Origin of the sequence: Neobacillus drentensis, from assembly GCF_036962125.1 — a bacterium.
Taxonomy (GTDB): domain Bacteria; phylum Bacillota; class Bacilli; order Bacillales; family Cytobacillaceae; genus Neobacillus; species Neobacillus drentensis_B.
Window position 1 is genome coordinate 98820 of sequence record NZ_JBALOA010000014.1, and the last position, 57671, is coordinate 156490.

Below are 57671 nucleotides of genomic sequence, written 5' to 3' on the forward strand. Positions count from 1 at the left end.
TTATCTCAGTTGGAGCGCTCCAGCCCATACGCCGCTGAACAGGGCGCTTCCGCTTTATTTGTCTGTCAACTCCAAGAATTCTTCAATATCATCGAGACAAATTCTTACAGCTTTTTCCCAAAAGTCTGGTTTTGTTAGGTCGACTTGCAAATGTTTCTTTGCAAGGTCTTCCACGGACATGGAGGCTGTATCTCTTAACAACCTAATGTACTTCTCTTCATAGCCTTTGCCTTCCTCGAGAGCCTGTGCGTAGATGCCAAGTGAAAATAGAAAACCAAAGGTATAAGGGAAATTATAGAATGGAACTCCGGTAATAAAGAAGTGCAGTTTCGAAGCCCAGAATAATGGATGGTACTCTTCTAAAGCATCATTATAGGCTTCTTTTTGTGCCTCAAGCATTAATTCATTCAAACGCTCCACCGCTACGGGCCCTTGTTTTCTTTCGTCATAAAACCGTGTTTCAAACAAGAAGCGGGCATGGATATTCATCAATAGAGCAACCGTTCTTTGGATCTTGTCATCCAACAGAACTAGCTTTTCTTCTTCATTTTTAGCGTTCTTCACTGCTGCATCCGCCACAATCATTTCAGCAAAGGTGGAGGCCGTTTCAGCGACATTCATCGCATAGTTGCGATTCAAATGATGAACACCCTTCATTGCAAATGTATGGAACCCATGACCAAGTTCGTGTGCTAATGTTGAAACATTGGACGGTGTTCCTGAATATGTCATGAAAATGCGCGATTGATTACTTTCTGGAAAGAAAGTACAGAAGCCACCAGGTGCTTTACCAGGACGATCTTCTCCTTCAATCCATTGTGCCTCAAATGCCTTACGGGCAAAGGAAGCCATTTTCTCTCCAAAAATAGCGAAGTTCTGTTCAATAAATTTTGCACCCTCTTGATAAGGAACTTTTGATGCCGTTTTTCCATAAGGCGCATCTAAATCATACCAACTCAATTTTTCAAGGCCTAAAAGTGACGCCTTTCTTTCTAGATACTTCAAGAGCATTTGCTTATTTTCCGAAATGACCGCCCACATGGTGTCTAGTGTTCCTCGTTCCATACGGTTGATGCTAAGCGGCTCTTTTAAAACATCTTCCCAGCCTCTTTTTTGATATACGTTTAATCGAAAACCGGAAAGATGATTAAGAGTTTTGGCTAGAATATCAGCCTGTTCCCCCCATGCCTTTTCCCAATTCTCAAAAATCTCTGCACGAACATTCCTATCAGGGCTTGAAAATTTGTTAAATGCCTGGCCGACAGACAGCTGTTTCGCTTCGCCGTTTTCGTTAAAAGAGATCTTTATTTTTCCAACGATTAAATCATACAGCTGGCCCCAACTATGGTACCCGTCCACACCAAGAGCACTAATTAAGGCTTCCTCTTCCTTTGAGAGCTTATCTTTTGCACGTTCACGCCGTTCCGTTAATATGTATGATAGTTCATTTAAGTGTTTACCAGCTAACAGCTTCGTCCACACTTCATCTGAAATAGCAGTCAAGGAACTGTCAAATTTACTAAGTGCTGTCTGGAAAGCAGCACTTAAGCTTGTAACTCTTGCTTCCAAAATAGTGGCTTTCTTATCCTCGGTATTTTGGGCTTGCAAACATCCAACAAAGGCACCAGCCTGACGCAGCTTTTTTGCAGCTTGCTCAAAGTCTTCAAGCAACTTTATAAGTTGTTTTGAATCCTCAATAGAATTGAGTGGTGTCCAATTGTTCACGTTAGTTTGGAAAGCCTCAATTAATTCTGAGGTAAGGTTTAAGTGGTCTGTAAATTCTTTGGACTCACTGCCCCCATTAAAAATTACGTCCAGGTCCCAAACATCTAAATATGGAGTGGCTGTCATTCCTATCTACCCCCTTTTTGTATGTACGTCATTATTATATAGATATCATTCGAAAAATTCTATATACTACGCTTTCCGAAAGATAAATTGTACTGTAATTCATGACATAAATTTTCATATTTCTCCTGGAGGATGTAGTATAATGTAACTCTAGATTTATATTTGCAGGAGTGGAAATAGTGAAAAAAATACTGCTCATTGACGATGAACCAAGAATGTTAGATTTACTATCCCTTTATTTAACTCCCATGGGGTATCACTGTGTAAAAATGACCTCTGCATTAAACGCAATTCGTTATTTGGAAGAGGAGAAAGCAGATCTAATCCTATTAGATGTGATGATGCCAGAAATGGATGGGTGGGAAGCTTGTACGCTTATTCGAAAAAACTGGGACATTCCAATCATCATGCTTACCGCACGAAGTGAAAAAATTGATATTGTAAAGGGTTTAAAAATAGGTGCCGATGATTATATATCAAAACCATTTGATGAAGAGGAGTTACTAGCGCGGATTGATGCCGTATTAAGAAGAAAAACAGGCCAATCAGGATTAATTGACTTTAATGGATTAACATTGAACGAAGATTCTTTTGATGTTTCTTTTAAGAATCAGCATATCCCAATGACACCTAAAGAATTTGCATTACTGGCACTGCTGCTCAAAAACCGGAACAAAGTTTTTACCCGTGAACATCTTTTAACAACAATATGGGGATATTCAGCTCCTACTGAGGACCGGACGATTGATTCGCACGTTAGGAATTTACGAGATAAATTACGGAAAACAGAATTTCCTGTGGATGATTATTTGACAACCGTATGGGGACTAGGGTATAAGTGGATGGATAAGGATTCATAAACGAATACCTCGTAGTTTAATATGGAGGGAAATAAAGTGAAGAGAACATGGAAAGGCTTTTTTACTTTGCTGGCAGGGATTATGCTGCTTGCGTCCTCAGGCTGCAGTGGGACGAATAAAGAACAAAAGAAGCCAGTACAAGAAAAGGCAGCTAAAGTAGACTATGATATTGTTCAAGCTAACTCAATAAAAGTGGAGCAAATCCTAGGAATTGGTTACCCAGGGAATGATATTTCTTTGTATGTAGCCACAGATGATGGTATTAAAATGTATAATGGATCAAAATGGTTTGAACCCACCACGAACCAATCTGATTATATTGGCTTTCAAGCAGTTAGTGACGGCTTTATTGCTAGTGGCCATCCTCAAAAAGGTTCAGGTCTAAAGGATCCATTAGGAATTATTAAAAGTGTGAATAAGGGACAAGCCATCAGTAAATTATCTTTCTATGGTCAGTCGTTGTTTCATTTCGTGGGGGCTAGTTATTCTGGAAAAGGCCTTTATGTTATTAATGAAGAACCTAATGATAAACTAGGGCAGGGTGTAAACTATTCTCCGGATAATGGACACACATGGAAAAAAAGTGCATTAAAGGATTTTGATGCTGATTCATATGGAATGATTGCTGTTCATCCCAAGAATGGTAATATTGCTGCCATGTCGACGCGTACCGGTATTTATTACTCAACCGATAATGCGAACACGGTGAAGCGGATTACAGGTCCATTTATGGTAACGGCACTAACGTTTAGTGGTGATACGATTTTATTTTCGAGTGTTGAAAATAAGAAAGTCCTATTAAAAACACTCAATCCTGACACTGGCGAACAAAAAAATATTGCATTTCCATTTCTTGATTATGATAATCCAATTACTTATTTAGCAGTAAATCCTAAAGATCCAAAACAAATCGCCTTCACCACCTATAAGAATGATTTATATGAATCTATTGATGGCGGGATTAAATGGAATAATCCTATGATTAATGGAAAAACAGAGCTGAAATAAATCTCAGCTCTGTTTTTATGCTATTTTTTTTTCTTCTCTTTTTCTGCACGGTAGAATTCATGGAACATTTTCATTAAGGCGCGTTTCTCAATCCTGGAAACATAGCTCCTGGATATGCCTAGTTCTTTAGCAATCTCCCGTTGTGTTTTTTCCTTTTTTAAGTCCAAACCAAATCGTCCAACGATGACTTCCTTTTCACGATCATCGAGAACTTCAATGTATTTTTTTACTTTCTCAAGCTCCATGTTCAACTGAATCGTGTCAATGACATCTTCAGATTCGGATTTCAGCACATCAATTAATGATATTTCGTTTCCTTCCTTATCTTGACCAATCGGATCATGTAAGGAGACATCTTTTTTTGTTTTCTTGAGGGCCCTTAAATGCATTAATATCTCGTTCTCAATACAGCGTGCGGCATAGGTTGCTAACTTTGTGCCTTTCCCTTCTGAGTAGCTCTCAATTGCCTTGATGAGTCCAATGGTTCCAATCGAGATTAAATCTTCAGAGTCTTCCCCAGTATTTTCGAATTTCTTTACTATATGCGCGACCAATCGTAAGTTATGTTCAATTAACATATTACGCGCATGTGAATCCCCTTCTGCCATTAAACGAAGATATTTTCTTTCATCTGCAGCAGATAGGGGTTGAGGAAAAGCATTATTTTTTACATAGGAAACAAGGAATAAAAATTCTTTCATCAAATATCCGAGAGCTGTTAAGATTCCAGACATCCACATCCACCCCCGTTTTTTTTGGCTAATTAGAATTTATTTTCATAAATTCTGAACGCATAAGTGCAACATCGCCTCTGTCTTCGACTTAGTACTCGCCAGTCGGCATGTTTTCTTTAGCTAATTCGCCTATTATTAATTCCTATGAAGGAAAAGGGAAATTGTGTCTGTCCATAAACTTTTTTATTTAAGGAAACATTTATATTTAGAAAAAAATAAAACATCAATCATTGGTACGATTGATGCTCATCTGCAATAATTAGACTTTTTTCAGTTTAAATGAACTTACCATAAGGAATGATAGAATGATGATAATAAATAAGAATGATTGCGATGGAATATAAGGAATGGCTAAGAAGCTTAAGGTTGCTAAGCATCCTGCTGCAGTAATCGGTAATCCAGTAAAATATCCATTGCTTTCCGTAATATTAAAGCGTGCCAATCTGAAAGCACCACATCCAATGTAGAAAACGGTGAAAAATGAACCCGGTCCGCCAAATTCATGTAAAATTCCTTGATATAGTAATAGTGCAGGTGCTACGCCAAATGATATAATATCACTCATGGAATCTAATTGCTTTCCTAATTCCGATTCGATATTAAATTTTCGTGCGACCATGCCGTCAAACCGATCTGCTAAGGCTGCAATAAAGATTAACAGCAGGCTCAGTTGTAGATTGCCATGGAGCCCGAATACTATTGCAAATCCGCCCAATGATAAGTTTGTTAAGGTGATTACATTAGCTGTTTGTAATTTAAGTTTTTTAATTGTTTGATCAAGTACTTCCAATAAAAACATGCTCCACACCACTCCTTTTTTAAAGCTAAGAGGGAAATTAATTTCTGTAATCCATTCTATAATATTTAATATTAAGCGTTTTATGACTTTTCGTAAAGAGTATTTTTACACTATTTGGGGGTAGTACGATGATTCAAGGGCTTTATCGTCTAATGATTGAGTTAACAAATGGAAGGTGGACATCAGTTATACTAAGAAGGTTTGCTCGTTCTTCTGTCAGTCGTTTCATGATTCCATCCTTTGCGAAGATCTACCGTTTGAACCAAGCTGAAATGGAGAAGGACTTGTCAGAATACCCAACGCTTCATGATTTATTCGTTCGAACCTTAAAAAAAGAGGCAAGAGAAATCGATCAAAGTGAAGTTGCAGTTGTTAGTCCAGTTGATGCGGTTATAGAAGATGTAGGACCAATTACTGAATCGAGTGACATTCTTGTTAAAGGCAAGACGTATTCGATTGAGGAAATGCTTGGGGATTCAAAGCTGTTAGCGAAGTATTTACATGGTACATATATGATTCTTTACTTAAGCCCTAGCCATTATCACCGCATTCACAGCCCGGTTAATGGGATCGTCACTAAACAGTGGACGCTTGGTTCGAAATCATATCCAGTCAACAAGCTGGGGTTAAAATACGGGGTTCGAACTCTTGCAAAAAACTATCGAGTGATCACCGAAGTGAAAACCGATTTTGGTCATGTGGCTATTGTCAAGGTAGGGGCTATGTTTGTTAATTCAATTGAAACCACACATAAGGGATCGGAGTTGGTAAAGGGCGGAGAAATGGCGTACTTTAGTTTCGGCTCAACTGTTGTGTTGCTATTCGAAAAGGGTATCTATCAAGTCGATTCTAACATTCAAACACCGAAAGAAATTAAAGTAGGAGAAAAAATCGGTTTTTTTACGAAATAGAAAATTAAAAAATGAGAGTTATCAAAGTAAGTGGACAAAAAGAAAAGCCCTATTTGGGCTTTGATAATCTACGAAGACATTTTTATTTTATGGAATAAAGAACGTCGAAGCATTTCTGACTCAATAAGACCGATGAAATCTGGGCTGAGATTTAATTCTCTTGCTTTAAAGTATGATTCAATTAATAACTCATCTGATAGTTTCCGCACGGCAAGATTCACCTCCGATTTGAAAATAAAGTGTTCTTTTATAGGAAGTATAAACATAAAATGGTATGTTCAATTGGTGTACCCTAAATCTACCAAATTTATTCCTGTAGAACAATCGTTCCGTTTATCCACAGATTATGGTGGATAACTTGTGATTACTTTGTTTATAAAATCATGAAAAGTGTATGATTCAATGGGTATAATGTTAATAACTTTATCCACAATAGCGGGAAATGCGGAATTTGTCGAAAAGTATTTATATGTTTTTAAATTATCGCCACAAATTTGAAACATTTAACCCGCATTTATCCAGTAATATTAAAAAATCATTATTATCATGATTTGATGGATAATAAGATTACTATCAATTTAATTTTAATCTTTGAAACAAAGGTTAAAATTGGTTATGATGGTACAAGTAAAAATAGATGAAACGTAATATTTAGAAGTCAATGAGGTGTTAGCTTAGTGTTAAAACAATTTTTACCAAATGAACATGTAAAAAGCATTCTCGATATCTCCCCTGAGCAATTAAGTGCAAAAGGGATTAAAGGAATCATTACGGATTTAGATAATACGTTAGTTGAATGGGACCGTCCTAATGCAACCCCTCAATTAATAAAATGGTTTGAGGAAATTAGAAAACATAATATCCTCGTTACCATTGTTTCTAATAATAATGAAGAACGAGTCAAAGCTTTTTCAGATCCACTCAAAATTCCCTTTATTTTTAGGGCCAGAAAGCCGTTTGCAGTAGCTTTTCACAAAGCAATTTCTCAAATGGGAATTAAAAAAGAAGAAGCAGTAGTAGTTGGAGATCAGCTCCTGACAGATGTACTTGGCGGAAACAGGGGCGGGTTTCATACCATCTTGGTAGTCCCTGTTGCACAGACGGACGGCTTTTGGACAAAATTTAACCGTTTTGCTGAAAGAAGAATTTTAAATTGGTTTCGAAAAAAAGGTATGCTTCAATGGGAGGATTAATGTGTGAGTGAACATCAACATATATGTATGGGTTGTGGAGTAAGAGTTCAAACAGAAAACCCAGAAGAACTAGGATATGCACCGTCATCTGCCTTGGAAAAGGAGATGATTATTTGTCAGCGCTGTTTTCGTCTGAAGCACTACAATGAGGTTCAAGATGTTAGCTTAACTGACGATGATTTTTTAAAAATCTTAAATGAAATGGGTAAGTCTGATGCGTTAATTGTCATGATTGTAGATATATTTGATTTTAATGGCAGCTGGCTCCCTGGTTTGCACCGTTTTGTAGGCGGTAATAAAGTACTTCTTGTCGGAAACAAAGTCGATTTATTACCTAAGTCTGTGAAGCATAGCAAATTAATTCACTGGATGAAACATGAAGCGAAAGAACTTGGATTAAAGCCTGAAGATGTCTTCCTAGTAAGTGCTGCAAGAGGGTTATTTGTTCGAGAAACTGCAGCGGCCATTGATGAATATCGCAACGGTAAAGATGTCTATGTAGTGGGCTGTACGAATGTTGGGAAATCAACGTTTATCAATCGAATTATTAAAGAGGTAACTGGTGAAGCGGATGTGATTACCACTTCCCATTTTCCAGGAACGACTTTAGATATTATCAAAATCCCACTTGATGATGAAAAATCATTAATTGATTCTCCAGGTATCATCAACCATCATCAAATGGCCCATTTTGTAGATAAGAGCGATTTAAAAGTAATCACCCCTAAAAAAGAGATTAAGCCAAAAGTCTTTCAACTAAATGAGGGACAAACCCTTTTCTTTGGTGGTTTAGCTCGTTTTGATTATATTAGCGGCGGCCGCAGGTCCTTTGTTTGTTACGTTTCAAATGAATTGAATATTCACAGGACAAAAATTGAAAATGCTGATGAACTATATGAAAAACATGTGGGGGAAATGTTAACTCCTCCGCGAATGGACCAGCTAGATTCCTTTCCAGAGTTAGTAAAACAGGAGTTTATCATTAAAGAAGCTAAAACAGATATTGTATTCTCTGGCCTTGGCTGGATTACTGTCAACGAGCCTGGTGCAAAGGTAGCTGCTTATGTACCTAAAGGAGTACAAGCATTAATTCGAAAATCATTAATATAAAAAGAGTGCTTTAATGGGTGGGGGAATACGGGTGAAGAAATTATTTGCTGTTTTGGGGGATCCAATCGGACATTCAATGTCTCCGTTTATGCTTAATGATTTATTTTCCTTTTATAACATGGATTCCGTTTATTTACCATTTCATGTGAAGGGTGAGAATTTACATGATGCTGTCAAGGGTTTAAAAGCGGTGGGAGTCGGTGGATTTAATGTAACAGTACCACATAAGAGCAACATTATTCCCTTTCTGGATGGTATAGATGAATTAGCCGCAAATATCGGAGCGGTCAATACGGTTGTGAATGAGAATGGTCAGTTAATTGGCTATAACACTGATGGTCCAGGTTTTCTAAAAGGGTTAACTTCTTTAGTGCCTAAAATTGCTGATCAAAAGGTTCTTATTATCGGTGCAGGCGGTGCTGCAAGAGCGATCTACTTTACATTAGCAAAGGAAAACCCTCGTAAATTAGACATTGCAAATCGAACGATCGAGAGGGCGGTTTCTCTAATCAACGAATGCCCCTATTCCGTTTCCTCTAGTGCTTGTTCGTTTGATGAGGCGTACGAATTATTGGGGGAATATGATTTAGTTATTCAAACCACAATGATCGGTATGTCCCCGAAAATTTATGAGCAGCCAATCGCTCTAAATAATTTAAGGAAACAGTCAGTCTTTTGTGATATAATCTACAATCCGATTGAAACACAAATCTTAAAAGAGGCACGTCTTAATGGAGCAAGCATCCAGAACGGAATAGATATGTTTGTATATCAAGGAGCACTAGCTTTTGAAAAATGGACAGGAATTTTCCCGGATGTAAACAGAATGAGAGATAATGTGCTAAAACAACTAGGAGGAAAAACATGTTAACAGGCAAGCAAAAAAGATTTTTACGTTCAAAAGCTCACCACTTAGATCCTATTTTTCAGGTAGGTAAAGGCGGAGTCAACGAAAATATGATTAAGCAAATAGCTGATGCTCTCGAAGCAAGGGAGCTTTTTAAAATCAGTGTTCTGCAAAACTGTGAAGAAGATAAAACAGTCGTTGCGGAACAGTTAGCAGAGGGAACTGGTGCGGATATTGTTCAATTAATCGGAAATACCATCGTCCTTTATAAAGAGTCTGTAGAAAAGAAAACAATCAAGCTTCCATAATTGGAAGTATAAGGAGTCGAGCGCATGAAGAAGGTGGGAATATTGGGAGGAACCTTTGATCCTCCGCATTACGGACATCTTTTAATTGCAAATGAGGTTCTCTCCACCCTTCAACTGGATGAAATTTGGTTTATGCCAAACCAAGAGCCTCCCCATAAGAAAAAGTCGGAGTCGATTAAAAATGAAGACCGATTGAATATGCTCGAACTAGCCATCCAAGGTAATGCTGCATTTAGAGTCGAAACCATTGAATTTCATCGGCAAGGACCTTCTTATACTGTCGATACGATGAAAATGATTAATGACCTCTATCCTGCTCATCAATTCTATTTCATAATTGGGGCGGACATGATTGAGTACCTGCCAAAATGGCATAAAATTGACGAACTGGTTAACCTAGTTGAATTTGTAGGTGTTGAAAGACCCAAGTATAGTAATCAAACCGATTACCCTATCCTTTACGTGGATGTACCTGCGTTTGATCTATCCTCAAGTATGATACGGGATAGGGTAAATAACGGAAGGACGGTTCGATATCTACTGCCTGACCCAGTCATTCAATATATTGAGGAGAAGCATTTATATGGAACGTGAAGCGGCATTAAAACTTGTTAAAGAACAATTAACAGACCATCGCTATCAGCATACTTTAGGTGTTATGGAGACAGCTATTTCTCTTGCAAAGCAGTACGGCGGAGATGTACACAAGGCTGAGCTAGCTGCTATTTTTCATGATTATGCGAAATTTCGTCCGAAAGAGGAGATGAGTGAAATCATTTCCAATCAAGGATTTCCCAAGGATTTGCTTCATTTTAATTCGGAATTGTGGCATGCACCTGCTGGGATGTATTTAGTGGAAAAGGAAGCAGGTATTAGGGATCCGGAGGTGCTAGATGCTATTCGCTATCATACTTCTGGTAGGCCGGCGATGACACTAATGGAAAAAATTATCTATCTGGCTGATTACATTGAACCGGGCCGCCACTTTCCAGGTGTGGATGAAGTAAGAGCAGTGGCCAAAGAGAGTTTAGATCAAGCATTAATAATGGCAATCAAAAATACCATTATCTTCTTAATGAAAAAGAATCAAACTGTATACCCTGATACATTCTATACGTACAATGATCTAATAAAAAAACTGGAGGATTGATTAATGGATAATCAAGAGCTACTTAAAATTGCTGTAAAAGCTGCAGATGACAAACGAGCAGAAGATATTCTTGCTTTAAATATGAAAGGAATTTCCCTTATTGCAGATTATTTTATCATTTGTCATGGTAATTCGGATAAACAAGTTCAAGCAATAGCAAGGGAAATGAAAGAAAAAGCACAAGAAAATGGATATGAAGTCAAGAGAATTGAAGGCTTTGATGAAGCAAGATGGGTTCTGATTGACTTAGGCGATGTGGTTGCCCACGTATTTCATCGTGATGAAAGAAGTTATTACAAGTTGGAGCGGTTATGGGGCGATGCACCAATGGAAGATATTCATAGTGAGTTAAATACATGAGTTATCAACAATTCGCATACCTCTATGATGAGCTAATGAAGGATGCACCCTATAAGGAATGGGTCCAGTTTGTCAAAGATCGATGCGCGAAATTTAATGTGTCTGGCACTCGTTTACTTGATTTGGCTTGTGGCACCGGCGAACTGTCCGTCAGGTTAGCCCAAGATGGATTTTCAGTAACGGGTGTCGACTTATCTGAGGATATGTTAGCGGTAGCGCAGGCAAAAGCCGAAGATGTAGGGATTAGAATTCCGTTTTTTCAGCAAAACATGGCTCACTTGGAAGGTCAGGCAGAGTTTGATGTGATAAGTATTTTATGTGACTCGTTAAATTATCTGCAAACAGAGGAAGACGTAAAGGCTACATTTTTAAATGTCTTTCAACATTTGACTGATGAAGGAATTTTTATATTTGATGTCCATTCCATTTATAAAATAGACCATCTATTTATTAATCAAACCTACGCTTCCAGTGAAGAAGTAGTTTCCTTTATCTGGAATAGCTTTGCAGGGGAAACTCCAAATAGTGTTGAACATGAGCTGAGTTTTTTCGTGTTGGACGAAGGGACGGGAAAGTACGAACGCTACGATGAACTGCATTTTCAACGTACATATTCAATTAAGCAATACTCAAACTGGTTAATGGAAGCTGGTTTTGACCTCCTGGAAGTCAGCGCAGATTTTGAAAGCTCTGAACCTCACTCCCAATCAGAGAGGATTTTTTTTGTTGTAAGAAAAAATAAAAAGGCCATCTAAAAAAAAGATGGCTTTTTTAAATGAAAAAAAAGGAATAATGTCAGTTAATGACGAAATTAATAATTAGAGAATTGTGATTCCACTTTATCAAGATCTTCTTTAAATTTTGCTTGTGTAGCCTGGAAGATATGTTCAAAGACGTCCCCGAGTTCATTATCTAGTACTTTAATTCCTTCACCAGTAATCCCGCCTTTTACACATACCTTTTCTTGTAATGTCGCTAAGGTATAATGCCCTTGCTTTAATAATTCACCTAAACCAACTATCATTTCACTAGCCATAATCGTAGCTTTCTTTTCATCAATTTTTGTCTCTTTTACTGCTGCTTTGATAAAACTCTGAAGCAGGTAGCTAAAGAAGGCAGGGCCACAGCTAACGATATCAGAGGCAGCTCTGGTTATACTTTCGTCAATATGGACTGGAACCGAAATTTTAGTAATTAATTCCTCGATTTTTGCTTTCCATACATCACTACAATTTTCACCATAGGTAATTAAAGACACCCCAGCTAATGCTCGATTGGTTATACTTGGGATTACTCTTGCGGTCGAACAAAGAATCTTTTTTTCAATTTGGCTTGTACTGATAGGACTCGTTATTGATATCAAACATTTTTCTGGGCTTAAATGCAATTTCATTTCATCTAAGATTTTATATACATCTAAAGGTTTGACACAAACAAATACCAAGTCGGACTCTAGCGCGACTTCTCTTGGAGTGGATTTAACCTTAATATCCCTATATCTATCCTTAAGTAATAAGGCTTTTGATTTTGTTCTGTTAGTTATGATCATCGATGCGGGGGAAATTGCTTTTCCTTCAATTAGGGCTTCAACCAACATCCTCCCCATATTACCTGTACCGATAATACCTATATTCATTGTTCCGACCCTCCTCGCATGCAATATTCTTTTATAACCATATGAAGTCAGAAAGTGAAATATACCTTTAGAAAGGAACGATTAAGGTGAAAGACTGGTTGATTGAACATAAGATTTCAGTAGTTATTGGTGCTTTTATTGCAATAAGTGGTTTTTATTATTTTTATGTCAGTGATTATGGTAAACCGTCCCCCGTCAATACCCTAAGTCTTGAAGAAAAGATTCAAACAGATGAAAATGGTATAGAAAATACCCAACCCGATAAACAGCCCGAACTTCCCGCAAAAATAATGGTCGATTTGAAGGGCCAAATCAAACAACCAGGAGTATATCAAGCGAATACAGATGAAAGAGTGATTGATGTAATAAGCCGAGCTGGGGGTTTAACCGATAAAGCTGATCAGGGGCAGGTGAATTTCGCGGAGCATGTCAAGGATGAAATGATTATTTACATACCTGCAAAGGGCGAGACAGCACCGATTTCATTTGGAGGCACCCCCTCTTCATCTGTAGGCGATCAAAAGACAGCGAAAATTAACATTAATAAGGCCGATGAGACAGAACTGCAAAATCTTCCTGGCATCGGTCCAGCTAAAGCAGCAGCCATCGTAGAATACAGAAATACAAGCGGTCCATTTAAAGTTGTTGAAGATTTAAAGAATATAAGTGGGATCGGAGATAAAACCTTCGAAAAATTAAAAGATTTAATCTCTATTTAGAAAAACAATAATTGACCTACTAGGACAAGGGTGATTAAACTTGTAGAAGAAGAGTATACAAAAAGGAGTGGGAGAAATGGAGAGAATTTCATGGGATCAATATTTTATGGCACAAAGCCATTTGCTCGCACTGAGAAGCACATGTACACGGCTGACAGTCGGTGCTACTATCGTTAGAGATAAACGTATTATTGCTGGCGGCTATAACGGTTCGATAACGGGTGGCGACCATTGTATTGATAAAGGCTGTTACGTGATCGACAATCATTGTGTTAGGACGATCCATGCCGAAATAAATGCCTTGCTTCAATGTGCTAAATTTGGGGTACCGACAGCTAATGCGGAAATTTATGTTACTCATTTTCCTTGTCTACAATGTTGTAAAGCAATAATCCAAGCTGGAATTAAAACAGTTTATTATGCTGAGGATTATAAAAACCATCCTTATTCTATTGAACTTTTCCACCAGGCAAACGTTTCTATTGAAAAGGTTGCACTAAATGAGTCAGTGATTGATCTACGTAAGGTTTCACAATAATTTTTCCAACCAGAAGCCGGCTTATGCCGGCTCTTCCTCTTAAAAAATCCCTTAAACTGGAGAAAACAAATGAATGGAAAATATTTTTATTATGCTATTGCCGCCTTATTCGGAGTACTAAGTTCTCTCGTTAATTTCTTCCCTTTCTTCTTCTTACAACTCCTTTTCTTATATTTTCTATTTAATTACAAAAGATTTACTACAACACAGTTATGGAGTATTGCAGGATGTTTTATAATCTTCTTATGGATCGGTCATCATTCCGCCTCAAACAATTTCACTGTTATCCCCGCGTCCACTTCAACCTTCTATTTGCAGTATACGCAAGACCCAAAAATCGACGGTGACTTATTTCAAGTGAAGGCTACTGAACAACAATATAAAGAGAAAGTTCTAGTACGCTACAAAATTCAATCCGAACTGGAAAAAGAGGGGTTAAAAACGAAAAAATATTATCAATATTTATGCCGAGTGTCAGGTACTTTAGAAAAACCAAAAATCGCCAAAAACCCCAATGCATTTCATTATCGAAATTATTTAGCTAGGAAGCAGATTTTTTGGATTATTGAAATTCAAGAAAATCCTCTGCAAAATTGTGCCCCGCAAAAACCCTCACCATTGGTCATATTTAAACAACTTCGATACACTGGCATTAAATATCTTGAATCCCACTTTCCCGTCGAAATTGCCGCCTTATCGGCCGCATTAATATTTGGTGATCAAAATTTATTTGACCCAGATGTATTATCAGCTTACCAAAAAACGGGCCTTGTCCATTTACTTGCGATTTCTGGGCTCCATGTTTCCTTGCTAATCGCAATGGTTTTTTATTTAGGCATTAGGTCTGGACTCACAAAACAATCGATGATAAACATACTGTTGGTCCTTCTTCCGATTTATGTCATACTGACTGGAGCATCGCCATCTGTTAATCGCTCAGTAATGATGATATTTCTTGTCCTCCTCACAGTAAAGTGGCAAGCAAGGCTGAAGCTGCTTCCACTTGATGCCATTAGTTTAGCTTTTAACATCTATTTGTTTATTAGTCCAATGGTGATTTTTGATGCGGGCTTTCAGCTGTCCTTTTCCGTAAGTCTGGTCATCATTTTGTCTGCACCCTATATTCTCCAGAGTTATCAAAGAAATATAACCCGAATGCTTGTGACCTCATTGGCTGCCCAGTTAGCAGCACTTCCTTTCCTGCTCTATCATTATTTTGAAGCTTCATTTATTGGTCTTTTCGCCAACATGGTCTATATTCCACTATTTTCATTTGTCTATCTTCCAGGTTTATATCTTTTGTTTTTCATTCAGTTTATTTTTGGAAAAACACCTTTGATCGTAACTAAACTTTTTTTAACCATCATTAGTCTTGCCAACCAATTTATCGATTATCTGGCTGATATCTCATTTTTTCATTTCATACCAGGACGGCCAAATTTGGTGCTACTCATAGATTATATTTTCCTGTTACTAGCTATATTTAATCTTTGGGAAGCAAGAACTTATTCCAGAAAAAGAATTTACCTATTTATTTTCAGTGGATTGTTAATGTTTTCTCAACTCAGTTGGAATTGGCTTGATCCTTATGGGGAGGTAACAATGATCGATGTTGGACAAGGGGATAGTATTCTAATCCGGTTTCCTCATGGAAAAGGAACGTATCTCATTGATACAGGGGGAACAGTAAATTTTGGTGAAGAAAAATGGAGAGAACGGGCAAAAGAATTTGAAGTGGGTCGGGATGTGGTAGTTCCATTTTTAAAAGGAAAAGGAATTACCAAAATTGATAAACTCATTTTAACGCATGGGGATATGGACCATATCGGCGGGACATTTTCAATAATGAAAGAGCTGAAGGTAAAACAAATTCTGATGCCTTCCGTTGCTGAACCCTCGACAACTGAGCTTAATATTATTAAGGAGGCGAAGAAGCAGAAAATTCCAGTCTTAAAAGTGTCTGCTCAAGATCATTGGTCGAATGAAGAGAGTCCATTTTATATCCTTTCACCTGAAAAAAATTATGCTGGGGAAAGAAATGGCGGATCGATTGCTTTTATTGCTCAAATAGGTGGAGCAAGTTGGTTTTTTGGAGGGGACCTAGATCAAGAAGGAGAAGAGAAAATTATAAAAAAATATCCTCATTTACAGATTGATGTATTAAAAGCGGGACACCATGGCAGTAAAACTTCCAGTGCCGAATCTTTTATTAAGCAAATTAGCCCGAAAATAGCATTAATTTCAGCAGGGGAAAATAATCGTTTTGGTCATCCACATCAAGAGGTGCTGGATAGGTTAGCAAAAACGAAGACAATTATTTATCGTACAGACCTGCAAGGAGCAATCACCTATAAATTTTATCATGGAAATGGAACCTTTTTGCCGTACATACCATAGGATAGAGCATCACAAAAATAATAAAAAGACTGCAGCAATGCAGTCTTCTAGCTTACACATATGTAGCCAAACATTACGAACCGATTACCTTAATGACTGTTGCAACAATAAACATAATAGCAAAAAAACCAAATGAAACCCCAAATCCTACCCCAGAATCAATTGCGTCGTTTCGCTTACTTTGCACATCTTTTTCAAATTCGTTCACTGTCTACCCCTCCTATTTCACAATATAGTATAAGTCATTATCGAAAAAAAATCCAGCATACTTCAAATTGCTTTCCTTAACTGACAAGAGTTGTCAAAATAGTTCGACCGCCAAACGGCTACACTATAATTACTTAAGGAACTCCGCCAGACAATAGAATATCCTAGGGCTTCTATTGCAGGCGTTCATTATAGATTGGGAATTAGCACCTTGCTAATTCCCTTTAAAAATACTTGTCAAAATGTCCAAGCTTCTTTACCATAGGATTGAATGGAAAGAAGGAGAGCGCTGACAGATGGTAATGGGTAGTTGGAAAAAGATTAAAAAGAAGGAAATTGCTCCTATTTATTTATTATTTGGAACAGAGTCATTTTTAATTAATGAAACAAAGCAATTATTACTTAACCAAATTCTAACCGAAGAAGAGATGGATTTTAATTTTGCAAGTTATGATTTAGAAGAGACACCGATTGAGGCTGCTATTGAAGATGCGGAAACTTTTCCGTTCTTAGGTGAAAAAAAAGTAATCTTTTTACATAATCCTGTTTTTTTAACTGCAGAAAAATCAAAGGAAAAGGCTGTGCATAATTTAGCTAGGTTCGAAAAATATTTAAAAGAGCCGTCACCCTATTCCGTCTTAGTTATATCGGCTCCCTATGAAAAATTGGATGAACGAAAGAAAATAACAAAAGAGTTAAAAAGAACTGCCGAGGTAGTTGAAGCTAAGAAGTTAAATGAACATGATTTACGGAATTGGGTACAAGACAGGGCGAAGTACAGCGGGATTGAAATGGAACTAGATGCCATTGATCAGTTACTTGCACTAATTGGAACGAATATGTTTATGATTAGCAGTGAAATGGATAAATTAGCCTTATATGCAGCTGATGAAAGAAAAATTGATGTGACACTTGTGGAGAAGCTGGTGGCACGATCCCTAGAGCAGAATATTTTTACACTTATCGAAAAAGTAGTTCAACGAAAACTGGATGAGGCTCTACGGATTTATTATGATTTGCTAAAACAAAATGAAGAGCCGATAAAGATTTTGGCGTTGCTAGCAGGACAGTTTCGATTAATTTACCAAGTCAAGGAGCTTTCAAGAAGGGGATATGGACAACAGCAAATTGCTGGTTACCTGAGAACACACCCTTTCCGTGTCAAGCTCGCACTTGGACAAGCGAATAAATTTACAGATGAAGAATTAGCCCATTTAATCGATCTTCTAGCTGAAGCAGATTACCAAATGAAAACAGGCGGCATGAATAAATCCTTATTAATTGAAATGTTTTTATTTCATTTGAAGAAATAAAAAAACGATTCCTTTTGACGGGAATCGTTTTTTTTTACGCTTTAATTATAGCGCGTTTGTCTTTTTCATTAGACGGGATTTTTTACGAGCAGCAGCATTTTTGTGGATAAGACCTTTTGCAGCAGCCTTGTCTAATTTACTAGCAGCAGTTACTAATGCTTCTTTTGCAGCTGTAGCATCGTTAAGTGAAATCGCAGCTTCTGCTTTCTTAACAGCAGTACGAGTTGCAGATTTAACAGTTGTATTTTGAGCATTACGAGCTTCGCTTGTTTTCACACGTTTAATAGCGGATTTAATATTAGGCATTACTTTCACCTCCTACAAAGAATCGAGACACTATATGAACTCGACTTAACATTCCTAAAAAATTAATCAGAACATGAAATATTTTATCAAATCAAAGTCTATATTGCAATACTTGATTTATGAAAAGGGGAAAAGCGCCGCAAAACCTAAAATATATTTTTTACAATGAATGGACTGAAGTTAAGCAATGCTCACCCTGCTTTTATATCATTTGCATGATTTAGAACGGAAAGGGTAAAAATAGGAAATAGTTTCTATAATTTAGGAAATTCTTGATAGGAGTGAGTATAAATGAGTGAGTCAATAGATTTGAGTCAATACTCTATTCGAACGGATTTGGCGATTGAAGCAAGGGAAATGGTTATTTCCCAGCAAAGAGGAACAGTTGGAGAAGAGAAAGATCTGTCGCAAATTGAAGGAGTCATTATTAAGGAAAAAGATGTTGATGATATAAAAATTTCACTTGTTGAAGTAACCAAACAAGGTGAACAGCAGCTTGGAAAAAAGGCGGGAAGATATTTAACCGTCGAAGTTCAAGGAATCCGCCAGCAGAACACAGAGGTCCAACAAAAGGTTGAAGAGATTTTTGCTAGAGAGTTTGCTTACTTTTTAGAAGGAACGGGAATTAAAAAAACAGATTCATGCCTAGTGGTGGGTCTGGGGAATTGGAATGTAACCCCTGATGCACTTGGACCGATGGTTTGCGAAAATTTACTGGTTACAAGGCATCTTTTTCAACTTCAACCAGAGAATGTTGAAGAAGGCTTCAGGTCTGTAAGCGCACTTTCACCAGGTGTTATGGGGTTAACTGGGATCGAAACGAGCGATATTATTTTTGGGGTTGTTGAAAAAACTAAACCGGATTTTGTTATTGCTATTGACGCATTAGCCTCACGTTCAATTGAGAGGGTTAATTCAACGATTCAGATTTCTGATACAGGAATCCATCCGGGTTCAGGGGTGGGGAATAAAAGAAAAGAATTGAGCAAGGAAACTTTAGGAATCCCTGTGATTGCGATTGGGGTTCCAACGGTGGTAGATGCGGTATCAATTACAAGTGATACGATTGACTTTATCCTCAAGCATTTTGGAAAAGAGCTCAGGGAGGGTAATCGTCCTTCGAGGGCTCTTGCACCAGCTGGAATGAGCTTTGGTGAGCGCCGTAAACTGACAGACGAGGATTTACCCGAAGAAAAGCACCGAAAGACATTTTTGGGAATGATTGGCACACTAGAGGATGAAGAAAAAAGAAAGTTAATTTATGAAGTTCTATCGCCTATCGGACATAATTTAATGGTTACACCCAAAGAGGTTGATGTATTTATTGAAGATATGGCCAATTTAATTGCGAACGGATTGAATGCTTCCCTTCATAATTCTATTGACCAAGGAAATGCTGGCTACTATACCAAATAGAAACTGCGATTAGAGGCATCTTTGAAAACTACTTTTAAATGCTGCCTCTAAAAATAAACTTTGGGTTCTACCAATTCTAGTATCTTCATATCATTTACTAGAATCCGTTTTGGGAGGTGGAACCATGAAAGCTAAAAATTCAGGAACTTTTATTATGGTACAAGGGACAAGTCTACTTAAAGCCACTGGATTATTGTTACTATTTATGCTATTGATTTTCTCTATTAGTGGGTTATTAACCTCGTTAAAGCCACAATATCGACTGATGTCGTCTTCGGTTAATCAAGCAGCAACCAATGTCAATGGAGAATTGTTATATCAATTAATGGGTTGGGAAAACCACCATTTCTTATCAGTCGAACATGATTGGACGGCAACACCAAAATTAACCAACCTGGTGTTTAAACTATCAAGCAATATTAATTTAAATGATCCTCGGAGCCTCCTAGGACGAGAACTGCCTGGTTTTTATGAATTTGATGGGAAAATTCTGGTTGCAGGTGAGGGGACAAACTACACTAATATGCCAATTGAATCGGCCCCTCCTCTTGAAATAATGAAAGCGGAGCGAGAAGCATCATTGCAAAACCTAGACAGTATTGAAAATTCACCTAATGAGAATCCACCATCAACACCTGGTCAAACCACGGGTAAACGCAAGGTGGTCTATGTTTACTTCTCACATAATCGCGAGTCATACTTACCATACTTAAAAGGTGTTACCAATCCAAACCTTGCGTATCATTCGAAAATTAATGTAATGAAAATAGGAGATCATTTAAAAACGAGTCTCGAGGATAGAGGAATTGGAACCACCGTTAATACTACTGATATTCAAGCGAACCTAAATAAAAAGGGATGGAAATTTTGGAAATCCTACGATGAATCCCGCCCGGTTGTTCAAGCTGCAATGGCTTCAAACCATGATTTAGATTACCTAATTGATATTCATAGGGATTCCCAGCGGAAACCACAAACAACAGTAAGTATCAATGGTAAATCATATGCGAGATTGGCATTTATTATCGGTGGTAAAAATCCAAATTATGAAAAGAATGCCAAACTAGCAAAGTCTCTTCACGATCTTCTTCAAAAAAAGTATAAGGGCTTAAGCAGGGGTGTAATGATTAAAAATGCTGCAGGGTCTAACAGTATCTATAATCAAAACCTCTCTGAAAATGCACTTTTGATAGAATTTGGGGGAGTTGATAATACATTTGAGGAATTAAATCGTTCCGCTGACGCCCTAGCAGATGTATTTAGTGAATTTTATTGGCAAGCTGAAAAAGTAAATCAGGATATTGAACAATCAACCAAAAAACAATAGGTGTAAGGGAGCATTTTTTATGAAGATGTTCATGTTCAAAAGCTTATGCTTGGCTGCTCTCATGTTAATCTCTGTTTTAGTAGGAATGCAATTGGCGAATAATGGTATTCATAAAATGAAGGGTTATGATGATCCAAATCTTCAAAAAGCAGTCAATATAAATGAAACAAATAATGATTTACAAGCTACCTTCTTGGGGAACGATATTTCAAGTCATGATCTTGAAGCAAAACGGAAGAAGCTTGAAGAAATTAGTGCTTACAATTTTTTCTCATCAATGGGAAAGAAGATGTCTGAAGGCATATCTGGTGCTTCTGAAAAGTTAGTTCAGCTTATAACAGAATAAAATCATGATAGTGGCACCAATATGGTGCCGCTATTTTGGTATTTGAAATTTTTAGGATCTGCTAGCGATTAGGGGGTCGGAACCGGAACCATAGGCCCGCTTTTCGATTTTGATTGAATCTTGTTAATCCTATTGTTATAATTCAAAATAGTGTATATGTGCGAGTATAGTAGGAGTGAAATACCGTGAACAATAATGAAAGACTTAAACGACAATCAAAAATTAGAAATTTCTCAATTATTGCCCATATTGACCATGGGAAATCAACATTGGCGGACCGAATCCTCGAAAAAACCAATGCTTTAACCTCTCGGGAAATGAAAGATCAGCTTTTGGATTCAATGGATCTTGAAAGAGAACGAGGGATAACCATCAAGTTAAATGCGGTTCAGTTAAAATACAAAGCCAAAGATGGGGAAGAGTATATCTTCCATTTAATTGATACACCGGGACATGTCGATTTTACCTATGAGGTTTCAAGGAGCCTTGCAGCTTGTGAAGGGGCTGTTTTAGTCGTTGACGCTGCGCAAGGAATAGAAGCACAGACACTGGCAAACGTTTACCTTGCCCTTGATAACGATCTTGAGATATTACCAGTCATCAATAAAATTGACTTACCTAGTGCAGATCCGGAACGCGTTCGTGGAGAAATTGAGGATATCATAGGTTTGGACGCTTCGGAGGCTGTATTAGCATCAGCAAAGGCTGGAATCGGGATTGAAGAAATCCTTGAACAAGTCGTTCAAAAAGTCCCTGCACCACAGGGAGACCCTGAAGCACCATTGAAGGCGTTAATTTTCGATTCGCTCTATGATGCCTACCGCGGCGTTGTAGCCTATATCCGTGTGGTCGAGGGAACAGTTAAAGTTGGCGATAAAGTCAGAATGATGGCTACAGGCAAAGAATTCGAAGTTAATGAGGTTGGCGTATTTACACCGAAAGCGACCTTACTTAATGAGTTAACCGTTGGAGATGTTGGCTTTTTATCTGCTTCAATTAAAAATGTCGGAGATACTCGTGTCGGTGATACGATTACCAATGCTAAAAATGGAGCAACGGAACCACTTCCAGGTTATCGGAAACTCAATCCGATGGTTTATTGTGGTCTATATCCGATCGATACAGCGAAATTTAATGATTTACGTGAAGCTCTTGAAAAGCTTCAGTTAAATGATTCCTCCCTTCAATTTGAACCAGAAACTTCGCAAGCACTTGGCTTCGGTTTCCGTTGCGGCTTCTTAGGATTGCTTCATATGGAAATCATTCAAGAGCGGATTGAACGGGAATTTAAAATCGATTTAATTACAACTGCCCCAAGTGTTATCTATCATGTTCATATGACAGATGGTTCTGAAATAAAGGTGGATAATCCATCAGATTTACCAGATCCACAAAAAATTGACCGTGTCGAAGAACCTTATGTTAAGGCAACCATGATGGCACCTAATGATTATGTAGGAACAATTATGGAACTATGCCAACTTAAACGTGGAATTTTCGTTACCATGGAATATCTTGCTGAAAATAGAGTAAGTATTATTTATGAAATGCCGTTAGCGGAAATTGTTTATGATTTCTTTGATCAATTGAAATCAAGCACTAGGGGTTATGCATCCTTCGATTATGAACTGATTGGTTATAAACCGTCCAGTCTGGTTAAAATGGACATATTGTTAAATGCTGAGAAAGTCGATGCCCTGAGCTTTATTGTCCATAAAGACTTTGCTTATGAACGTGGAAAGATTATTGTTGAAAAGCTGAAGGAGCTAATTCCAAGGCAGCAGTTTGAAGTACCAATTCAGGCAGCTGTTGGTCAAAAGATTATTGCTCGTTCTACCATTAAAGCCATGCGGAAGAATGTTTTAGCAAAATGTTACGGTGGAGATATCTCCCGGAAACGTAAATTGCTAGAAAAGCAAAAAGAAGGTAAGAAGCGGATGAAACAAGTTGGGTCCGTTGAAGTACCACAAGAAGCATTTATGGCCGTCTTAAAAATGGACGACAGCAACACAAAAAAATAAACGAGCGGGAGGTTAGGACAAGCCATTTTAGGCGAATTCTAGCCTCTTTTTGTTCCAACAACTGAGGAAGTGAAAGTAATGATTAAATCTGCCTATCTCCATATCCCTTTTTGTGAGCATATATGCCATTATTGTGATTTTAATAAAGTTTTTCTTAAAGGACAGCCGGTAGATGACTATATAAATGCACTTGATCTAGAAATGAAAATGACTTTAGATCAATTTCCGACCAACGATTTAAATACCATATTTGTCGGTGGAGGTACCCCGACATCGTTAAACGAGCAGCAGATTTATCAATTTTGTGAAAGTATTAACAGAAATTTGCCTAAGCACAAGTCGGTAGAATTTACCTTCGAAGCTAATCCTGGTGATTTAACGATGGGGAAATTAAAAATATTAAAAGAGGCTGGTGTGAACCGCATTAGCCTTGGAGTTCAAACGTTCAATGAGGAATTACTGAAAAAAATTGGCCGTGTTCATAAAGCGAAGGACGTATATCAAACAATTGACAATGCAAAGTCCTTAGGATTTGAAAATATCAGTATTGACCTTATCTTTAGTTTACCTTCACAAACCCTAACTGATTTTAAGGAAACGTTAACAGAGGCTTTTTCACTTGATATCACCCATTATTCTGCATACTCTTTAATCATTGAGCCCAAAACCGTCTTTTATAACTTAATGAAAAAAGGAAAGCTGCCCACTCCTGGGGAAGATACGGAAGCAGCTATGTACGAATTATTAATGGAAGAAATGGAAAGGCATGGGTTTAACCAATATGAGATAAGCAATTTCTCGAAACCAGGATTTGAGAGCATCCATAATCTAACGTATTGGAATAACGAGTCATATTATGGGTTTGGTGCTGGAGCACATAGCTATTTAAATGGGCTCAGACGTTCAAATATTGGTCCTTTAAAAAGGTATCTGGATCAAATCAATGGTGGTTCCCTGCCTGTGATGGAAGAACATCAAACCACAAAAGTTGAACAAATGGAAGAAGAAATGTTTTTAGGTTTACGCAAAACAGCTGGTGTTTCAATTACCCATTTTATTGAAAAATTTGCGGTTGACCCACTACAATTATTCGAAAAGGAGATAGTGGAATTAACAGCAAAAGGGTGGTTAGAAGTGGGAAAAGATCATATATTCTTAACAAAAAAGGGGAGACTGCTAGGAAATGAAGTTTTCCAGGCATTTCTAAGATAAGTTTTTGAACAGTTTCAGAGGTTCTCTGTTCTTTTTGATTGACACCATCCCCCTTCATTTGATAATTTATTAATATAATTAGCACTCGGTAACCAGGAGTGCTAACAGAGGTGATGAAAGTTGCTAACAGATCGTCAATTGTTAATTCTACAGGTTATTGTTGATGACTTTATTCGATCTGCCCAACCAGTCGGCTCAAGAAGTTTGTCGAAAAAAGAGGAAATTTCCTTCAGTTCGGCAACTATTCGTAATGAAATGTCCGATCTTGAAGAGTTGGGGTATATTGAAAAGACACATACCTCATCAGGGCGTGTCCCATCGGAAAAAGGTTATCGCTATTATGTTGACCATCTCCTGTCTCCACAGGTATTAAATCAACATGATGTATCGATTATCCAATCGATTTTTGCAGAGAAGATTTTCGAGTTTGAAAAAATTATCCAAAGATCTGCAAAAATCTTATCGGACTTAACGAATTACACATCGATTGTTCTCGGTCCTGCTGTCAGTGTTAATAAATTGAAAAGAATTCAAATTATCCCGTTAAACAAAGAAACCGCAGTGGCTATTTTTGTCACAGATACGGGCCATGTTGAGAACAGGACCTTTTCTTTACCACCATCAATAGATGTAAGTGATTTAGAAAAAACAGTGAATATCTTGAATGATCGTTTAGCAGGTGTGCCTCTCGATGACTTAAATGATAAGATCTATAAGGAAGTAGCGATGTTGTTAAGGCAGCATATTAATAATTATGATTTAATGCTGCATACAATTGCCGATTCTTTAAAGATGCCAATTAATGAAAAACTTTTCTTTGCTGGAAAGACGAATATGTTAAGCCAGCCGGAGTTTCATGATGTAACCAAACTCCGCAGCCTTTTAACAATGATTGACCAAGAAGAATGGATTTATAATTTAATCCGAAATGATTCAGCTGGAATTCATGTTAAAATTGGCACAGAAAATAATAATAGCGTTATGGATCATTGCAGCTTAATTACTGCTACCTATTCGGCGGGGGTTGAAAATCTAGGTACGATAGCCATCCTAGGTCCGACAAGAATGGAATATTCACGAGTGATTAGCTTATTACAATTTTTAAGTAAGGATTTAACAGCGGTCTTAACAAACCTGTATCAAAATAAATAACACGGGTAATATTGAGTAAGGGTGAATTACCTGATAATTCACCAAGGGTGAAATTATTTGGTTCACCAAGGGTGAAAGTATTTGGTTCACCAAGGGTGAAAGTATTTTCTTCACCAAGGGTGAAAGTATTTTCTTCACCCCTTTTACTATGAATATGAATTATCCTATAAATGGTAGTAAATGCTTTAAGGGAGGTGAGTAAGTTGACGAATGAAAATAATAATACGCTAAATGAAGAAATAGATGTTGAAAGCACTGATCATGTTGAACTTACCGATGAAAAAACGGTTGAAGCTGTTTTTGAAGAAGGTACAGCAACAAGTGAAGCAGAGGCCCTTCCTGTTGATGAAAAGGACCAAGAAATTCAATCACTGAAGGCAAAGCTAGAGGAAGCGGATAATCGCTACCTACGATTGCAAGCAGATTTTGATAATTTTCGGAGACGTACTAGATTAGATCAAGAAGCGAACCAAAAATATAGAGCTCAAAAACTAATCACAGATCTATTACCTGCAATTGACAATTTTGAAAGAGCAATGAAAATTGAGGCTGATAATGAACAAACCAAGACACTCTTACAAGGAATGGACATGGTTTACCGAAGTTTGCTAGATGCCTTAAAAAATGAAGGTGTTGAACCAATTAATGCGGTTGGTAATGAGTTCGACCCTCATCAGCATCAGGCAGTAATGCAAGGTGAAGATGAAAACTACGGATCCAACATTGTTACAGATGAATTTCAAAAAGGTTATTTGTTAAAAGACCGCGTCATCCGACCTGCAATGGTAAAAGTAAATCAATAAGATTACATATTTTTTAGGAGGAAAAGGAAATGAGTAAAATTATCGGTATTGACCTTGGTACAACCAACTCTTGTGTTGCTGTCCTTGAAGGCGGCGAACCAAAAGTCATTCCAAATCCAGAAGGCAATCGTACGGCTCCTTCCGTTATTGCATTTAAAAATGGGGAGCGTCAAGTTGGTGAGGTTGCTAAACGTCAAGCAATTACCAATCCTAATACAATCATGTCCATCAAACGTCATATGGGCACAAATTATAAAGTAGAAATTGAAGGGAAAGAATATACACCACAAGAATTGTCTGCTATTATCCTTCAATACTTAAAATCTTATGCAGAAGATTACCTTGGCGAACCAGTGACAAAAGCAGTTATTACTGTACCTGCTTACTTTAATGATGCGGAACGTCAAGCAACAAAAGATGCCGGTAAAATTGCTGGTCTTGAAGTAGAACGTATTATCAATGAGCCAACCGCGGCAGCTCTTGCGTATGGATTAGACAAAACAGATGAAGATCAAACAATCCTTGTTTATGACCTTGGCGGTGGTACATTCGACGTTTCCATTCTTGAATTAGGTGACGGTGTATTCCAAGTTAAAGCAACAGCTGGTGACAATCGCCTTGGTGGGGATGATTTTGACCAAGTCGTGATTAATTATCTTGTCGACCAATTTAAAAAAGAAAATGGAATTGACCTTTCACAAGACAAAATGGCTTTACAACGCTTAAAGGATGCGGCTGAAAAGGCGAAAAAAGATCTTTCAGGCGTTACTTCAACACAAATTTCATTACCATTTATCACTGCAGGCCCTGCAGGTCCGCTTCACCTTGAAGTTACAATGACTAGAGCAAAATTTGATGAATTATCTGCACATCTTGTTGAACGGACAATGGGTCCTACTCGCCAAGCATTGAGTGATGCTGGGTTAACTCCTTCAGAAATTGATAAAGTTATCCTAGTGGGTGGTTCAACTCGTATTCCAGCAGTTCAAGAGGCTATTAAAAAAGCAACTGGCCAAGAGCCTCACCGTGGAGTTAACCCGGATGAAGTGGTTGCGATGGGTGCTGCGATTCAAGGCGGTGTTATTACTGGAGACGTGAAAGATGTTGTCTTACTAGACGTAACTCCACTTTCCCTTGGTATCGAAACAATGGGCGGTGTATTTACAAAGTTAATCGATCGTAACACAACGATTCCTACGTCTAAATCACAAGTATTCTCTACTGCTGCTGATAATCAGACAGCTGTGGATATCCATGTCCTTCAAGGTGAACGTCCAATGGCTGCAAATAACAAGACCTTGGGACGCTTCCAGTTAACAGATATTCCACCAGCTCCACGTGGAATTCCACAAATTGAAGTTAACTTTGATATCGATAAGAATGGTATCGTAAATGTGCGCGCTAAAGATCTTGGTACAAATAAAGAACAACAAATCACAATTAAATCGTCAACCGGATTATCAGATGAAGAAATTCAAAATATGGTTCGTGAAGCTGAAGAAAATGCAGAAGCAGACAGACTTCGTAAAGAAGAAGTAGAACTTCGTAATGAAGCCGATCAACTTGTCTTTACAACCGAAAAAACTTTAAAAGACCTTGAAGGTAAGGCTGATGCTGGTGAAGTAGCTAATGCGAATGAAGCAAAAGAGGCGTTGAAAGCTGCAATTGAAAAGAACGACCTTAATGAAATCCGTGCGAAAAAGGATGCATTACAAGAAATCGTTCAAGCTTTAACCGTTAAGCTTTATGAGCAAGCAGCGGCTGCACAGCAAGCACAACAAGGTGGTCCTGAGGCAGGAAATGCCGCTGGTCCTAAAGATGATGTCGTTGATGCAGAATTTGAAGAAGTAAAAGAAGATAAATAGAAAAGCAGAAGCGCCTTGTCCAGGGGCGACAGGCTTAAGACGAACTGGCGAGAAGGTTGCTTTTTACCTTCTTGACAGTTTGCTGTAGACCTTCGAGCCCCTAGGCGCTGGAGCTAGACATTTATAAGAGTTATTACAGCTCAGAAAAAAGTCAAAGTCAGAACGATGGGCTTTGGCTTTTTTATTGCAATAACAATGCCATAAATGATAGAATAACCTTTATGTGACAGATTCGGGAGTGGGTAATCATGAGTAAACGGGATTACTATGAAGTACTAGGAATTAGTAAAAGTGCTTCAAAGGATGAAGTAAAAAAGGCTTATCGTAAGCTATCAAAAAAATATCACCCAGATATTAATAAAGAAGCCGATGCGGCTGATAAATTTAAGGAAATAACGGAAGCATACGAAGTATTAAGCGATGATCAAAAAAAGGCCCATTATGACCAATTTGGCCATACCGATCCAAACCAAGGCTTCGGCGGCGGTGGAGATTTCGGCGGCGGCTTTGGCGGGTTTGAAGATATCTTTAATACTTTCTTTGGCGGCGGTGGAGGCGGTCGCAGGCGCGATCCAAATGCCCCAAGACAAGGAGCCGACCTGCAGTACACGATGACTGTATCATTTGAAGAGGCAGCCTTTGGTAAAGAAACAGATATTGAAATCCCACGTGAAGAAACATGTGGTACATGTAATGGCTCAGGTGCAAAGCCTGGAACAAAGCCGGAAACATGCCAACACTGTCATGGAACGGGGCAGTTAAATGTCGAACAAAATACTCCATTTGGGAGAATTGTCAATCGACGGACCTGTAATCACTGTAATGGAACTGGAAAAGAAATTAAACATAAATGTGTAACTTGCGGTGGTAAAGGGAAAGTACAAAAGCGCAAGAAAATTCATGTTAAAATTCCTGCGGGGATTGATGATGGTCAACAGCTTCGCATGTCAGGTCAAGGCGAAGCCGGCATTAACGGTGGACCAGCCGGTGATCTTTATGTGGTCTTCCATGTAAGACCGCATGAGTTCTTTGAAAGAGATGGCGATGATATATATTGTGAAATGCCGATCACTTTCGTACAAGCGTCATTAGGTGATGAGATTGAAGTACCTACGTTACACGGGAAAGTGAAGCTGAAAATTCCTGCTGGAACACAAACGGGGAAAAAATTCCGTCTAAAAGGAAAAGGTGTTCCTAATGTTCGAGGATACGGTGTAGGCGATCAATACATTCTTGTCCGGATTATTACTCCAACAAAATTATCGGATAAGCAGAAGCAACTATTAAAAGAATTCGCAGAGCTAAGCGGCTCATCTCCGATAGGTGAACACGAAGAAAGTTTTTTCTCGAAAGTAAAAAGAGCCTTTAAAAGCGAGTAAGGATTGGAGTTGGTAGATGTGAAGTGGTCTGAAATCAGTATTCACACAACAAATGAGGCGATTGAACCTATTTCTCATATTTTGCATGAAGCTGGTGCGAGTGGTGTAGTTATTGAGGATCCATATGAACTGACAAAAGAGCGTCAAGATCAATTTGGAGAAATCTATCAACTCAATCCTGATGATTATCCAGAAGAAGGCGTTATTTTAAAGGCGTACCTACCTGTTAATAGCTTTTTAGGTGAAACGGTGGATGCTATAAAAGAATCGATAAATAATTTAATTATTCATAATATCGATATTGGTAAAAATAAAGTAACGATTAGCGAAGTAAATGAAGAAGAATGGGCAACTGCTTGGAAAAAATATTATCATCCGGTCAAAATTTCTGAAAAGTTTACCATTGTACCGACTTGGGAGATTTATACTCCAGTCAGCAGTGATGAATTAATAATTGAATTAGATCCAGGTATGGCGTTTGGAACGGGGACACACCCAACAACAGTCCTATGCATTCAGGCTTTAGAAAGAACGGTTCGTCCTGGTGACCGGGTAATTGATGTTGGAACAGGCTCGGGAGTATTAAGTATTGCTGCTGCAATGTTAGGTGCGGAAGATGTCCGCGCATTTGACCTTGATGAGGTAGCAGTAACAACAGCAAGAGTGAACATCAAACTCAATAAAGTCAGTAATCGAGCCGTCACAGCACAGAATAATCTGCTGGATGATGTTGAGGAAAATTCAGCTGATATCGTTGTGGCCAATATCTTAGCTGAAGTCATTTTGCGTTTTACAGATGATGCTGCAAAGGTAATTAAACCAGGTGGGTCGTTCATTGCCTCTGGAATTATTAAGCAGAAAAAAGATCAAGTCAAAGAGGCTTTAATTGCTTCTGGTTTTGAAATATCCGAAACCATTTTAATGGAAGATTGGGTTGCTATTGTTGCGAAACGGATATAATGGTTGAATAAAAGGGGGACATACCCCTTTTTTTCTTGCAAATTGTTTTAGGAAGGGTGCAAAGCTGTGCAGCGATACTTTGTTAAACAACGAGCAGAAGGCAATCGGTTTGTGATTGATGAAGAGGACCGCCACCATATCGTTAAAGTGATGCGCATGCAAATTGGTGACAAAATTATTTGTGTTGATCCAGAAGGGAAGCAAGCATTGTGTGCTCTTGCAGAATTTACCGATACAAGTGTGGTTGCAGACGTTGTACAATGGAAAGAGTTGGTCCCTGAGCTGCCCATATCAATTACGATTGCTAGTGGTCTGCCTAAAGGGGACAAGTTGGAATGGATTATCCAAAAGGGAACGGAACTTGGCGGTCATCGGTTTCTTCCATTTGCAGCTGCACGTTCAGTGGTAAAATGGGATGAAAAAAAAGCAATCAAAAAAATTGACCGGTGGCAAAAAATCGCAAAGGAAGCGGCTGAGCAATCTCATCGTGCTTTTTTACCGGAAGTGATGAGTCCGATAAGCTTTAAAGAATTGCTAGTAAACAGCAAGGATTTTGATTATAAATTAGTCGCTTTTGAAGAAGAGAGTAGAAACGGAGAAACTTCCGTTTTTGCATCGACTCTAAATAAAATAAACAAAGGTGAGTCTCTTCTTTTGGTCTTTGGACCTGAAGGAGGATTAACTGATGAAGAGATTCGTCAACTACTGGATTCTAAATTTTTAGTTTGTGGATTAGGACCGCGGATCTTACGGACGGAAACAGCGCCTTTATATGCACTATCAGCTATTTCCTATCATTTTGAATTAATGAGGTGAAAAACAATGGCAACAGTTGCGTTTCATACTTTAGGGTGTAAAGTAAATCACTATGAAACTGAGGCTATTTGGCAGTTATTTAAACAAGAAGGCTACGAACGAGTTGATTTTGAATCAATTTCCGACGTTTATATTATTAATACATGTACCGTAACAAATACCGGCGATAAGAAAAGCCGTCAGATCATTCGTCGCGCTGTCAGGAAAAACCCTGATGCGGTTATTTGCGTAACTGGTTGTTATGCACAAACCTCACCTGCTGAAATTATGGCAATTCCTGGTGTGGATATTGTGGTTGGAACACAGGACCGGATTAAAATGCTCGAATATATTGAGCAATACAAGCTTGAGCGCCAGCCAATTAATGGTGTTGGTAATATTATGAAAAGCCGTGTCTATGAAGAACTAGATGTCCCATCATTTACTGACCGGACACGAGCCTCTTTAAAGATTCAAGAAGGATGTAACAACTTCTGTACCTTCTGCATTATCCCTTGGGCCCGCGGTTTAATGAGATCACGTGATCCAAAGGAAGTCATCCATCAAGCACAGCAATTAGTTGATGCTGGTTATCAGGAAATTGTTCTTACAGGAATTCATACGGGCGGTTATGGAGAAGACATGAAGGATTACAATCTTGCTCAATTACTTCGTGATCTGGAATCAGTTAATGGGTTAAAACGACTGCGGATTTCTTCAATTGAGGCTAGTCAGATTACGGATGAAGTAATTGAAGTAATTAAACACTCGCCTATTGTCGTTCGTCATTTGCATATTCCATTGCAATCTGGATCCAATTCTGTTCTAAAAAGAATGCGTCGTAAGTATACGATGGAGTTTTTTGGAGAAAGATTAGACCGTCTAAAAGAAGTTCTTCATGGCTTGGCAGTTACTTCCGATGTTATTGTAGGTTTCCCAGGTGAAACTGAGGAAGAGTTCATGGAAACATATAATTTTATCAATGAGCACAAATTTTCTGAACTGCATGTATTCCCTTATTCAAAACGTACAGGGACCCCTGCAGCACGGATGGAAGACCAAGTCGATGAAGAGGTCAAAAATGACCGAGTTCATCGCTTAATCTCTCTTTCAGATCAACTGGCAAAGGAATATGCTTCACAATTTGAAGGCGAAGTATTAGAAGTAATCCCTGAAGAGGTTTCGAATGATGAAGCTGGATCCGGCAACTTGATGGGGTATACTGATAATTATATGAAAGTTATTTTTGCAGCATCTGAAGATTTAATTGGTAAAATTGTAAAGGTGAAGATTACCAAAGCAGGCTATCCTCATAATGAAGGTCAATTCGTAAAGGTTGTTGCTGATTTAGTTTCAAAAGCTGAATTATTCATGGAAGAAGAAGCTGCCATTTAAGGACCATTTAGGTCCTTTTTTTTTATTTTAATTAGGACAAAATATTATCAGCAGCAAATTTCTTTCTACTCCACTCAGGAACGTAATAATTATTTCGAATGGAAACCGAAGGGAGCAAGGTAAATGACAACTACTAATATTGCTGCAATGATTGACCACACCTTACTCAAGCCTGAAGCGACCAGAGAGCAGATTGAATCTTTATGCCGAGAGGCGAAGGAATATAAATTTGCTTCGGTTTGTGTAAACCCAACATGGGTGAGCACTGCAAAAGAGCTGCTCCAAGGCAGTGAGGTTATGGTTTGTACTGTAATTGGATTTCCATTGGGAGCGACTACCTCTGAAACAAAAGCGTTTGAGACTAAAAACGCCATTGAGCACGGCGCTTATGAAGTGGATATGGTTATTAATATTGGAGCATTAAAAGATCATGATGATGAGTTAGTAGAAAAGGATATCCGTGCTGTTGTTGAAGCTGCGAGGGGTAAAGCACATACAAAGGTTATCATTGAAACCAGTTTATTAACAAAGGAAGAAAAAATCCGTGCCTGTGAGCTGGCAGTAAAAGCAGGAGCAGATTTTGTCAAAACCTCAACAGGATTTTCTACCGGCGGGGCAACAGCAGAAGATATTGCCTTAATGAGGAAAACTGTGGGTCCTGACTTGGGTGTTAAGGCATCGGGCGGGGTAAGAAGCACAGAGGATGTTGAAAAAATGATTGAAGCCGGTGCGACAAGAATTGGAGCTAGTTCAAGCATCGCCATCGTCAACGGCCAAACCGTAACTTCTAATTATTAAAATAAGACGGCTTAATTGCCGTCTTGTTTTTATGTTAGAGGATTTTTTGGTTTTCGATCATGGAAAAATAAAATCATTTTACCAAACCGGGTTGCAAAAGGTAAAACCATTAAAGAAGTAGAAACATTAAAAATTACACTAATATGAGCTAACTGTACGTTCTTTGTTTCCGCTAAAAACGAAGCGTTGTCCGTTAGGGTTGGGATAAGCGGGATGAAAAGTAGCACCCCCAATACATTCAGCCAGACATGGGCAAAAGCCGCTAATCGCGATTCCTTTCCGCCTCCAATCGATGCAATCAGGGCTGTAATACATGTCCCGATATTAGCACCTAGCACAATCGCGATTCCTGCATCCAGATGCAATAGTCCAGCTGTTAGAAAACCCATTGCAATCCCTGTCATTGCCGTACTTGATTGAATGATGGCAGTCATGATTGTGCCTGTTAAAAGGCTTAAAAGAATTTGATCATTAATCGAGAGGATATAATTATTGATTATTTCCATTGATGTTAAAGGCTCTGCTAATAATTCGAAGCCCTTCATCGCCGTGAACACAGCAGCGATTCCAAATAAGAGCATTCCGATACTTCTCGCTTTTTTATTTTTAAATAAAATGAGCAATGCCCCGCTGATTGCTAGTGGAACAAGGGCTCTGTCAATATTAAAGGTAATTAACTCTGTTTTAAAGGTAGTTCCAATATTTGTCCCTAGGATAATCCCAATCGATTGAGGGAAGTTCATAATTCTTGCTGAAATTAATCCAATCGTAATCACCATAACGGCAGTACTACTTTGCAAAAGAGCGGTAATAAATGTTCCCGTCAGCATCCCTTTTAAAGGTGTACTAGTTAATTTGATCAGCCAGTCTTTTAATTTATTGGCCGATAAATTAAACAGACCAAACCTAATAATCATCATCCCAAAAATAAAAATTAAAATACATAAAATAAATAAAAGTATGTATACCATTCATAGACCCCCTCCCCTTCATTCTATGTTGGTGAATTTGGGACATGCCGAATTTAAGGGAATTTAATACATGCCATTTATTAAATGGGTAAAAATAATAAAAAGCTTGTTTTATCATTACGAATTTCAGTTGACCTTGTATCAAGGTTATATTATAATTGCAAGGTACATGGATTGAATGTTAGTGTGTTGTGTTTCGGAGGGAGGGAAAGAGAATGTCTAAAACCGTCGTTCGTAAAAACGAATCGCTTGAAGATGCTCTTCGTCGCTTCAAACGTACAGTATCAAAAACTGGTACTTTGCAAGAGGCAAGAAAGCGCGAATTTTATGAAAAGCCAAGTGTAAAACGTAAGAAAAAGTCTGAAGCAGCTAGAAAACGTAAGTTTTAAGAGAGGGTGTAATACATGAGTCTTCTCGAGCGTTTGAATAATGATATGAAACAAGCGATGAGAAACAAGGAAAAAGACAAACTCTCAGTTATTCGGATGGTCAAAGCTTCCTTGCAAAATGAGGCCATTAAGCTCGGTACGAAAGAGCTTACCGAAGATGTAGAGCTAACAGTCCTTTCTCGCGAAGTAAAACAACGCAAAGACTCCCTCCATGAATTTGGTAAAGCTGGTCGTGAAGACCTAGTTGATAAGTTGCGCACGGAATTGGCTATTGTTGAAGTGTATATGCCAAAACAGCTTTCTGAAGAGGAACTGGCAGAAGTCGTTAAAGAAACAATTTCTGAAGTCGGCGCAAAATCAAAAGCAGAAATGGGAAAAGTGATGTCTGCGATTATGCCTAAAGTAAAGGGCAAAGCAGATGGGGCACTTGTAAATAAACTTGTACAACAACACCTTTCATAGTATTCTGACATAAAGACTGCAGGCTTCTGGCTTGTGGTCTTTTTATTTTATTATGAAACTTAATCGTACATCATACGTAATAAATATAGTCGAGAATATGAGAGAAAGGGGGTCCTCGAATGATTGAATTTCTTACTGACCCGGTTGTTGTAACTGTTTTATTATCGATTGCTGGGATCGGAATTGTATTAGAGCTTTTTTCATCAAAGTTCGGTGTAGCCGGTTTTATCGGTGTGTTCGCACTGATTTTATTCTTTTACGGGCATTTCCAAGCAGGTTTGGCTGGATACGGCACCTTATTATTATTTGTAGCAGGATTGCTGCTTATTTTCTTAGAGTTCTTTTTACCTGGGGCTATATCGGGCACGCTTGGTGTTGCAGCCTTAATATTTAGCCTTTTTCTAGCAGGTGAAGATTCAATCCAAATTGGGGTGTCTATCTTAATAGCCATTTTCTTTTCTGTTTTAGTTTTCTTTTTGATGATTAAGATTTTTAACAAAAAGCTTGTTTTATTTAATAAGATGGTCCTTTTTGATTCGGCTCGGAAAGAAGATGGATATGTTTCCAATATTAATCGTATTGATCTGTTGGGAAAGGAAGGGGTAGCCCTAACCATATTGCGGCCAGCCGGAACTGTTATTATTAATCATGAACGAATTGATGCAGTTAGTGAAGGCGGCTTTATCGAGCAAAATGCAAGTGTAAAAGTCATTAAAGTTGAAGGAGCACGCATTGTGGTAAGAGAGGTAGAATAATAAGGGGGTAAAAAAATGATTGTAGGTAATGGAACGATCTTTATTATTGCGGTTGTAGTAGTTGCCTTAATTTTATTAGGGATTTTATTATCATTTGTTCCGGTCATGCTGTGGATTTCCGCTTTAGCAGCCGGTGTCCGCATCAGTATCTTTACATTAGTCGGAATGAGGCTCAGGAGGGTAACACCTAGCAGGGTGGTTAATCCACTCATAAAAGCCCATAAAGCCGGTTTAAATGTGACCACAAACCAATTAGAAAGCCACTACCTTGCTGGCGGGAATGTAGACAGAGTAGTTAATGCATTAATTGCCGCACACCGTGCTAATATTGAGTTATCCTTTGAGCGCTGCGCTGCAATTGATTTAGCCGGACGTGATGTGTTAGAAGCGGTTCAAATGAGCGTAAATCCGAAAGTCATTGAGACTCCATTTATCGCCGGTGTTGCTATGAATGGGATCGAGGTTAAGGCAAAAGCTAGAATCACTGTTCGTGCCAACATCGAACGTCTTGTCGGCGGTGCTGGAGAAGAAACGGTCGTTGCTCGTGTCGGTGAAGGGGTTGTTAGCACAATTGGTTCCTCTGATAGTCATAGTAAAGTTCTTGAGAATCCGGATTTAATTTCTCAAACAGTTCTTTCAAAAGGATTAGATGCTGGAACTGCTTTTGAAATCCTCTCCATCGATATTGCAGATGTAGATATCGGTAAAAATATTGGGGCTGAACTACAAACAGAGCAAGCAGAAGCGGATAAGAAAATTGCTCAGGCAAAAGCAGAAGAGCGCAGGGCAATGGCCGTGGCTCTAGAACAAGAAATGAAAGCAAAGGTTCAAGAGATGAGAGCAAAGGTTGTCGAATCGGAGGCAGAAGTTCCCCTTGCAATGGCTCAAGCACTTAAATCAGGAAATATTGGTGTAATGGACTATATGAATTATAAAAATATTTCAGCTGACACTGAGATGAGGGGTTCCATTGGAAAGATGACCGGTGACAAAAAAGACGGACAATAACCACTTTGGGATATGAAAGGAGTGGTGATTATTGGAAAGTATATTATTCATGATTATTGTCGGTATTGTTTCTGTACTTTTTAAAAAGTCAAAAGGGAAGCAGGGCCAACCTAAAAATAAGCCCTTTTCAACTAATACCTTTGAGGATATTCGTACGATGGTTAAGAAGCAGCTAACCTACAATGAAAATCGGAAAACTGTCCCAATGGAAGTTGAGAGAAAAACAGAAGTCATTCTTAATAATCTAGAAAATCTCGACAATAAATACCTGCAGTTGAAACAAGAAAGTAAAGGAACTCGCGTTGGAATCACTTTGGCCCAGGCAAGAGCTGATAGTGAAAGAGTTAAAAAAGAACAAGAAGATGCTAGCGACTTCCATCTTGTTCCCGATGAAAAAAACCTGATAAATAGTATAATCTGGTCGGAAATTCTTGGAGAGCCCCGGGCGAAAAAACCTTATCGACCAAGAAATGGCTAGGAATAAAACAACTGAACGAAAAAGAAAAAGGTGTGCTAGAACCCCCTTTCATTTCATAAATATGAGATGAAAGGGGGTTCTTTTTTTATGGCGAAAAAATGGGGCCAAAAAGTCCGTAACTGGATGGCCGAAAAAATGGATCTTCCTCAAGATGTAATGATGGATTTACCCCGAATCACAATGATCGGGCAAATTCATGTCTATATAGAGAACCATCGAGGCTTGCTGGTGTTTACTGATAAAGAACTCCGCCTGCTACTAAAGCAAGGTCAACTATTGATAAAAGGGAAATCTTTTGTTATTAAAACGATTTTACCTGAAGAGATATTGCTTGAAGGGAAAATTGATCAGGTCGTTTATATAAATGAATAATCCGGGAGGAACATAATGAATAACCAATGGATCGAATTTATTAATGGCAAAGTTACCGTTAAAGTATCAGGGAAGGGCACAGAACGATTTATTAACGTCCTTACAAGAAATGATCTGCCAATTTGGAATATTAAAAGGCATGGAACAGAGACGATTACTTTTAGTATGAGGCTTAAGGATGCCAAAAATATTCGACATTATGCAAGGAAAAGTGAATGCTCCATCTCCTTCTTACGAAGGAACGGGGTTCCTTTTTTAATTCGGAGAATGTTAAAAAATAGCGGCTTTTTGGCGGGGGCAGGAATTTTTCTGTTACTTTTAATGGTGCTTTCCAATGTAATCTGGGGAATTGAAATAAAAGGAGCAAAGCCAGCGACAGAGTATCAAATTCGGAAAGAATTGGACAAGATGGGTGTGAAAATAGGAAAGTTGCAATTTTTTGTAGATAATGTGGAGGGCATTCAACGCCGTTTAACCAATAATGTGGGAGACTTGACCTGGGTTGGTGTGGAATTAAAAGGGACAACCTTTCACTTCCAAGTAGTCGAAAAAAATGAGCCGAAAAAACCCGAGAAATTATCCCCGAGAAATCTAATTGCAAAGAAGAAAGCAATCATTGTTAATATGTATATTGAGAATGGTCAAAAAATGGTCGATATTAATGATCACGTTGAGGCAGGGCAACTTCTTGTTTCGGGTGCATTCGGTCAAGAAGATAAACCAGAGCTTGTGGCTGCAAAGGGAGAAGTATGGGGGGAAACTTGGTATAAAAGTCATGTTGAACTCCCATTAGTTACGAACTTTAAAGTTTTTAATGGAAAAGAAAAGGAAAAGCATTACATCGTCTTTGGTAAATTTGAACTCCCTGTTTGGGGATTTGGCAAGCCGGAATTTAGTAATTATGAATCAGAAGAGGATGATCATAAAATTCATTTCTTGAAGTGGGAATTGCCAATATCTTATCTCAATAAGACCCTTCGTGAGCGGGAGGAGGTAGTGCGTTCTTATACCGTTAAAGAAGCACAACAAATTGCCATAGATCTTGCAAAAAAACAAATAAAAGAGCGGTTAGATGAGGATGCTATCATAAAGGATGAAAAAATTTTACACAAGGTAAATAAAAATGGTAAAGTTATACTGGATATTCATTTTAAGGTAATTGAAAATATTGCAGTCGGACAACCGATTTCCAAGGAGACTAGTGAATGACAGAGAAGTTAACTACCATAAGTGTACAGCTTGAGAATCCTGCAGAAGCGATTAGTTTGCTGGGGAATTCTGATTCCAACTTAAAAATGATCGAACAGGAGTTGGGTGTCACAGTCATTACTCGTGGTGAAGCAGTAAGTTTATCTGGTGATGAAGACAAGGTAAATCTTGCAGGACAGATTCTGAATAAATTAATGATTGTGATCCGTAAAGGGATAAATATAAGCCAAAGAGATGTACTTCATGCTGTTCAAATGGCAAATGCAGGTACACTAGAGTATTTTGTGAATTTGTATGAGGAAGAAATTGGTAAAAGCGCTAAAGGAAAAACAATTCGAATAAAAACACTTGGTCAAAGACAATATGTGATGGCAATTAAGAAAACTGACCTAGTTTTCGGGATAGGACCTGCTGGAACAGGTAAAACCTATCTAGCAGTAGTCATGGCGGTCAATGCCCTGAAAAATGGACAGGTTAATAAAATCATCTTAACTAGACCTGCGGTTGAGGCGGGAGAGAGCCTAGGGTTCTTACCAGGAGACTTGAAGGAAAAAGTAGATCCTTATCTGCGCCCTCTGTATGATGCACTCCACGACATATTAGGAACAGAGCATACCCAAAGGTTAATGGAACGCGGAACGATTGAAATTGCCCCACTTGCTTACATGAGGGGGCGGACATTGGATGACGCTTTTGTTATACTGGATGAGGCCCAAAATACTACCCATGCCCAAATGAAGATGTTTTTAACAAGATTGGGTTTCGGTTCAAAAATGGTTATAACAGGCGATCAAACACAAATTGATTTGCCAAAAGGAGCAAAGTCTGGATTGATTGCTGCAGAATCCATCCTAAAGAATGTCAATGGTATTTCGTTTGTTTTTTTAGAACAAACAGATGTGGTTCGTCATCCGCTCGTTGGAAGAATTATCGAGGCTTACGAGAAGAAAGCAATTCAACAATAACAAGAGGGGTAGACCTATTGGAGGTTTACCTCTTTTCTTGCCTATATTAGAACTCAAAACAAATCTTCTCCTAAAGTGGGTGAAACTTGTTAGAAAAACTGTTATCATTTTACATAAAGCACACATAGAGAATATATGACAATTTATGGTAACTATTTAATCTCAAAGAATTTTTTTAACGGGCAGTGGTTGGAGGGATATATGTGAGTACACTTCAGCAATACTTCATTCGAATACGCAAACTGCTGGATATAACTTTTTTTCTCATTCTATTTTTTATTGTTTTAGGTATTGTGTTATTTTCAGCGATGTATAGCAATGTGAAACCTGAAAAGTTGGATATTAGTTTGTTTTCAGTTGCAGAAAAAACCATACGTTCTCCTGGAACTGTGGAGGATAAAAAAAGTACAGAAAATAAACGTAAGGATGCTCTCGACCAAGTTCAAGATGTGTATACCTTAAAAAAGGAATACACACAAAATCGAGTTGATTTAATTAGTTCCATTTTTCAAGCAATGGTTGAAATGAATGATGAAATAAAAGATGAGATTAAGAAGCATGCAGAGTTAGCTGCAGAAGAAAAGCCTGTAAAAGTTGAGCCGAGTGATACTGAAAAAATTGATCGGTTAAAAGCCAAATTAACATCAACTGTATCAAAGGGTCTATCCGATCAGGTCTTTGCTGCTTTAGTACAAGCAAGTAATGATGAATTGTCGATTGCGAAGGATTTAACTGTTACAGCAATTAATAATGTAATGGCTCAACGTATTTCTGCTGATGACGTAGAGAATGCCAAAAAGAGGGTTGAGGAAGAATTAAAATATACGACCTTAAATGATAATTTAAGAAATGGCGTCATTGAATTAGGCAGATATGCGGTCATTCAAAATGAATTCTATGACCCTAATGCAACAGAAGAACTAAGGCAGCAAGCGGTCGAAAGTGTTGAACCAGCAAAAATCCTTCAAGGTCAAATAATTGTTGAAGAAGGTGAATTAATTAACCAAGATATATATCGACAATTAAAGTTAGTTGGTCTCCTCGACAACGAGAGATCCTATAAACCATTTATTGGATTAATGGTCCTAATAACAATCATCCTATCATCGATTTATTTTTATTTTTCACAAATTAAATCAATTCCAGAAAAGAGACAGACAAACTTGCTTTTGTTTGGGATTATTTTCATTCTTGCGATTACTATTATGAAAATCATTAGTATGCTGCAAATCTTTAATTACGCAGGGATCGGTTACCTGTTTCCAGCTGCTTTAGGTGGAATGATAATAAAAATTTTAATTGATGAAAAGCTCGCCACCTTAATGTCAATCATCATGGCGGTTTGTGGTAGTATCCTCTTTAATGAAGGGGTCACTGGGACGTTAAACTTTTCTGAGGGTATCTATATCCTCTTCAGTTCGCTAGCGGGAATCCTATTTTTAAGCAATCAAAACCAACGGTCGAAGATTTTGCAGGCAGGAACCTTTGCTGCACTCGTAAATATCCTGACTATATTAGCTTTGATGTATTTGCCTAATGGGCAATTTTCTGGAATTGAATATGGATACTATTTGATAACAGCAGTAGTTTCAGGGATAGGTTCTGCAGTGTTAACGATTGGTTTCCTTCCTTTCTTTGAGGCGAGTTTTGGGATATTGTCAACAATGAGGCTAATAGAACTTTCTAATCCAAACCATCCATTGCTTAGAAAGATACTAATGGAAGCACCTGGTACCTATCACCATAGTGTAATGGTCGCAAATTTAGCAGAATCTGCTTGTGAAGCCATCGGAGCAAATGGGCTTTTAGCTAGAGTAGGGAGCTATTACCATGATATTGGTAAAACAAAGCGTCCTAACTTTTATATTGAAAACCAAATGCATCTTGAGAATCCCCATGATCGTCTCCCGCCGGAAAGAAGCGCAAATATTATCATTGCCCATGTAACGGATGGATCAGATATCTTAAAAAAATATCATATGCCAAAGGAAATTATTGATATTGCTGAACAGCATCATGGAACAAGCCTACTAAAATTCTTTTATCACAAAGCTATCCAGGGGGATACGGAGGTAAGGGAAGAGGATTATCGTTATCCAGGGCCAAAGGCAAAAACAAAAGAATCTGCTGTGGTTGGAATCGCTGATAGTGTGGAAGCCGCTGTTCGGTCATTGTCACAGCCTACGCCAGATTTAATCGAATCACTTGTTAAGAAAATTGTTGCCGATCGTCTTCAAGATGGCCAACTAAATGAATGTGATCTCACCATGAGGGAAATAGAAACTGTATCCGAGGCCTTATGTGAGACATTAAAAGGAATTTTTCATTCTAGAATTGAGTACCCAGAAATGATAAAGAAGGTGAAGCAAGCATGACATTACTAATAGATTGTATCGACGAAACTGAAAGTCTTTCTGAAGAACAAAAGCTTGAAATTGAAAGAATTATTAACTTTGCAGCTAAAAAACAAAAGGTTGAACAGCATAGTGAAGTTTCCGTTACATTTGTTTCAAATGAAAGAATTCAGGAAATTAACCGAGAATACCGTGATAAAGACAAGCCAACAGATGTTATTTCGTTTGCTATGGAAGAGCTTGGGGAAGGTGAAGTGGAACTCGTAGGAGCTGAAATGCCTCGTGTTTTAGGTGATATTATTATCTCTATTCCAAAGGCAATCGAGCAGGCTGAAGAATATGGACACACATTTATACGTGAACTTGGTTTCCTAGCAGTTCATGGATTTTTGCATCTACTAGGGTTTGACCATATGACAGAAGAAGATGAGAAAGAAATGTTCACACTCCAGAAGGAAATATTAGACGAATATGGACTCAAACGATAAACGATCACAAGTGAGTTTTTTTAAATCATTTTCGTATGCTTTTGCAGGAATAGCAAACGCAATAAGATACGAAAAAAATATGCGTTTCCATGTATGTAGTTCAATTGTTATTCTAATAGTTGCGTATTACTTTTCAATTACTAAAACAGAATGGTTATTTATCCTAATGGCGATAGGGGGAATGCTGGTTTTAGAGTTAGTAAATACTGCAATCGAAAGAGTTGTTGACCTCGTAACAAAAGAGTATCATCCTTTGGCCAAACAGGCGAAAGATTTAGCTGCAGGAGCAGTATTTGTGTATGCTATTCTTTCTGTCGCAATTGGGATCATTGTTTTTTTACCCTATATTTTTAAGTTAGGGTAGGCCATTTGAGGAGTATATGTTGTATGAAATTTGAAAAGAAATTATGAATTGGGTAAAATGACTTATCAGCGAAAATTATGGACTAGCTGATTTGTAAGAAAATTCTAATTTTTTGATTTTTTTGACTTTGGGTAATGATTTTCAATGGATTTTGAGGTAAAATAAAGGAACAGCAGATTCTGCTGGAAGGGAAGAACACTAGTGAACATCGAACAACTAATTGAGGAAGCAAAAAAGGCAAGAGAAAAAGCGTATGTCCCATACTCCAAGTTCGGAGTAGGTGCTGCCTTGCTAACAAAAGATGGAAAAGTATATCATGGCTGTAATATAGAAAATGCCGCCTATAGTATGTGTAACTGTGCCGAGCGTACTGCCTTATTTAAAGCCTATTCAGAGGGAGATAAGGATTTTCAAATGATTGCGGTGGTAGCAGATACAGACCGGCCATGCTCCCCATGTGGTGCCTGCCGGCAGGTGATTTCAGAATTATGCTCCAAAGATATGAGGGTTATTTTAACAAACTTAAAGGGTGATACGTTAGAAATTACCGTAGAAGATTTATTGCCTGGAGCATTTGCACCGGAGGACCTTCATGTTAAATAATGAGAACTCTAGCAAAGGTTATAAATCAGGTTTTATTTCAATAATAGGCCGGCCTAATGTTGGTAAATCTACATTTCTTAATCGTGTAATCGGCCAAAAAATTGCAATCATGAGCGATAAGGCACAAACCACCCGGAACAAAATTCAAGGCGTACTAACAGTGAATGATGCTCAGATGATTTTTATTGACACGCCAGGGATCCATAAACCCAAACACAAATTAGGCGATTTTATGATGAAGGTAGCTGTAAATACACTTAAAGAAGTAGATTTGATTTTATTTATGGTAAATGCTGAAGAAGGTTTTGGTCGTGGAGAAGAATTTATACTTGAAAAATTCCAATCAGTAAATACTCCAATCTTTCTTGTAATAAATAAAATAGATCAAATTCATCCTGATAACCTGTTGCCAATTATTGAATCGTATAAAGAAAAATATAACTTTAAAGAAATTGTGCCAATTTCTGCACTTGAAGGGAACAACGTCGAGCGTCTGCTGGATCAGATTAAGTCATTTTTACCTGAAGGACCTCAATACTATCCTGCCGATCAAGTGACCGATCATCCTGAACGGTTTATTATTACCGAGTTAATTAGAGAGAAAGCGCTTCATTTAACCAGAGAGGAAATCCCACATTCTTTAGCTGTGGTACTTGATAAAATGGAGCGTCGTGAAGGTAAAGAAATTATTGATGTAATGGCCACAGTTATTGTTGAACGTGATTCACAAAAAGGAATCATTATCGGCAAGCAAGGCAGCATGTTAAAAGAAATAGGCAAAAGAGCTCGAGCTGATATTGAAAATCTTTTGGGATCGAAAGTCTATTTAGAGTTATGGGTAAAGGTACAAAAAGATTGGCGTAATAAGATGTCCCAGCTGCGAGATTACGGCTTCAATGAAGATGAATATTGATTAACCCGAGTCTAAAGGCGCTTCCGCTTTCAAATAACCCTAACTAAAATATTACCGCTAAATTAAAAATATGCATGGACAACATTAACAAAATTTTTATCTTATGATTTTTGCGCTGGCAGGCTATGATAAATGTAAGGTTTGGGACTGAAAGATAGCTAGTCTAAATATGAAAGGTGGGGTTTTCGATGATGGATTTTACGTGGAAAGTATTCCTCCAAACAGGTAATATTGACACATATCTTCTCATTAAAGAACTTGAGAAGGAAAACCAAGAAATACCCGGAAATCTGAATGATGAACTAGCACAAATCGATTTTCCCGTTTCATGAGTTTGTCTTCGTGCTATTTTAGAAGGTGACATTAATGCTTCAGAAGTGTGAAGGCATTGTTATTCGATCAACAGATTATGGTGAAACAAATAAAATAGTAACGATTTATACAAGAGAATGGGGAAAGGTGGGTGTGATGGCTCGTGGTGCTAAAAAGCCTAACAGCCGCCTTTCTTCAATCACACAGCTGTTTACCCACGGTTATTATTTAATCACGAGAGGCTCAGGGTTAGGTAGCCTGCAGCAGGGTGAGACCGCTACTTCATTAAGAGCGATTGGTGAAGACATATTTTTAACTGCATATGCTAGTTATATTGTCGAGTTGACCGATAAATGCACGGAAGAAAAAAAACCTAACCCATTTCATTTTGAATTGCTTTTTCAGACATTGAATTACTTAAATGAAGGGTATGACCCTGATATTCTCATGAATATATATGAGATGAAGATGTTAAATGTACTTGGATTGAACCCAATCTTAAATCAATGTTCCGTTTGCGGCTGTACAGACGGACATTTTTCTTTTTCCATTCGAGAAGGTGGTTTTATCTGTCATCGTTGTCTGGAAAAAGATCCGTATCATCTTCCATTATCACCAGCTGCGGTAAAATTATTAAGGCTATTTTACTTTTTAGATCTTTCTAGGTTAGGAAACATATCTGTTAAAGAAGAAACTAAAGCTGAACTTAAGAAGGTTATTAATTCCTACTACGAAGAATATTCTGGGCTGCACCTTAAATCCAAGAAGTTTCTTCAATCTATGGATAAATTCCGCAATCTCTTATAAATGCCTTGTTGACAATGTTTGGAGTTTTCGTTATTATTTTCTTTAATAAAATAATTGCAGTGACGGAAAAGAGTACTTAGTAATCCTTATAAAAGCGAACCTAGGGCGGTGTGAGCTAGGGTATAGGGCACTAACGAAGGCGTTCCTGAGCAAACTTTGTGTTTAAAACACATTTAAAGAGGCTGCTTTTGGGGCAGCAAATAGGGTGGAACCGCGGGTAACTCTCGTCCCTATGCTTATTAGCATAGGAACGAGAGTTTTTTGTTTGATTTAAAATCAATTAAAAGGAGCAATTTCAATGAATGTAACAATGGAACAAATCGTCTCACATGCAAAACATAGAGGATTTATTTTTCCAGGTTCAGAAATTTATGGGGGACTAGCAAATACTTGGGATTATGGCCCGCTTGGCGTTGAATTTAAGAACAATATTAAGCAGGCTTGGTGGAAAAAGTTCGTTCAAGAATCACCATTTAATGTGGGCTTAGATGCTAGTATTCTGATGAACCCCCGTACTTGGGAAGCATCAGGACATATTGGGAATTTCAATGATCCGATGATTGATTGTAAAAATTGTAAAGCCCGCCATCGGGCCGATAAATTAATTGAAAATGCTTTGGATGAAAAAGGCATCGAAATGGTGGTTGATGGTTTACCATTTGAAAAAATGGAAGAGTTGGTAAAAGAACATAATATTGCTTGCCCAGACTGTGGCAGTCATGATTTTACAGGCATTCGTCAATTTAACTTAATGTTTAAAACCTTCCAAGGTGTTACAGAATCGAGTACTAATGAAATTTTCTTACGCCCTGAAACAGCACAAGGTATTTTTGTTAATTTTAAAAATGTACAGCGGACGATGAGAAAGAAAATGCCATTTGGTATTGCCCAAATTGGTAAAAGTTTCCGAAATGAAATTACACCGGGGAATTTCACGTTCCGGACAAGGGAATTTGAACAAATGGAACTTGAGTTTTTCTGTAAACCTGGTGAAGAACTAAAATGGTTTGATTACTGGAAACAATATGCTGAGAACTGGTTAATGTCTTTAGGACTTACCAAAGAAAATTTACGTCTTCGTGACCACTCAGAAGATGAATTATCTCACTACAGTAATGCGACAACTGATTTTGAATTTAAATTCCCGTTTGGCTGGGGAGAGCTTTGGGGTGTTGCCTCTCGGACAGATTATGATTTAAAGCAGCATATGGAGTTTTCAGGTGAAGATTTCCATTACCTAGATCCTGAAACAAATGAGAAATTTGTCCCTTATTGTATTGAACCTTCATTAGGGGCAGACCGAGTTACGTTAGCCTTCTTAATTGATGCTTATGAAGAAGAACAGCTTGAAGATGGCACCTCTAGGACAGTCATGCATTTCCATCCAGCATTAGCACCATTTAAGGCAGCCGTCCTTCCTTTATCAAAGAAATTGTCTGAAGAAGCACGTGAAGTATTTGCAACGCTAGCTAAACATTTTTCAGTTGATTTTGATGAATCAGGTTCGATTGGTAAACGGTATCGCCGTCACGATGAAATTGGTACTCCATTCTGTATTACCTATGATTTTGACTCTAAAGAAGACAATATGGTAACTGTCCGTGATCGTGATACCATGGAACAAACACGTATTCCAATCCTTGAACTAGTTAGCTTTTTGCAAGAAAAAATGATGTTTTAATGGAAAACTCGCCAAATGGCGAGTTTTCTTAGTAGATGCATTAGTATATAATAATGCTAATAAAATAATTTAGATAAAAGCTTCTAAGTGGTATAAAAGGTGGTGTCAACAATCGAACTGACCAAACGGCAAGAACATATTTTGCAAATTGTAAAAGAAAATGGGCCTATTACGGGGGAACATATTGCAGATCAATTAAGTCTGACGAGAGCAACACTACGGCCGGATCTTGCCATTTTGACGATGGCTGGTTTTTTAGATGCAAGACCAAGGGTGGGATATTTTTACACCGGAAAGTCGGGGGCGCAGCTATTAACCGAAAATTTACAAAAAATTTATGTGAAGGATTATCAATCGATTCCAGTTGTAGTAAACGAAAATATCTCCGTATATGATGCGATTTGTACGATGTTTCTAGAAGATGTGGGAACATTATTTGTAGTGGATCAAAACACAATCCTTGTTGGTGTCTTGTCCAGAAAAGATTTACTACGAGCAAGCATAGGGAAACAAGAACTATCTACCATACCTGTTAATATCATTATGACAAGAATGCCGAATATTACAATGTGTGAACGGGATGATTTATTAATCGATATCGCAAAGAAATTAATTGAAAAGCAAATTGATGCACTACCTGTGGTTCGAAAAACAGAGAATGGATTTGAGGTAATCGGTAGGTTAACCAAAACAAACATTACTAAAGCATTTGTTGCATTAGGTGACGAGTAAATAAGACATCAAGTAGAGGGGTTGTTGAGGGAGAATGAGTTTACCAATTATTTATGTTGTTTCTGATTCAGTGGGGGAGACGGCTGAGCTAGTGACGAAAGCGGCTATAAGCCAATTCAATGGCTCAGGAATGACATTAAAAAGATTTCCTTATGTGGAAGACGAAGAACATATTGAAGAAGTTCTTTCATTAGTTTTATTGGATAAAGCAATGATAGCATTTACCTTAGTGAAACCTGAAATGCGTACATATATTAAGAATAGAGCAGAACAAGAGGGTATTCTAGCTGTTGATTTAATTGGACCAATTATGGATCAGATTCAAGTCTTTAGTGGGAAAACGCCTTTATGTGAACCAGGTCTTGTACGAAAATTAGACGAGGATTATTTTAAAAAAGTGGAAGCAATTGAATTTGCTGTAAAATATGATGACGGCCGCGACCCAAGAGGAATATTAAAAGCAGATATCGTTTTAATTGGAGTTTCTAGAACTTCAAAGACACCACTTTCACAATATCTGGCTCATAAACGTTTAAAGGTTGCTAATGTCCCGCTTGTACCAGAAGTGGATCCTCCAGAAGAACTTTACAGGGTTCCAATCGAGAAATGTTTTGGCTTGAAAATAAGTCCTGAAAAGTTAAATAATATCAGGAAGGAAAGATTAATTTCATTAGGGCTGAATGATAAGGCAAGTTATGCTACTCTTGAAAGAATCAAAGCGGAGTTAATCTTTTTTGAAAAAATAGTTGAGAAAATAAACTGCCCAGTTATTGATGTTACTAACAAAGCAGTCGAAGAAACTGCAAATGTTATCTTAAATTATATTCATAAAGGGAGAGCTTGACACATAATCAACTGATTATGTGTTTTCTTCTGAAAGATAGTGAAATTATAATGATAAAAAGTTATGGCAAAATGATAATAAATGTACTATAATAAAAAATTGTGATAAAAATATATCTTTTTAGGTTTAGACTTGCTTATGAACGAATAAACTATTTATTGTGAGATGTCAAGGGGACCCCCTAAAAAGAATTCGACATAAATCCTTTTACAAAAGTTATTGGGTAAAGAAGGAATATGCGGAGTGATGTAGAATTAATACTTATGTAAAAGGCAATCCGACTATTTATGTCGATGCAGATTCCTGCTCGCTTGACGGAGATTGTCGAAATAGCATTCGAGTAAAGTATTATCGATCTTTTTATCGCTTCCTTTAATCATCATATGAAAGAGGAAAATCTACATATGAGGACAGGAAATATGTTGGTTTTGGGAAGGAAGCTGCTGATTTATTTATTAGAGGATGCAGCAAAAACAAAATTAAATAATTTTTTGTCGAAATTTGCAGGAATTTAAAGGGTGCCTAACGAATTAATGATAGTACAATTGGAGTTGTTTTCATGGCAGAACGGATTGCCGAAGAAAAGCTTAATCAAATTCGCCATTCAGTTGATATTGTCGAAGTTATCAGCGATTATGTACAACTGAAAAAACAAGGGCGAAATTACTTCGGATTATGTCCATTCCATGGAGAAAGTACACCCTCATTTTCTGTATCAATTGATAAACAAATTTTCCATTGCTTTGGCTGTGGCGCTGGCGGTAATGTCTTCTCTTTTTTAATGGAACTGGAAGGTGTCTCATTTCAGGAGGCAGCCATTAAACTAGCTGCGAAGGCAAATATTGACCTGGAAATTAATTTATCTGGGGGCCATGGTGAAAAAAAGGTTTCACATGAGCACCAATCTTTTCTTCAGGCCCATGAGTTATTACAAAAATTTTACCATCATTTGTTAGTAAATACAAAAGAAGGTCAGCATGCTTTGGAATACCTGCTAGACAGGGGATTCACCCGAGAATCAATTGATAAGTTCCAAATAGGGTATTCTTTAAATTCATGGGATTTTGTGACTAAGTTTCTTTCGAAAAGAGATTTTCCACAGGAATGGATGGAGAAGGCCGGATTAATTATCAAACGGGAAAGGGATGGGACTTATTTCGATCGCTTTAGGGATCGAATTATGTTTCCAATTTTTGATCGAAATGGTAATACGATTGCTTTTTCAGGAAGAACACTGGGGGCCGAGGAGCCCAAATACTTAAATAGTCCTGAAACACCAATCTTTAATAAAAGTAAAATTCTTTACAACTACCATAATGCGAAACCAATATTAAAAAAATTGCAATTTGCTGTTTTATTTGAGGGATTTGCCGATGTAATTTCCGCAGATCGTTCTGGTGTGGAAAATGGTATTGCCACGATGGGAACATCCTTGACAGATGAACATATAGCCCTCTTAAGGCAAAGTGTCCAATCCGTAACCATATGCTACGATTCAGATAAGGCTGGGATAGAAGCAGCGTATCGAGCCGGAAACCACCTAAACAATGCGGGCTTTCAAATAAAAGTTGCGATGATGCCTAATGGAATGGACCCTGATGAATACATTAAAAAAAATGGTTCAGAAAAGTTTCGTAACGAGGTTATCGGTGCAAGCTTAACGTGGATGGCCTTTAAATTTCTTTACTTTCGTAGAGGAAAAAATCTGCAGCTTGAAGGAGATAGGCTAGCTTATATCGAAGTGATAATTAAGGAAATCAGCACTTTGACTAAAGCTGTTGAAAGGGATCATTATTTACGACAGCTAGCAGCCGAATTTTCACTTTCATTAGATGCTTTAAAGCAGCAGCAAAAAGAGATGTTTTTCGCAGAAAAAAGAAAATCATCTGGTAATAATCAACCAGTTAATAAGCCAATCGTCATCCCTAAGCAAGAGAGTAAACTTAAGCCTGCTCATTACACAGCAGAAAGACGGCTAATTGCTCACATGTTAAAAGATCGGGATGTGGCTTATAAAGTACAGGAGTTATTGCAAGGGAATACGTTTAATATTGATGAACATCAGGCAATAATAACTTATCTGTTAGCATTTTATGAAGATCATTTCGAATCAGACTCAGGTGCATTTTTATCCTTCATTCAAGATGTTAATTTAAGAAGAATGGTTGCAAACATTGAAATGATGTCTATAAACGATGAATTATCCAATCAGGAATTAACTGATTATATCAAACAGGTGTTGAATTATCAAAAATTGTTAAAGATAAAAGAAAAAGAAGTGGAACAAAAAGAAGCAGAGCGACAAAGTGATAATAGTAAAGCTGCTGCAATTGCAATGGAAATCATTCAATTGCGTAAATCTCTATAGATTTTATCTTACTGTCTTTGATTCTAGAAGGAGGGGGACATATGGCTGCAGAAAAATCGGCCCGTTCAAAAGAAGTGGAAAATGAATTCACTTTTGAACAAGTGAAAGACCAGTTAACGGCACTGGGTAAAAAAACCGGCGTCCTTGCCTATGATGATATTGCTGAGAAATTGGCTAATTTTGAACTAGATTCTCACCAAATGGAAGAATTTTTTGAATTCCTCGGTGATCAAGGTATCGAACTCGTTGGTGATAGTGAAGAGGAAGATCCAAATCCTAAGCAACTTGCAAAAGGCGATGATGATGAATTTGATCTAAATGATCTAAGCGTTCCTCCTGGAGTTAAGATTAATGATCCAGTTCGTATGTATCTGAAAGAAATTGGCCGGGTTGACTTACTTTCAGCTGATGAGGAAAAAAAGTTAGCACTTCGTATCGAACAAGGTGATGAAGAAGCCAAGCGGCGCCTTGCAGAGGCAAACCTTAGACTCGTCGTAAGCATAGCTAAGCGATATGTTGGCCGTGGCATGTTATTCCTTGATCTAATTCAAGAAGGCAATATGGGTTTAATAAAAGCCGTTGAAAAGTTTGATTATCAAAAAGGTTTTAAGTTCAGTACGTATGCAACATGGTGGATTCGTCAAGCAATCACACGTGCAATTGCTGACCAAGCTAGGACGATTCGTATTCCAGTTCATATGGTTGAGACCATTAATAAATTGATTCGTGTTCAGCGTCAATTACTTCAGGATCTTGGCCGCGAACCAACACCAGAAGAAATTGGAGAAGATATGGATTTAACACCTGATAAGGTAAGGGAAATTTTGAAAATTGCCCAAGAGCCTGTATCACTCGAAACACCTATTGGTGAAGAAGATGATTCCCACCTCGGTGATTTTATTGAAGATCAGGATGCAACATCTCCTTCAGAACATGCTGCTTATGAATTATTAAAAGAACAGCTTGAAGATGTCCTAGATACACTTACAGATAGGGAAGAAAATGTTCTTCGCCTGCGTTTTGGACTGGATGATGGCCGTACACGTACACTTGAAGAGGTCGGTAAGGTCTTCGGTGTTACTCGTGAGCGTATCCGTCAAATCGAGGCAAAAGCATTAAGGAAATTACGCCATCCAAGCCGCAGCAAGCGTTTAAAGGATTTCTTAGAATAAAATACATCGTAAAGAATAGTTTACTTCATTACTTGAAGTAGGCTATTTTTTTGTTCATTTCTATGCCAAACCACAAAATAAAAAAATGTAAGCACTTTCTGTATTTGAATCCATTTTACTGAATTGTCGCTCATTTTGCAAATAGGCTTGAGTATTTCCTGATTGGGATTTTGAACTTTTATTTTTGTAAAAAAAGGAATAAATCTATTTTTCATTGTCAGGATAGTGTTATCTTTTTGATTTTTTTTGTTCTAGTTAATCTCCTTTATTATAGCTATATAGTAAATATTTTTAAAAAATTAAAATATTGGGAATTTGGGATAATTACTCTTATAATAGTAAAGAAAGCGCATTCATGGATTGGATAAGGGGGATGAATATGAATTTTGACTTAACTGCTGAGCAAGAAATGATAAAAAAAACAATGCGTCAATTTGCTGAAGAAGAGGTAGCACCAAGTTCGGTCGAGCGTGACCGCACCAAGCAGTTTCCAGTGGAAATATTTAAGAAATTAGCTGAGATGGGAATTATGGGACTACCTTTTCCAGAAGAATATGGCGGGGCAGGTGCAGATACAGTAAGCTTTGCGATTGTAACTGAAGAGTTAAGCAGAGTATGCGGGTCGACGGGAATCACCTATTCTGCTCATATTTCTTTAGGAGGGGCGCCGCTTCATTTGTTTGGCACAAAGGACCAAAAGCTAAAATATTTAACTCCGATTTGTACGGGGGAATCATTTGGAGCATTTGGTCTAACCGAACCTAATGCTGGCTCAGATGCCGGGGGGACTCAAACAACAGCACGAGAAGAAAACGGTGAGTATGTAATAAACGGCAATAAATGTTTTATTACCAATGCCAGTTATGCCAAGCATCTCTCTTTGACGGCCGTGACAGGAGAAAAGGATGGTAAAAAAGAAATAAGTGCCATCATTGTTCCGACAAGTGCCGTTGGATTTTCTATCATTGATAACTATGAAAAAATGGGCTTAAATTCTTCAAATACAACAGAATTAGTATTAGAAGATGTACGAGTGCCTGCCCAGAACCTGTTGGGAAAGCGAGGAGAGGGCTTTAAACAGTTTTTAATAACGTTGGATGGCGGACGTATTGGGATTGGTGCGATGGCCGTAGGTATAGCTCAGGGCGCCTATGAAAAAGCACTAGCCTATGCAAAGGAAAGAAGACAGTTTGGGAAGTCACTTTCCTCTTTTCAAGCAATTCAGTTTAAACTTGCCGATATGGCGATGAAAATTGAACTGGCTCGGAATATGGTCTATAAAGCAGCTTGGTTAAAAGATCAGGGAAGACCATTTTCAAAGGAATCTGCGATGTGTAAACTCTATGCTTCAGAAATTTGCATGGAAGTGACCAACCAGGCCGTTCAAATTCATGGCGGCTATGGATATATGAAAGAATATCATGTTGAGAGAATGATGCGGGATGCTAAGTTACTTGAAATTGGCGAAGGCACATCCGAAGTACAAAGAATGGTCATATCAAGGTTGATTGGTTGTTAAATACTCCATAGGGAAAATAAAAACAAACAGGCTAAACTAGATATATTCTCTAATTTAGCCTGTTTTCTTTTTTTTATTAAGATTATAGTGATAAAATAACTTTAGGGCTTTTCCTTCTGTTCTTTTTCAAGTAAAATAGTAGTTGTTTGTAGACTATTTTCATATTTAACACACGAACGTACATAAGGGAGGTAATATCATGAAGCGAAATCCGGTTATTCCTTACGTCCTCATCATGGTTTTTGGAATTGTGCTTATGTTAATTTTGTCTTTCAAAGGCCTTGGTGATAGTAAAGAAATTGCGAAGGATAAAGGGGAAGGTACTGAGAAAACTGAGGTAGCCGCATCAAAGCCTGAGGACATTTATAAGCAATCTTGTATTGGCTGTCACGGCGATCAGTACCAAGGGGTAGTAGGACCAACATTAAAAGGTGTGGGCAGCAAGTATTCTAAGGAACAACTGATGACCTTTGTTACAAAAGGTAAAGGTACAGGCATGCCAGCAGGCCTGGTAAAAGAAGAGCAAGCAGCTGCTATGGCAGATTGGTTAGCTACATTAAAATAATTAGAGAGAGTCCTTTGCATCTGTAAAGGACTTTTTTTATACTAAACGAAAAGCTCCAGTGTCTAGTTACTGGAGCTGGACAATCGTCAACATTTAATGCTTTGGATTAAATAATTTTTATTAAAGTGGTGGTATTTTTGAATACAAATAAATTATCAGCTCGGTTAGCTACAGTGGCGGACCATGTCCCAACGGGGGCAAGGCTAGCAGATATCGGTTCTGACCATGCTTATTTACCCTGTTACTTAGCAAAAAACAAAGGGATACCCTATGCCATTGCTGGTGAAGTTGCTGAGGGCCCTTGCCAGTTAGCAGAGAGAAATGTTTTAGCAGAAGGATTATCTGATGTCATTTCGGTGAGGCTGGGGGATGGTCTTGAGGTTATTCAAAACGGAGAAGTCGATTGTATTACCATTGCCGGAATGGGCGGAGCACTAATCGCGAGTATCTTAGAGAACGGTAAAGAAAAGCTAACCTCAGTTAAGAGGCTTGTGCTGCAACCGAATATTAGTGCAATTTCCATACGTAACTGGTTTATTAATAATAACTGGGAACTTGTAGCCGAAGAAATACTCGAGGAAGATGGGAAAATATACGAGGTATTAATTGGTGAAAAAGGTGATCCCTATAAGCCCTATAAAAACAATAAAACCATGGGGCTATTAGTTGGGCCATACCTTGTTCAAAAACAAGGTCAAACCTTTAAGAAAAAATGGAGAACAGAAATGAAAAACTGGCAGCGTATTTACGAAGCGCTTGAGGGGGCTGCACAATCTCCGGAAAACATTGAAAAAAAGCAAGAAATCCTTGAAAAAATAAAGTTGGCAGAGGAGGCATTAAGCTATGAAGATTCCTAATGGCCATGAGGTTATTCAACTTTTTGAACAGTTTTCTCCTAAAGGATTAGCGATGGAAGGCGATAAGATTGGATTACAAATAGGACGCTTAAATAAAAAGGTCGAACGAATCATGATTGCACTGGATGTCCTTGAAAATGTGATTGATGAGGCAATAGAAAAAAAGGTTTCACTGATTATCGCCCATCATCCGCTTATTTACCGGCCGCTTAAAAATTTGCTAACCGACACTGTCCAGGGGAATATGATCGAAAAATTAATAAAGCATGATATTGCTGTTTATGCAGCACATACCAACCTTGATGTAGCGACGGGTGGTGTAAATGACCTCCTTGCCACAGCATTAGAATTGGAAGAAACCGAGGTTCTTGTACCCACATTTAAGACGATGTTAAAGAAATTAGTTGTTTTTGTCCCAGTTAGCCACGCTGAAGTGGTCAGAATAGCACTTGGAAATGCAGGCGCAGGGTTTATTGGCAATTACAGCCACTGTTCATTTTCAGGGAATGGAACTGGTAGATTTTTACCTGGTGAAAATACGAGCCCGTTTATCGGTCAGCCAGGTGAAGTAGAAGAAGTAGAGGAAGTGCGAATTGAGACCATTGTTCCCGAGTCTTTTCTAAAGAAGGCAATCACAGCGATGATTAAGGCACACCCATATGAAGAGGTAGCATATGATGTATATCCGCTAGAGAATAAGGGAGATGCGCTCGGTCTAGGACGAATCGGGAAAGTTCCTGAGATGACATTAGGAGAATTTGCAGAAAAAGTAAAGAAGGCACTTGAAGTCTCACATGTACGAGTGGTTGGCAATTTGTCGGCAAAAGTAAAAAAGGTGGCGGTTCTAGGCGGGGACGGTAATAAATACTTCATGAATGCTAAATATCAAGGGGCAGATGTATATGTTACCGGAGATATTTATTATCACACCGCTCATGACGCTGCAATGCAAGGCTTGAATATGATTGATCCAGGTCATAATGTCGAAAAGGTCATGAAGAAGGGGTTAACGGCTATTTTACAAGAGATGTGCGAAAACGCTGGCTTTTCGGTGGATATTTTTCCTTCTGAAGAAAATACAGATCCATTCCAATTTCTATAAACGAAAAGAACCGGTCATTGGACACGGTTCTTTTCGTAATTATTCCGATTTTTTAACCTTTGGTAAAATTCTGCTTAGTAGAACTTTTTTACGACGTTCCCATGTTGCCTCGTTGTTTGGGTCAAATTGTTCAAGGAACGTGATTACTTCTTTCGTAATTGGTGTTGGTGTAGAGGCACCTGATGTAACGGCAACATTTTTAGCATCTTTAATCCATTCAATCTCTAATTCGGTAATATCAGCAATACGGTATGCTTTTGTTCCGGCAATTTCCTCTGAAACCTGTGCCAGTCGATTAGAGTTATTACTTTTCGGGTCTCCGACAACAATCGTTACATCTGCTTCTGTAGCTTGCTCTGCTACCGCTTCTTGGCGAATTTGAGTTGCATGGCAGATTTCGTTATATACTTCTACATGTGGATATTTTTCCTGTACTTTTTTCATTGTGTCAGCTACGTCCCATTGACTCATTGTTGTTTGATTGGTTACAAGTAGCTTGTCTACGTTAATGGTTAATGCTTCTACATCCTGTGGTGTCTCAACAAGATGAACCTTGCCGGGTGCTACACCTACTGCGCCTTCAGGTTCTGGATGACCCTTCTTTCCAATATAAATCACTTGATACCCTTGTTTTGTTTTTTCTTCAATCAAATCATGAGTCCTCG

At 38.1% G+C, this 57671-nt stretch carries 60 protein-coding genes, 1 pseudogene and 1 other annotated feature (1 of these 62 only partly in view); of the genes and pseudogenes, 52 read left to right on the plus strand and 9 right to left on the minus strand.

Going from position 1 to position 57671, the window contains the following annotated elements:
- Nucleotides 1-54: 54 nt before the first annotated feature.
- The gene (locus tag V7121_RS12140) at nucleotides 55-1851 is read right to left on the minus strand and encodes a M3 family oligoendopeptidase (protein ID WP_335546696.1); all 1797 of its coding nucleotides are present in this window, start codon (nucleotides 1849-1851) and stop codon (nucleotides 55-57) included.
- 179 nt (nucleotides 1852-2030) lie between these two features.
- Here V7121_RS12140 and V7121_RS12145 point away from each other — a divergent pair, with 179 nt between their 5' ends.
- Nucleotides 2031-2711: a response regulator transcription factor gene (locus V7121_RS12145; protein ID WP_335496555.1), complete on the plus strand. Its 681-nt coding sequence runs from the start codon at nucleotides 2031-2033 to the stop codon at nucleotides 2709-2711.
- 36 nt (nucleotides 2712-2747) lie between these two features.
- Complete coding sequence (locus V7121_RS12150; protein WP_335496554.1) at nucleotides 2748-3719, plus strand: F510_1955 family glycosylhydrolase; 972 nt, start codon at nucleotides 2748-2750, stop codon at nucleotides 3717-3719.
- A 20-nt stretch (nucleotides 3720-3739) separates the two neighbouring features.
- Here the strand turns inward: V7121_RS12150 and sigK are convergent, their stop codons facing one another.
- Together sigK and pssA are read right to left on the minus strand one after the other, a co-directional pair.
- Entirely contained in the window at nucleotides 3740-4453 is a 714-nt protein-coding gene (gene sigK, locus V7121_RS12155) for an RNA polymerase sporulation sigma factor SigK (RefSeq protein WP_335496551.1), read from the minus strand.
- A gap of 259 nt (nucleotides 4454-4712) precedes the next feature.
- Nucleotides 4713-5252 (minus strand): CDP-diacylglycerol--serine O-phosphatidyltransferase, encoded by a 540-nt coding sequence (gene pssA, locus V7121_RS12160; protein ID WP_335496549.1) that lies wholly within the window; start codon nucleotides 5250-5252, stop codon nucleotides 4713-4715.
- A 128-nt stretch (nucleotides 5253-5380) separates the two neighbouring features.
- On the opposite strand from pssA, the gene V7121_RS12165 reads away from it, so the two are divergent.
- Nucleotides 5381-6163: a phosphatidylserine decarboxylase gene (locus V7121_RS12165; protein ID WP_335496546.1), complete on the plus strand. Its 783-nt coding sequence runs from the start codon at nucleotides 5381-5383 to the stop codon at nucleotides 6161-6163.
- 68 nt (nucleotides 6164-6231) lie between these two features.
- On the opposite strand, the gene V7121_RS12170 is transcribed toward V7121_RS12165, so the two are convergent.
- Entirely contained in the window at nucleotides 6232-6372 is a 141-nt protein-coding gene (locus V7121_RS12170; RefSeq protein WP_335496543.1) for a sporulation histidine kinase inhibitor Sda, read from the minus strand.
- A gap of 468 nt (nucleotides 6373-6840) precedes the next feature.
- Between V7121_RS12170 and V7121_RS12175 the strand changes: the two genes are divergently transcribed.
- From V7121_RS12175 to V7121_RS12210, 8 genes are read left to right on the plus strand one after another with little or no spacing between them, the layout of a single operon-like run.
- Nucleotides 6841-7356 carry a YqeG family HAD IIIA-type phosphatase gene (locus V7121_RS12175; RefSeq protein ID WP_335496542.1) on the plus strand — a complete coding sequence of 172 codons (516 nt, stop codon included), beginning with the start codon at nucleotides 6841-6843 and terminating at the stop codon, nucleotides 7354-7356.
- Between the two features lie 3 nt (nucleotides 7357-7359).
- Nucleotides 7360-8466, plus strand: coding sequence for a ribosome biogenesis GTPase YqeH (yqeH, locus tag V7121_RS12180; protein WP_335496540.1), 1107 nt, complete (start codon nucleotides 7360-7362; stop codon nucleotides 8464-8466).
- Nucleotides 8467-8497: 31 nt separating this feature from the next.
- Entirely contained in the window at nucleotides 8498-9337 is an 840-nt protein-coding gene (gene aroE, locus V7121_RS12185) for a shikimate dehydrogenase (protein ID WP_335496538.1), read from the plus strand.
- Nucleotides 9331-9621, plus strand: a complete 291-nt coding sequence (gene yhbY, locus V7121_RS12190; RefSeq protein WP_335496535.1) for a ribosome assembly RNA-binding protein YhbY — start codon at nucleotides 9331-9333, stop codon at nucleotides 9619-9621. The genes aroE and yhbY overlap by 7 nt, the downstream gene beginning before the upstream one ends.
- A gap of 24 nt (nucleotides 9622-9645) precedes the next feature.
- Entirely contained in the window at nucleotides 9646-10215 is a 570-nt protein-coding gene (locus V7121_RS12195; protein WP_335496533.1) for a nicotinate-nucleotide adenylyltransferase, read from the plus strand.
- Complete coding sequence (gene yqeK, locus V7121_RS12200) at nucleotides 10205-10771, plus strand: bis(5'-nucleosyl)-tetraphosphatase (symmetrical) YqeK (RefSeq protein WP_335496531.1); 567 nt, start codon at nucleotides 10205-10207, stop codon at nucleotides 10769-10771. The genes V7121_RS12195 and yqeK overlap by 11 nt, the downstream gene beginning before the upstream one ends.
- A 3-nt stretch (nucleotides 10772-10774) precedes the next feature.
- On the plus strand, nucleotides 10775-11131 hold the full coding sequence (rsfS, locus tag V7121_RS12205) for a ribosome silencing factor (protein WP_335496529.1): 357 nt from the start codon (nucleotides 10775-10777) through the stop codon (nucleotides 11129-11131).
- Nucleotides 11128-11886, plus strand: coding sequence for a class I SAM-dependent DNA methyltransferase (locus tag V7121_RS12210; protein ID WP_335496527.1), 759 nt, complete (start codon nucleotides 11128-11130; stop codon nucleotides 11884-11886). The genes rsfS and V7121_RS12210 overlap by 4 nt, the downstream gene beginning before the upstream one ends.
- Before the next feature lie 56 nt (nucleotides 11887-11942).
- Here the strand turns inward: V7121_RS12210 and comER are convergent, their stop codons facing one another.
- Nucleotides 11943-12767 (minus strand): late competence protein ComER, encoded by an 825-nt coding sequence (gene comER / locus V7121_RS12215; protein ID WP_335546697.1) that lies wholly within the window; start codon nucleotides 12765-12767, stop codon nucleotides 11943-11945.
- A 98-nt stretch (nucleotides 12768-12865) separates the two neighbouring features.
- On the opposite strand from comER, the gene V7121_RS12220 reads away from it, so the two are divergent.
- The 3 genes and pseudogenes from V7121_RS12220 to V7121_RS12230 all read left to right on the plus strand — a co-directional run bounded on the left by V7121_RS12220 (nucleotide 12866) and on the right by V7121_RS12230 (nucleotide 16421).
- Nucleotides 12866-13486 carry a helix-hairpin-helix domain-containing protein gene (locus tag V7121_RS12220; RefSeq protein ID WP_335496524.1) on the plus strand — a complete coding sequence of 207 codons (621 nt, stop codon included), beginning with the start codon at nucleotides 12866-12868 and terminating at the stop codon, nucleotides 13484-13486.
- Between the two features lie 76 nt (nucleotides 13487-13562).
- Nucleotides 13563-14009: pseudogene (locus V7121_RS12225) on the plus strand (ComE operon protein 2); the annotation flags it as partial.
- A gap of 84 nt (nucleotides 14010-14093) precedes the next feature.
- Nucleotides 14094-16421, plus strand: coding sequence for a DNA internalization-related competence protein ComEC/Rec2 (locus V7121_RS12230; RefSeq protein ID WP_335546699.1), 2328 nt, complete (start codon nucleotides 14094-14096; stop codon nucleotides 16419-16421).
- Between the two features lie 73 nt (nucleotides 16422-16494).
- On the opposite strand, the gene V7121_RS12235 is transcribed toward V7121_RS12230, so the two are convergent.
- Nucleotides 16495-16629, minus strand: a complete 135-nt coding sequence (locus tag V7121_RS12235) for a YqzM family protein (protein ID WP_026563518.1) — start codon at nucleotides 16627-16629, stop codon at nucleotides 16495-16497.
- A gap of 295 nt (nucleotides 16630-16924) precedes the next feature.
- Here V7121_RS12235 and holA point away from each other — a divergent pair, with 295 nt between their 5' ends.
- Nucleotides 16925-17941 carry a DNA polymerase III subunit delta gene (gene holA, locus V7121_RS12240; RefSeq protein WP_335496519.1) on the plus strand — a complete coding sequence of 339 codons (1017 nt, stop codon included), beginning with the start codon at nucleotides 16925-16927 and terminating at the stop codon, nucleotides 17939-17941.
- Nucleotides 17942-17986: 45 nt separating this feature from the next.
- Here holA and rpsT read toward each other — a convergent pair whose 3' ends face one another.
- Nucleotides 17987-18247, minus strand: coding sequence for a 30S ribosomal protein S20 (gene rpsT / locus V7121_RS12245; protein WP_335496517.1), 261 nt, complete (start codon nucleotides 18245-18247; stop codon nucleotides 17987-17989).
- A gap of 291 nt (nucleotides 18248-18538) precedes the next feature.
- On the opposite strand from rpsT, the gene gpr reads away from it, so the two are divergent.
- The 13 genes from gpr (at nucleotide 18539) to deoC (ending at nucleotide 33716) form a co-directional block, all read left to right on the plus strand.
- Complete coding sequence (gene gpr, locus V7121_RS12250; protein ID WP_335496515.1) at nucleotides 18539-19663, plus strand: GPR endopeptidase; 1125 nt, start codon at nucleotides 18539-18541, stop codon at nucleotides 19661-19663.
- A gap of 124 nt (nucleotides 19664-19787) precedes the next feature.
- Nucleotides 19788-20990, plus strand: a complete 1203-nt coding sequence (gene spoIIP, locus V7121_RS12255) for a stage II sporulation protein P (protein ID WP_335496513.1) — start codon at nucleotides 19788-19790, stop codon at nucleotides 20988-20990.
- Nucleotides 20991-21009: 19 nt separating this feature from the next.
- Complete coding sequence (locus V7121_RS12260; protein WP_335496510.1) at nucleotides 21010-21336, plus strand: YqxA family protein; 327 nt, start codon at nucleotides 21010-21012, stop codon at nucleotides 21334-21336.
- Between the two features lie 185 nt (nucleotides 21337-21521).
- Nucleotides 21522-23357 (plus strand): translation elongation factor 4, encoded by a 1836-nt coding sequence (lepA, locus tag V7121_RS12265; RefSeq protein WP_335496508.1) that lies wholly within the window; start codon nucleotides 21522-21524, stop codon nucleotides 23355-23357.
- A 78-nt stretch (nucleotides 23358-23435) separates the two neighbouring features.
- Nucleotides 23436-24569 carry a radical SAM family heme chaperone HemW gene (gene hemW, locus V7121_RS12270; protein ID WP_335496506.1) on the plus strand — a complete coding sequence of 378 codons (1134 nt, stop codon included), beginning with the start codon at nucleotides 23436-23438 and terminating at the stop codon, nucleotides 24567-24569.
- Nucleotides 24570-24689: 120 nt separating this feature from the next.
- Entirely contained in the window at nucleotides 24690-25721 is a 1032-nt protein-coding gene (hrcA, locus tag V7121_RS12275) for a heat-inducible transcriptional repressor HrcA (RefSeq protein WP_335546701.1), read from the plus strand.
- Nucleotides 25722-25924: 203 nt separating this feature from the next.
- Nucleotides 25925-26524, plus strand: a complete 600-nt coding sequence (gene grpE / locus V7121_RS12280) for a nucleotide exchange factor GrpE (protein ID WP_335496501.1) — start codon at nucleotides 25925-25927, stop codon at nucleotides 26522-26524.
- Nucleotides 26525-26553: 29 nt separating this feature from the next.
- Nucleotides 26554-28389: a molecular chaperone DnaK gene (gene dnaK, locus V7121_RS12285; protein WP_335546703.1), complete on the plus strand. Its 1836-nt coding sequence runs from the start codon at nucleotides 26554-26556 to the stop codon at nucleotides 28387-28389.
- A 248-nt stretch (nucleotides 28390-28637) separates the two neighbouring features.
- The gene (gene dnaJ, locus V7121_RS12290) at nucleotides 28638-29768 is read left to right on the plus strand and encodes a molecular chaperone DnaJ (RefSeq protein ID WP_335496495.1); all 1131 of its coding nucleotides are present in this window, start codon (nucleotides 28638-28640) and stop codon (nucleotides 29766-29768) included.
- 18 nt (nucleotides 29769-29786) lie between these two features.
- Nucleotides 29787-30728, plus strand: coding sequence for a 50S ribosomal protein L11 methyltransferase (gene prmA, locus V7121_RS12295; protein ID WP_335546705.1), 942 nt, complete (start codon nucleotides 29787-29789; stop codon nucleotides 30726-30728).
- A 66-nt stretch (nucleotides 30729-30794) separates the two neighbouring features.
- Nucleotides 30795-31544, plus strand: a complete 750-nt coding sequence (locus tag V7121_RS12300) for a 16S rRNA (uracil(1498)-N(3))-methyltransferase (protein ID WP_335496493.1) — start codon at nucleotides 30795-30797, stop codon at nucleotides 31542-31544.
- 6 nt (nucleotides 31545-31550) lie between these two features.
- Nucleotides 31551-32918, plus strand: coding sequence for a tRNA (N(6)-L-threonylcarbamoyladenosine(37)-C(2))-methylthiotransferase MtaB (gene mtaB / locus V7121_RS12305; RefSeq protein WP_335546707.1), 1368 nt, complete (start codon nucleotides 31551-31553; stop codon nucleotides 32916-32918).
- A gap of 123 nt (nucleotides 32919-33041) precedes the next feature.
- Nucleotides 33042-33716 carry a deoxyribose-phosphate aldolase gene (deoC, locus tag V7121_RS12310; RefSeq protein WP_335546709.1) on the plus strand — a complete coding sequence of 225 codons (675 nt, stop codon included), beginning with the start codon at nucleotides 33042-33044 and terminating at the stop codon, nucleotides 33714-33716.
- A gap of 29 nt (nucleotides 33717-33745) precedes the next feature.
- Here the strand turns inward: deoC and V7121_RS12315 are convergent, their stop codons facing one another.
- Nucleotides 33746-34687 (minus strand): Na/Pi symporter, encoded by a 942-nt coding sequence (locus tag V7121_RS12315; RefSeq protein WP_335546711.1) that lies wholly within the window; start codon nucleotides 34685-34687, stop codon nucleotides 33746-33748.
- Nucleotides 34688-34902: 215 nt separating this feature from the next.
- Here V7121_RS12315 and rpsU point away from each other — a divergent pair, with 215 nt between their 5' ends.
- The 24 genes from rpsU (at nucleotide 34903) to V7121_RS12435 (ending at nucleotide 57006) form a co-directional block, all read left to right on the plus strand.
- On the plus strand, nucleotides 34903-35076 hold the full coding sequence (rpsU, locus tag V7121_RS12320) for a 30S ribosomal protein S21 (RefSeq protein WP_007087607.1): 174 nt from the start codon (nucleotides 34903-34905) through the stop codon (nucleotides 35074-35076).
- 15 nt (nucleotides 35077-35091) lie between these two features.
- Nucleotides 35092-35538: a GatB/YqeY domain-containing protein gene (locus V7121_RS12325; RefSeq protein WP_335496482.1), complete on the plus strand. Its 447-nt coding sequence runs from the start codon at nucleotides 35092-35094 to the stop codon at nucleotides 35536-35538.
- A 119-nt stretch (nucleotides 35539-35657) separates the two neighbouring features.
- Nucleotides 35658-36293, plus strand: coding sequence for an NfeD family protein (locus tag V7121_RS12330; protein WP_335496479.1), 636 nt, complete (start codon nucleotides 35658-35660; stop codon nucleotides 36291-36293).
- Between the two features lie 15 nt (nucleotides 36294-36308).
- Nucleotides 36309-37301 (plus strand): flotillin-like protein FloA, encoded by a 993-nt coding sequence (gene floA / locus V7121_RS12335; RefSeq protein WP_335496477.1) that lies wholly within the window; start codon nucleotides 36309-36311, stop codon nucleotides 37299-37301.
- A gap of 31 nt (nucleotides 37302-37332) precedes the next feature.
- On the plus strand, nucleotides 37333-37779 hold the full coding sequence (locus V7121_RS12340; protein WP_335496476.1) for a hypothetical protein: 447 nt from the start codon (nucleotides 37333-37335) through the stop codon (nucleotides 37777-37779).
- A gap of 87 nt (nucleotides 37780-37866) precedes the next feature.
- Entirely contained in the window at nucleotides 37867-38151 is a 285-nt protein-coding gene (gene yqfC / locus V7121_RS12345) for a sporulation protein YqfC (RefSeq protein ID WP_335496472.1), read from the plus strand.
- 15 nt (nucleotides 38152-38166) lie between these two features.
- Nucleotides 38167-39360 carry a sporulation protein YqfD gene (gene yqfD / locus V7121_RS12350; protein WP_335496470.1) on the plus strand — a complete coding sequence of 398 codons (1194 nt, stop codon included), beginning with the start codon at nucleotides 38167-38169 and terminating at the stop codon, nucleotides 39358-39360.
- A complete protein-coding gene (locus V7121_RS12355; RefSeq protein WP_335496467.1) occupies nucleotides 39357-40325 on the plus strand; it encodes a PhoH family protein in 969 nt (322 codons plus the stop codon). Before yqfD ends, V7121_RS12355 begins: the two co-directional genes overlap by 4 nt.
- Before the next feature lie 203 nt (nucleotides 40326-40528).
- Nucleotides 40529-42700, plus strand: coding sequence for an HD family phosphohydrolase (locus V7121_RS12360; protein ID WP_335496465.1), 2172 nt, complete (start codon nucleotides 40529-40531; stop codon nucleotides 42698-42700).
- A complete protein-coding gene (gene ybeY / locus V7121_RS12365) occupies nucleotides 42697-43167 on the plus strand; it encodes an rRNA maturation RNase YbeY (RefSeq protein WP_335496463.1) in 471 nt (156 codons plus the stop codon). Before V7121_RS12360 ends, ybeY begins: the two co-directional genes overlap by 4 nt.
- Complete coding sequence (locus tag V7121_RS12370) at nucleotides 43151-43531, plus strand: diacylglycerol kinase family protein (RefSeq protein ID WP_335496462.1); 381 nt, start codon at nucleotides 43151-43153, stop codon at nucleotides 43529-43531. Before ybeY ends, V7121_RS12370 begins: the two co-directional genes overlap by 17 nt.
- 201 nt (nucleotides 43532-43732) lie before the next feature.
- Nucleotides 43733-44134 carry a cytidine deaminase gene (locus V7121_RS12375; RefSeq protein WP_335496459.1) on the plus strand — a complete coding sequence of 134 codons (402 nt, stop codon included), beginning with the start codon at nucleotides 43733-43735 and terminating at the stop codon, nucleotides 44132-44134.
- Nucleotides 44124-45047, plus strand: coding sequence for a GTPase Era (gene era, locus V7121_RS12380; RefSeq protein ID WP_335496457.1), 924 nt, complete (start codon nucleotides 44124-44126; stop codon nucleotides 45045-45047). Before V7121_RS12375 ends, era begins: the two co-directional genes overlap by 11 nt.
- 188 nt (nucleotides 45048-45235) lie before the next feature.
- On the plus strand, nucleotides 45236-45379 hold the full coding sequence (locus tag V7121_RS12385; RefSeq protein WP_066257674.1) for a YqzL family protein: 144 nt from the start codon (nucleotides 45236-45238) through the stop codon (nucleotides 45377-45379).
- A gap of 34 nt (nucleotides 45380-45413) precedes the next feature.
- Nucleotides 45414-46166 (plus strand): DNA repair protein RecO, encoded by a 753-nt coding sequence (gene recO, locus V7121_RS12390; RefSeq protein WP_335496454.1) that lies wholly within the window; start codon nucleotides 45414-45416, stop codon nucleotides 46164-46166.
- 50 nt (nucleotides 46167-46216) lie between these two features.
- Nucleotides 46217-46401: a binding site (T-box leader), on the plus strand.
- Nucleotides 46402-46464: 63 nt separating this feature from the next.
- Nucleotides 46465-47847 (plus strand): glycine--tRNA ligase, encoded by a 1383-nt coding sequence (locus V7121_RS12395; RefSeq protein WP_335496452.1) that lies wholly within the window; start codon nucleotides 46465-46467, stop codon nucleotides 47845-47847.
- Nucleotides 47848-47946: 99 nt separating this feature from the next.
- Complete coding sequence (locus tag V7121_RS12400; RefSeq protein WP_335496449.1) at nucleotides 47947-48579, plus strand: helix-turn-helix transcriptional regulator; 633 nt, start codon at nucleotides 47947-47949, stop codon at nucleotides 48577-48579.
- 34 nt (nucleotides 48580-48613) lie between these two features.
- Nucleotides 48614-49423 carry a pyruvate, water dikinase regulatory protein gene (locus V7121_RS12405; protein WP_335496447.1) on the plus strand — a complete coding sequence of 270 codons (810 nt, stop codon included), beginning with the start codon at nucleotides 48614-48616 and terminating at the stop codon, nucleotides 49421-49423.
- 559 nt (nucleotides 49424-49982) lie between these two features.
- Nucleotides 49983-51791 carry a DNA primase gene (gene dnaG, locus V7121_RS12410; RefSeq protein WP_335496444.1) on the plus strand — a complete coding sequence of 603 codons (1809 nt, stop codon included), beginning with the start codon at nucleotides 49983-49985 and terminating at the stop codon, nucleotides 51789-51791.
- Nucleotides 51792-51832: 41 nt separating this feature from the next.
- Nucleotides 51833-52963, plus strand: a complete 1131-nt coding sequence (gene rpoD, locus V7121_RS12415) for an RNA polymerase sigma factor RpoD (protein ID WP_335496441.1) — start codon at nucleotides 51833-51835, stop codon at nucleotides 52961-52963.
- A 379-nt stretch (nucleotides 52964-53342) separates the two neighbouring features.
- Nucleotides 53343-54482, plus strand: a complete 1140-nt coding sequence (locus tag V7121_RS12420; RefSeq protein ID WP_335496439.1) for an acyl-CoA dehydrogenase family protein — start codon at nucleotides 53343-53345, stop codon at nucleotides 54480-54482.
- A 199-nt stretch (nucleotides 54483-54681) separates the two neighbouring features.
- Complete coding sequence (gene cccA, locus V7121_RS12425; RefSeq protein WP_335496436.1) at nucleotides 54682-55047, plus strand: cytochrome c550; 366 nt, start codon at nucleotides 54682-54684, stop codon at nucleotides 55045-55047.
- A 137-nt stretch (nucleotides 55048-55184) separates the two neighbouring features.
- Nucleotides 55185-55904: a tRNA (adenine(22)-N(1))-methyltransferase gene (locus V7121_RS12430; protein ID WP_335546713.1), complete on the plus strand. Its 720-nt coding sequence runs from the start codon at nucleotides 55185-55187 to the stop codon at nucleotides 55902-55904.
- Nucleotides 55891-57006, plus strand: a complete 1116-nt coding sequence (locus V7121_RS12435; protein ID WP_335496431.1) for a Nif3-like dinuclear metal center hexameric protein — start codon at nucleotides 55891-55893, stop codon at nucleotides 57004-57006. Before V7121_RS12430 ends, V7121_RS12435 begins: the two co-directional genes overlap by 14 nt.
- A gap of 39 nt (nucleotides 57007-57045) precedes the next feature.
- Here the strand turns inward: V7121_RS12435 and V7121_RS12440 are convergent, their stop codons facing one another.
- Nucleotides 57046-57671, minus strand: partial view of a 4-hydroxy-3-methylbut-2-enyl diphosphate reductase gene (locus V7121_RS12440; protein ID WP_335496429.1) — the 3' portion only. It continues 319 nt past the right edge of the window; 626 of the gene's 945 nt are visible here — the last part of the coding sequence; the start codon falls outside the window, past its right edge — the gene reads right to left on this strand; it ends in the stop codon at nucleotides 57046-57048.

What these genes read in the sequence shown, in the direction of transcription:
- V7121_RS12140 (WP_335546696.1), bottom strand. Translation starts at nt 1,851, where the DNA reads ATGACAGCCACTCCATATTTAGATGTTTGGGACCTGGACGTAATTTTT.
- sigK (WP_335496551.1), bottom strand. Translation starts at nt 4,453, where the DNA reads ATGTCTGGAATCTTAACAGCTCTCGGATATTTGATGAAAGAATTTTTA.
- pssA (WP_335496549.1), bottom strand. Translation starts at nt 5,252, where the DNA reads ATGTTTTTATTGGAAGTACTTGATCAAACAATTAAAAAACTTAAATTA.
- V7121_RS12165 (WP_335496546.1), top strand. Translation starts at nt 5,381, where the DNA reads ATGATTCAAGGGCTTTATCGTCTAATGATTGAGTTAACAAATGGAAGG.
- yhbY (WP_335496535.1), top strand. Translation starts at nt 9,331, where the DNA reads ATGTTAACAGGCAAGCAAAAAAGATTTTTACGTTCAAAAGCTCACCAC.
- V7121_RS12195 (WP_335496533.1), top strand. Translation starts at nt 9,646, where the DNA reads ATGAAGAAGGTGGGAATATTGGGAGGAACCTTTGATCCTCCGCATTAC.
- yqeK (WP_335496531.1), top strand. Translation starts at nt 10,205, where the DNA reads ATGGAACGTGAAGCGGCATTAAAACTTGTTAAAGAACAATTAACAGAC.
- rsfS (WP_335496529.1), top strand. Translation starts at nt 10,775, where the DNA reads ATGGATAATCAAGAGCTACTTAAAATTGCTGTAAAAGCTGCAGATGAC.
- V7121_RS12210 (WP_335496527.1), top strand. Translation starts at nt 11,128, where the DNA reads ATGAGTTATCAACAATTCGCATACCTCTATGATGAGCTAATGAAGGAT.
- comER (WP_335546697.1), bottom strand. Translation starts at nt 12,767, where the DNA reads ATGAATATAGGTATTATCGGTACAGGTAATATGGGGAGGATGTTGGTT.
- V7121_RS12230 (WP_335546699.1), top strand. Translation starts at nt 14,094, where the DNA reads ATGAATGGAAAATATTTTTATTATGCTATTGCCGCCTTATTCGGAGTA.
- holA (WP_335496519.1), top strand. Translation starts at nt 16,925, where the DNA reads ATGGTAATGGGTAGTTGGAAAAAGATTAAAAAGAAGGAAATTGCTCCT.
- rpsT (WP_335496517.1), bottom strand. Translation starts at nt 18,247, where the DNA reads ATGCCTAATATTAAATCCGCTATTAAACGTGTGAAAACAAGCGAAGCT.
- gpr (WP_335496515.1), top strand. Translation starts at nt 18,539, where the DNA reads ATGAGTGAGTCAATAGATTTGAGTCAATACTCTATTCGAACGGATTTG.
- spoIIP (WP_335496513.1), top strand. Translation starts at nt 19,788, where the DNA reads ATGAAAGCTAAAAATTCAGGAACTTTTATTATGGTACAAGGGACAAGT.
- V7121_RS12260 (WP_335496510.1), top strand. Translation starts at nt 21,010, where the DNA reads ATGAAGATGTTCATGTTCAAAAGCTTATGCTTGGCTGCTCTCATGTTA.
- hemW (WP_335496506.1), top strand. Translation starts at nt 23,436, where the DNA reads ATGATTAAATCTGCCTATCTCCATATCCCTTTTTGTGAGCATATATGC.
- dnaK (WP_335546703.1), top strand. Translation starts at nt 26,554, where the DNA reads ATGAGTAAAATTATCGGTATTGACCTTGGTACAACCAACTCTTGTGTT.
- dnaJ (WP_335496495.1), top strand. Translation starts at nt 28,638, where the DNA reads ATGAGTAAACGGGATTACTATGAAGTACTAGGAATTAGTAAAAGTGCT.
- mtaB (WP_335546707.1), top strand. Translation starts at nt 31,551, where the DNA reads ATGGCAACAGTTGCGTTTCATACTTTAGGGTGTAAAGTAAATCACTAT.
- deoC (WP_335546709.1), top strand. Translation starts at nt 33,042, where the DNA reads ATGACAACTACTAATATTGCTGCAATGATTGACCACACCTTACTCAAG.
- V7121_RS12315 (WP_335546711.1), bottom strand. Translation starts at nt 34,687, where the DNA reads ATGGTATACATACTTTTATTTATTTTATGTATTTTAATTTTTATTTTT.
- rpsU (WP_007087607.1), top strand. Translation starts at nt 34,903, where the DNA reads ATGTCTAAAACCGTCGTTCGTAAAAACGAATCGCTTGAAGATGCTCTT.
- V7121_RS12325 (WP_335496482.1), top strand. Translation starts at nt 35,092, where the DNA reads ATGAGTCTTCTCGAGCGTTTGAATAATGATATGAAACAAGCGATGAGA.
- V7121_RS12330 (WP_335496479.1), top strand. Translation starts at nt 35,658, where the DNA reads ATGATTGAATTTCTTACTGACCCGGTTGTTGTAACTGTTTTATTATCG.
- floA (WP_335496477.1), top strand. Translation starts at nt 36,309, where the DNA reads ATGATTGTAGGTAATGGAACGATCTTTATTATTGCGGTTGTAGTAGTT.
- yqfC (WP_335496472.1), top strand. Translation starts at nt 37,867, where the DNA reads ATGGCGAAAAAATGGGGCCAAAAAGTCCGTAACTGGATGGCCGAAAAA.
- yqfD (WP_335496470.1), top strand. Translation starts at nt 38,167, where the DNA reads ATGAATAACCAATGGATCGAATTTATTAATGGCAAAGTTACCGTTAAA.
- V7121_RS12355 (WP_335496467.1), top strand. Translation starts at nt 39,357, where the DNA reads ATGACAGAGAAGTTAACTACCATAAGTGTACAGCTTGAGAATCCTGCA.
- ybeY (WP_335496463.1), top strand. Translation starts at nt 42,697, where the DNA reads ATGACATTACTAATAGATTGTATCGACGAAACTGAAAGTCTTTCTGAA.
- V7121_RS12370 (WP_335496462.1), top strand. Translation starts at nt 43,151, where the DNA reads ATGGACTCAAACGATAAACGATCACAAGTGAGTTTTTTTAAATCATTT.
- era (WP_335496457.1), top strand. Translation starts at nt 44,124, where the DNA reads ATGTTAAATAATGAGAACTCTAGCAAAGGTTATAAATCAGGTTTTATT.
- V7121_RS12385 (WP_066257674.1), top strand. Translation starts at nt 45,236, where the DNA reads ATGATGGATTTTACGTGGAAAGTATTCCTCCAAACAGGTAATATTGAC.
- recO (WP_335496454.1), top strand. Translation starts at nt 45,414, where the DNA reads ATGCTTCAGAAGTGTGAAGGCATTGTTATTCGATCAACAGATTATGGT.
- V7121_RS12395 (WP_335496452.1), top strand. Translation starts at nt 46,465, where the DNA reads ATGAATGTAACAATGGAACAAATCGTCTCACATGCAAAACATAGAGGA.
- V7121_RS12405 (WP_335496447.1), top strand. Translation starts at nt 48,614, where the DNA reads ATGAGTTTACCAATTATTTATGTTGTTTCTGATTCAGTGGGGGAGACG.
- dnaG (WP_335496444.1), top strand. Translation starts at nt 49,983, where the DNA reads ATGGCAGAACGGATTGCCGAAGAAAAGCTTAATCAAATTCGCCATTCA.
- rpoD (WP_335496441.1), top strand. Translation starts at nt 51,833, where the DNA reads ATGGCTGCAGAAAAATCGGCCCGTTCAAAAGAAGTGGAAAATGAATTC.
- V7121_RS12420 (WP_335496439.1), top strand. Translation starts at nt 53,343, where the DNA reads ATGAATTTTGACTTAACTGCTGAGCAAGAAATGATAAAAAAAACAATG.
- cccA (WP_335496436.1), top strand. Translation starts at nt 54,682, where the DNA reads ATGAAGCGAAATCCGGTTATTCCTTACGTCCTCATCATGGTTTTTGGA.
- V7121_RS12435 (WP_335496431.1), top strand. Translation starts at nt 55,891, where the DNA reads ATGAAGATTCCTAATGGCCATGAGGTTATTCAACTTTTTGAACAGTTT.